The organism is Enterobacter genomosp. S (assembly GCF_001631805.1).
GTDB lineage: Bacteria > Pseudomonadota > Gammaproteobacteria > Enterobacterales > Enterobacteriaceae > Enterobacter > Enterobacter quasihormaechei.
Genome location: NZ_LVVA01000008.1, coordinates 1 through 57,671, shown reverse-complemented (window position 1 = coordinate 57,671; position 57,671 = coordinate 1). Strand labels below are relative to the sequence as shown.

Annotated in this window: 47 protein-coding genes (1 of these 47 running past the window's edge); 27 read left to right on the top strand and 20 right to left on the bottom strand. The window is 56.6% G+C overall.

Annotated features, from left to right (window positions below; genetic code table 11):
* The 5 genes in view from ilvG to ilvA are tightly spaced (at most 60 nt apart) and all read left to right on the top strand, a layout consistent with a single transcriptional unit that may run on beyond the window.
* Positions 1-713, top strand: partial view of an acetolactate synthase 2 catalytic subunit gene (gene ilvG, locus A3466_RS06985; protein ID WP_063449986.1) — the 3' portion only. It extends 934 nt beyond the left edge of the window; 713 of the gene's 1,647 nt are visible here — the last part of the coding sequence; the start codon falls outside the window, past its left edge; it ends in the stop codon at positions 711-713.
* Complete coding sequence (gene ilvM, locus A3466_RS06980; protein ID WP_003860184.1) at positions 710-973, top strand: acetolactate synthase 2 small subunit; 264 nt, start codon at positions 710-712, stop codon at positions 971-973. Before ilvG ends, ilvM begins: the two co-directional genes overlap by 4 nt.
* An 18-nt stretch (positions 974-991) precedes the next feature.
* Positions 992-1,921 carry a branched-chain-amino-acid transaminase gene (ilvE, locus tag A3466_RS06975; RefSeq protein WP_003860182.1) on the top strand — a complete coding sequence of 310 codons (930 nt, stop codon included), beginning with the start codon at positions 992-994 and terminating at the stop codon, positions 1,919-1,921.
* Between the two features lie 60 nt (positions 1,922-1,981).
* Positions 1,982-3,832 (top strand): dihydroxy-acid dehydratase, encoded by a 1,851-nt coding sequence (ilvD, locus tag A3466_RS06970; protein ID WP_028014820.1) that lies wholly within the window; start codon positions 1,982-1,984, stop codon positions 3,830-3,832.
* A gap of 2 nt (positions 3,833-3,834) precedes the next feature.
* A complete protein-coding gene (gene ilvA, locus A3466_RS06965; RefSeq protein ID WP_088204713.1) occupies positions 3,835-5,379 on the top strand; it encodes a threonine ammonia-lyase, biosynthetic in 1,545 nt (514 codons plus the stop codon).
* On the opposite strand, the gene ilvY is transcribed toward ilvA, so the two are convergent.
* Positions 5,376-6,266, bottom strand: coding sequence for an HTH-type transcriptional activator IlvY (gene ilvY / locus A3466_RS06960; RefSeq protein ID WP_063449990.1), 891 nt, complete (start codon positions 6,264-6,266; stop codon positions 5,376-5,378). The two genes, ilvA and ilvY, sit on opposite strands and share 4 nt — an antisense overlap.
* 152 nt (positions 6,267-6,418) lie before the next feature.
* Here ilvY and ilvC point away from each other — a divergent pair, with 152 nt between their 5' ends.
* Positions 6,419-7,894 carry a ketol-acid reductoisomerase gene (gene ilvC / locus A3466_RS06955; protein WP_063449985.1) on the top strand — a complete coding sequence of 492 codons (1,476 nt, stop codon included), beginning with the start codon at positions 6,419-6,421 and terminating at the stop codon, positions 7,892-7,894.
* Between the two features lie 38 nt (positions 7,895-7,932).
* Here the strand turns inward: ilvC and trmL are convergent, their stop codons facing one another.
* From trmL to lldP, 5 genes are all read right to left on the bottom strand, one after another.
* Positions 7,933-8,406 (bottom strand): tRNA (uridine(34)/cytosine(34)/5-carboxymethylaminomethyluridine(34)-2'-O)-methyltransferase TrmL, encoded by a 474-nt coding sequence (trmL, locus tag A3466_RS06950; RefSeq protein ID WP_022649772.1) that lies wholly within the window; start codon positions 8,404-8,406, stop codon positions 7,933-7,935.
* A gap of 46 nt (positions 8,407-8,452) precedes the next feature.
* Positions 8,453-9,793 (bottom strand): MFS transporter, encoded by a 1,341-nt coding sequence (locus A3466_RS06945; RefSeq protein ID WP_063449984.1) that lies wholly within the window; start codon positions 9,791-9,793, stop codon positions 8,453-8,455.
* A 181-nt stretch (positions 9,794-9,974) separates the two neighbouring features.
* Positions 9,975-11,162 (bottom strand): FMN-dependent L-lactate dehydrogenase LldD, encoded by a 1,188-nt coding sequence (gene lldD, locus A3466_RS06940; RefSeq protein ID WP_063449983.1) that lies wholly within the window; start codon positions 11,160-11,162, stop codon positions 9,975-9,977.
* Complete coding sequence (gene lldR / locus A3466_RS06935; protein ID WP_063449982.1) at positions 11,159-11,932, bottom strand: transcriptional regulator LldR; 774 nt, start codon at positions 11,930-11,932, stop codon at positions 11,159-11,161. The genes lldD and lldR overlap by 4 nt, the downstream gene beginning before the upstream one ends.
* A complete protein-coding gene (gene lldP / locus A3466_RS06930; protein WP_063449981.1) occupies positions 11,929-13,584 on the bottom strand; it encodes an L-lactate permease in 1,656 nt (551 codons plus the stop codon). The genes lldR and lldP overlap by 4 nt, the downstream gene beginning before the upstream one ends.
* A 1,097-nt stretch (positions 13,585-14,681) precedes the next feature.
* Between lldP and A3466_RS06925 the strand changes: the two genes are divergently transcribed.
* Genes A3466_RS06925 through A3466_RS06910 form a run of 4 tightly spaced genes read left to right on the top strand, consistent with a single transcriptional unit; the run spans position 14,682 to position 19,557 of the window.
* Positions 14,682-15,263, top strand: a complete 582-nt coding sequence (locus A3466_RS06925) for a fimbrial protein (protein ID WP_063449980.1) — start codon at positions 14,682-14,684, stop codon at positions 15,261-15,263.
* Positions 15,264-15,293: 30 nt separating this feature from the next.
* Positions 15,294-15,968 (top strand): fimbrial biogenesis chaperone, encoded by a 675-nt coding sequence (locus tag A3466_RS06920; RefSeq protein ID WP_063449979.1) that lies wholly within the window; start codon positions 15,294-15,296, stop codon positions 15,966-15,968.
* A complete protein-coding gene (locus tag A3466_RS06915) occupies positions 15,925-18,453 on the top strand; it encodes a fimbria/pilus outer membrane usher protein (RefSeq protein WP_245167739.1) in 2,529 nt (842 codons plus the stop codon). The genes A3466_RS06920 and A3466_RS06915 overlap by 44 nt, the downstream gene beginning before the upstream one ends.
* Positions 18,454-18,462: 9 nt before the next feature.
* A complete protein-coding gene (locus tag A3466_RS06910) occupies positions 18,463-19,557 on the top strand; it encodes a fimbrial protein (RefSeq protein ID WP_063449977.1) in 1,095 nt (364 codons plus the stop codon).
* Between the two features lie 31 nt (positions 19,558-19,588).
* Here A3466_RS06910 and A3466_RS06905 read toward each other — a convergent pair whose 3' ends face one another.
* The 4 genes from A3466_RS06905 to A3466_RS06890 all read right to left on the bottom strand — a co-directional run bounded on the left by A3466_RS06905 (position 19,589) and on the right by A3466_RS06890 (position 23,755).
* The gene (locus A3466_RS06905) at positions 19,589-19,951 is read right to left on the bottom strand and encodes a YibL family ribosome-associated protein (RefSeq protein ID WP_063449976.1); all 363 of its coding nucleotides are present in this window, start codon (positions 19,949-19,951) and stop codon (positions 19,589-19,591) included.
* Positions 19,952-20,009: 58 nt separating this feature from the next.
* Complete coding sequence (gene mtlR / locus A3466_RS06900) at positions 20,010-20,600, bottom strand: mannitol operon repressor MtlR (protein WP_063449975.1); 591 nt, start codon at positions 20,598-20,600, stop codon at positions 20,010-20,012.
* Complete coding sequence (gene mtlD / locus A3466_RS06895; protein ID WP_062935822.1) at positions 20,597-21,745, bottom strand: mannitol-1-phosphate 5-dehydrogenase; 1,149 nt, start codon at positions 21,743-21,745, stop codon at positions 20,597-20,599. Before mtlD ends, mtlR begins: the two co-directional genes overlap by 4 nt.
* A gap of 102 nt (positions 21,746-21,847) precedes the next feature.
* Complete coding sequence (locus A3466_RS06890; protein WP_063449974.1) at positions 21,848-23,755, bottom strand: PTS mannitol transporter subunit IICBA; 1,908 nt, start codon at positions 23,753-23,755, stop codon at positions 21,848-21,850.
* Between the two features lie 436 nt (positions 23,756-24,191).
* Between A3466_RS06890 and A3466_RS06885 the strand changes: the two genes are divergently transcribed.
* The 3 genes from A3466_RS06885 (at position 24,192) to selB (ending at position 28,124) form a co-directional block, all read left to right on the top strand.
* A complete protein-coding gene (locus A3466_RS06885; RefSeq protein WP_063449973.1) occupies positions 24,192-24,800 on the top strand; it encodes a glutathione S-transferase in 609 nt (202 codons plus the stop codon).
* Between the two features lie 103 nt (positions 24,801-24,903).
* Positions 24,904-26,289, top strand: a complete 1,386-nt coding sequence (gene selA / locus A3466_RS06880) for an L-seryl-tRNA(Sec) selenium transferase (protein WP_063449972.1) — start codon at positions 24,904-24,906, stop codon at positions 26,287-26,289.
* Positions 26,286-28,124, top strand: a complete 1,839-nt coding sequence (gene selB, locus A3466_RS06875; RefSeq protein ID WP_063449971.1) for a selenocysteine-specific translation elongation factor — start codon at positions 26,286-26,288, stop codon at positions 28,122-28,124. The genes selA and selB overlap by 4 nt, the downstream gene beginning before the upstream one ends.
* 3 nt (positions 28,125-28,127) lie before the next feature.
* Here the strand turns inward: selB and A3466_RS06870 are convergent, their stop codons facing one another.
* A complete protein-coding gene (locus A3466_RS06870; protein ID WP_063449970.1) occupies positions 28,128-29,012 on the bottom strand; it encodes an ROK family protein in 885 nt (294 codons plus the stop codon).
* Between the two features lie 166 nt (positions 29,013-29,178).
* Between A3466_RS06870 and aldB the strand changes: the two genes are divergently transcribed.
* The 4 genes from aldB (at position 29,179) to A3466_RS06855 (ending at position 32,232) form a co-directional block, all read left to right on the top strand.
* Positions 29,179-30,717, top strand: a complete 1,539-nt coding sequence (gene aldB, locus A3466_RS06865; RefSeq protein WP_063449969.1) for an aldehyde dehydrogenase AldB — start codon at positions 29,179-29,181, stop codon at positions 30,715-30,717.
* Positions 30,718-30,961: 244 nt separating this feature from the next.
* Positions 30,962-31,147: a type II toxin-antitoxin system HicA family toxin gene (locus tag A3466_RS22210; RefSeq protein WP_074160963.1), complete on the top strand. Its 186-nt coding sequence runs from the start codon at positions 30,962-30,964 to the stop codon at positions 31,145-31,147.
* Between the two features lie 14 nt (positions 31,148-31,161).
* A complete protein-coding gene (locus A3466_RS06860; protein WP_063449968.1) occupies positions 31,162-31,566 on the top strand; it encodes a type II toxin-antitoxin system HicB family antitoxin in 405 nt (134 codons plus the stop codon).
* A gap of 210 nt (positions 31,567-31,776) precedes the next feature.
* Positions 31,777-32,232, top strand: a complete 456-nt coding sequence (locus tag A3466_RS06855; RefSeq protein ID WP_063449967.1) for a 4Fe-4S dicluster domain-containing protein — start codon at positions 31,777-31,779, stop codon at positions 32,230-32,232.
* A 7-nt stretch (positions 32,233-32,239) separates the two neighbouring features.
* Here A3466_RS06855 and avtA read toward each other — a convergent pair whose 3' ends face one another.
* Both avtA and A3466_RS06845 read right to left on the bottom strand, forming a co-directional pair.
* A complete protein-coding gene (gene avtA / locus A3466_RS06850; RefSeq protein ID WP_063449966.1) occupies positions 32,240-33,493 on the bottom strand; it encodes a valine--pyruvate transaminase in 1,254 nt (417 codons plus the stop codon).
* Between the two features lie 130 nt (positions 33,494-33,623).
* A complete protein-coding gene (locus A3466_RS06845; RefSeq protein WP_063449965.1) occupies positions 33,624-35,654 on the bottom strand; it encodes an alpha-amylase in 2,031 nt (676 codons plus the stop codon).
* Positions 35,655-35,967: 313 nt separating this feature from the next.
* Here A3466_RS06845 and A3466_RS06840 point away from each other — a divergent pair, with 313 nt between their 5' ends.
* Complete coding sequence (locus A3466_RS06840) at positions 35,968-36,792, top strand: protein bax (RefSeq protein WP_071888809.1); 825 nt, start codon at positions 35,968-35,970, stop codon at positions 36,790-36,792.
* Positions 36,793-36,827: 35 nt separating this feature from the next.
* Here A3466_RS06840 and xylR read toward each other — a convergent pair whose 3' ends face one another.
* The 4 genes from xylR to xylF form a co-directional block, all read right to left on the bottom strand.
* Entirely contained in the window at positions 36,828-38,006 is a 1,179-nt protein-coding gene (gene xylR / locus A3466_RS06835) for a D-xylose utilization transcriptional activator XylR (RefSeq protein WP_063449964.1), read from the bottom strand.
* A 34-nt stretch (positions 38,007-38,040) separates the two neighbouring features.
* Positions 38,041-39,222, bottom strand: coding sequence for a xylose ABC transporter permease XylH (xylH, locus tag A3466_RS06830; protein ID WP_063449963.1), 1,182 nt, complete (start codon positions 39,220-39,222; stop codon positions 38,041-38,043).
* The gene (locus A3466_RS06825; RefSeq protein WP_063449962.1) at positions 39,200-40,741 is read right to left on the bottom strand and encodes a xylose ABC transporter ATP-binding protein; all 1,542 of its coding nucleotides are present in this window, start codon (positions 40,739-40,741) and stop codon (positions 39,200-39,202) included. The genes xylH and A3466_RS06825 overlap by 23 nt, the downstream gene beginning before the upstream one ends.
* A 72-nt stretch (positions 40,742-40,813) precedes the next feature.
* Positions 40,814-41,806, bottom strand: coding sequence for a D-xylose ABC transporter substrate-binding protein (gene xylF, locus A3466_RS06820; protein ID WP_063449961.1), 993 nt, complete (start codon positions 41,804-41,806; stop codon positions 40,814-40,816).
* A gap of 371 nt (positions 41,807-42,177) precedes the next feature.
* Between xylF and xylA the strand changes: the two genes are divergently transcribed.
* Together xylA and xylB are read left to right on the top strand one after the other, a co-directional pair.
* Complete coding sequence (gene xylA, locus A3466_RS06815; RefSeq protein ID WP_063449989.1) at positions 42,178-43,500, top strand: xylose isomerase; 1,323 nt, start codon at positions 42,178-42,180, stop codon at positions 43,498-43,500.
* A 66-nt stretch (positions 43,501-43,566) separates the two neighbouring features.
* A complete protein-coding gene (gene xylB, locus A3466_RS06810) occupies positions 43,567-45,021 on the top strand; it encodes a xylulokinase (protein WP_063449960.1) in 1,455 nt (484 codons plus the stop codon).
* A 54-nt stretch (positions 45,022-45,075) separates the two neighbouring features.
* Here the strand turns inward: xylB and A3466_RS06805 are convergent, their stop codons facing one another.
* Complete coding sequence (locus tag A3466_RS06805) at positions 45,076-46,071, bottom strand: acyltransferase (protein ID WP_063449959.1); 996 nt, start codon at positions 46,069-46,071, stop codon at positions 45,076-45,078.
* 184 nt (positions 46,072-46,255) lie between these two features.
* Here A3466_RS06805 and A3466_RS06800 point away from each other — a divergent pair, with 184 nt between their 5' ends.
* From A3466_RS06800 to glyS, 3 genes are all read left to right on the top strand, one after another.
* Entirely contained in the window at positions 46,256-46,561 is a 306-nt protein-coding gene (locus tag A3466_RS06800; protein ID WP_063449958.1) for a YsaB family lipoprotein, read from the top strand.
* A 160-nt stretch (positions 46,562-46,721) separates the two neighbouring features.
* Entirely contained in the window at positions 46,722-47,633 is a 912-nt protein-coding gene (glyQ, locus tag A3466_RS06795) for a glycine--tRNA ligase subunit alpha (protein ID WP_003860141.1), read from the top strand.
* 9 nt (positions 47,634-47,642) lie between these two features.
* Positions 47,643-49,712, top strand: a complete 2,070-nt coding sequence (glyS, locus tag A3466_RS06790; RefSeq protein ID WP_063449957.1) for a glycine--tRNA ligase subunit beta — start codon at positions 47,643-47,645, stop codon at positions 49,710-49,712.
* Positions 49,713-49,840: 128 nt separating this feature from the next.
* Here the strand turns inward: glyS and fadA are convergent, their stop codons facing one another.
* Both fadA and fadB read right to left on the bottom strand, forming a co-directional pair.
* Positions 49,841-51,004, bottom strand: a complete 1,164-nt coding sequence (gene fadA / locus A3466_RS06785) for an acetyl-CoA C-acyltransferase FadA (protein WP_063449956.1) — start codon at positions 51,002-51,004, stop codon at positions 49,841-49,843.
* A 9-nt stretch (positions 51,005-51,013) separates the two neighbouring features.
* Positions 51,014-53,203, bottom strand: coding sequence for a fatty acid oxidation complex subunit alpha FadB (gene fadB, locus A3466_RS06780; RefSeq protein ID WP_063449955.1), 2,190 nt, complete (start codon positions 53,201-53,203; stop codon positions 51,014-51,016).
* A 190-nt stretch (positions 53,204-53,393) separates the two neighbouring features.
* Between fadB and pepQ the strand changes: the two genes are divergently transcribed.
* The 4 genes from pepQ to hemG are packed head-to-tail and all read left to right on the top strand — an operon-like array spanning position 53,394 to position 57,388.
* Positions 53,394-54,725, top strand: coding sequence for a Xaa-Pro dipeptidase (gene pepQ, locus A3466_RS06775; protein ID WP_022649738.1), 1,332 nt, complete (start codon positions 53,394-53,396; stop codon positions 54,723-54,725).
* Positions 54,725-55,339: an IMPACT family protein gene (locus A3466_RS06770; protein WP_063449954.1), complete on the top strand. Its 615-nt coding sequence runs from the start codon at positions 54,725-54,727 to the stop codon at positions 55,337-55,339. Before pepQ ends, A3466_RS06770 begins: the two co-directional genes overlap by 1 nt.
* Before the next feature lie 41 nt (positions 55,340-55,380).
* The gene (gene trkH, locus A3466_RS06765; protein ID WP_063449953.1) at positions 55,381-56,832 is read left to right on the top strand and encodes a Trk system potassium transporter TrkH; all 1,452 of its coding nucleotides are present in this window, start codon (positions 55,381-55,383) and stop codon (positions 56,830-56,832) included.
* Positions 56,833-56,842: 10 nt separating this feature from the next.
* Positions 56,843-57,388 carry a menaquinone-dependent protoporphyrinogen IX dehydrogenase gene (gene hemG / locus A3466_RS06760; protein ID WP_063449952.1) on the top strand — a complete coding sequence of 182 codons (546 nt, stop codon included), beginning with the start codon at positions 56,843-56,845 and terminating at the stop codon, positions 57,386-57,388.
* Positions 57,389-57,671 lie beyond the last annotated feature (283 nt).

The following is a 57,671-nucleotide window of genomic DNA, read 5'->3' as shown; positions in this document are numbered from 1 at the left end:
GCGATCTTAACGCGCTGTTACCGGCGCTGGAGCAGCCGCTGGATATCAACGCATGGCGTCAGCACACCGCAGACATGCGCGCTGAGCATGCCTGGCGTTACGATCACCCCGGCGATGCCATCTACGCACCGCTGCTGTTGAAGCAGTTGTCCGACCGTAAACCCGCTGACAGCGTGGTGACGACCGATGTGGGCCAGCATCAGATGTGGTCAGCCCAGCACATGACCTATACCCGCCCGGAGAACTTCATCACCTCCAGCGGCTTAGGCACAATGGGCTTTGGCCTGCCGGCAGCCGTAGGCGCACAGGTGGCCCGCCCGAACGATACCGTGATCTGTATCTCCGGTGACGGCTCCTTCATGATGAACGTTCAGGAGCTCGGCACCGTGAAGCGCAAGCAGTTACCGCTGAAGATCGTGTTGCTCGATAACCAGCGTTTAGGGATGGTCCGCCAGTGGCAGCAGCTGTTCTTCCAGGAGCGTTACAGCGAAACAACCCTGACCGATAACCCTGATTTCCTCACCCTGGCCAGCGCCTTCGGCATTCCTGGCCAGCACATCACCCGTAAAGACCAGGTTGAAGCGGCACTCGACACCATGCTGTCAAGCGAAGGGCCATACCTGCTTCATGTCTCAATCGACGAGCTTGAGAACGTCTGGCCGTTGGTACCGCCCGGTGCCAGTAACTCACAAATGCTGGAGAAATTATCATGATGCAACATCAGGTCGCCGTGCAGGCTCGCTTCAACCCGGAAACGTTAGAACGCGTATTGCGTGTGGTCCGCCACCGTGGCTTTCAGATTTGCTCTATGAATATGGAAACGGCCACCGACGCGCAGAACATCAGTATCGAATTAACCGTTGCCAGCCCGCGGCCGGTCGACTTACTGTTTAGTCAGTTATCAAAGCTGGTAGACGTTGCCCATGTTGCCATCTGCCAGAGCACAACCACATCACAACAAATCCGCGCTTAAGCGTGACAGGACGAAAAAATGACGACAAAAAAAGCTGATTACATTTGGTTCAATGGGGAGATGGTTCGCTGGGAAGACGCGAAAGTTCACGTGATGTCCCATGCGCTGCACTACGGTACCTCCGTGTTTGAAGGCATCCGTTGCTACGATTCTCACAAAGGACCAGTGGTGTTCCGCCATCGCGAACACATGCAGCGTCTGCATGACTCAGCCAAAATTTATCGTTTCCCGGTCTCTCAAAGCGTTGATGAGCTGATGGAAGCCTGCCGCGAAGTGATTCGCCAGAACAAACTGACCAGCGCCTATATTCGTCCGCTGGTCTTCGTGGGTGATGTGGGCATGGGCGTGAACCCGCCGGCCGGTTACAACACTGATGTGATCATTGCTGCGTTCCCGTGGGGCGCCTACCTGGGCGCAGAAGCACTGGATCAGGGGATCGACGCAATGGTTTCTTCCTGGAACCGCGTGGCGCCAAACACCATCCCGACCGCCGCTAAAGCGGGCGGTAACTACCTCTCCTCACTGCTGGTCGGCAGCGAAGCGCGCCGCCACGGCTATCAGGAAGGCATCGCACTCGACGTGAACGGCTACATCTCTGAAGGCGCGGGCGAAAACCTGTTTGAAGTAAAAGACGGCATTCTGTTTACCCCGCCGTTCACCTCTTCCGCGCTGCCGGGTATCACCCGTGATGCGATCATCAAGCTGGCGAAAGACCTTGGTATCGAAGTGCGCGAGCAGGTGCTGTCCCGCGAATCCCTCTACCTGGCAGACGAAGTGTTCATGTCCGGTACTGCGGCTGAAATCACGCCGGTTCGCAGCGTCGACGGTATTCAGGTGGGTGAAGGCCGCTGTGGTCCGGTGACCAAACGCATCCAGCAAGCCTTCTTCGGCCTCTTCACCGGCGAAACAGAAGACAAATACGGCTGGTTGGATCAGGTTAATCACTAAATATAAATGTGGGACGGCACGCACCGTCCCATTAAATAGTCAGACGGGAGTCAATAAAGCATGCCTAAGTATCGTTCAGCCACCACCACCCACGGCCGTAACATGGCGGGTGCCCGCGCATTGTGGCGCGCCACCGGAATGACCGACGCCGATTTCGGCAAGCCAATTATCGCCGTGGTGAACTCCTTCACCCAGTTTGTTCCGGGCCACGTGCATCTGCGCGATCTCGGTAAGCTGGTTGCCGAGCAAATCGAAGCCTCCGGCGGCGTGGCGAAAGAGTTCAACACCATTGCGGTGGATGACGGTATCGCAATGGGCCACGGGGGAATGCTCTATTCACTGCCGTCGCGCGAGCTGATCGCCGACTCGGTGGAGTATATGGTCAATGCCCACTGCGCCGATGCGATGGTCTGTATCTCCAACTGCGACAAAATCACCCCGGGGATGCTGATGGCCTCCCTGCGCCTGAACATTCCGGTGATCTTCGTCTCCGGTGGTCCGATGGAGGCGGGTAAAACCAAGCTCTCCGACAAAATCATCAAGCTCGACCTGGTCGATGCGATGATCCAGGGCGCAGACCCGAAAGTCTCTGACGAGCAGAGCGATCAGGTGGAACGCTCCGCGTGCCCGACCTGCGGCTCCTGTTCCGGCATGTTCACGGCCAACTCCATGAACTGCCTGACCGAAGCGCTGGGCCTTTCTCAGCCGGGCAACGGCTCGCTGCTGGCGACCCACGCCGACCGTAAGCAGCTGTTCCTCAACGCCGGTAAACGTATCGTTGAGCTGACCAAACGCTACTACGAGCAGGACGATGCCAGCGCGCTGCCGCGCAATATCGCCAGTAAAGCAGCATTCGAAAACGCCATGACGCTGGATATCGCCATGGGCGGCTCCACCAACACCGTTCTGCACCTGCTGGCCGCTGCGCAGGAAGCCGAAATCGACTTCACCATGAGCGACATCGACAAGCTCTCCCGCAAAGTGCCGCAGCTGTGTAAAGTCGCGCCGAGTACCCAGAAGTACCACATGGAAGACGTGCACCGTGCGGGTGGCGTCATCGGTATCCTGGGCGAGCTGGATCGCGCCGGGCTGCTGAACCGCGACGTGAAAAACGTCCTCGGCCTGACGCTGCCGGAGTCGCTGGATCAATACGACGTAATGCTGACCAAAGACGACGCGGTGAAAAAGATGTTCCGCGCCGGTCCGGCCGGTATTCGCACCACCCAGGCGTTCTCGCAGGATTGCCGCTGGGACACGCTGGATGACGACCGCGCTGAAGGCTGCATCCGCTCGCTGGAGCACGCCTACAGTAAAGACGGTGGTCTGGCCGTGCTGTACGGTAACTTTGCGGAAAACGGCTGCATCGTGAAAACCGCAGGCGTGGACGACAGTATCCTGAAATTCACCGGTCCGGCGAAAGTGTACGAAAGCCAGGACGAGGCGGTAGAGGCCATCCTCGGCGGCAAAGTGGTGGAAGGCGACGTGGTTGTCATTCGCTACGAAGGGCCGAAAGGCGGTCCGGGCATGCAGGAGATGCTCTACCCGACCACCTTCCTGAAATCGATGGGCCTCGGTAAAGCCTGCGCGCTGATCACCGACGGCCGTTTCTCCGGCGGCACGTCTGGACTCTCCATCGGCCACGTCTCCCCGGAAGCGGCAAGCGGCGGCAACATCGCAATCATCGAAGATGGCGACCTGATCGAAATCGACATTCCGAATCGCGGCATTCAGCTGAAGCTGAGCGACCAGGAGATTGCGGCCCGTCGTGAAGCGCAGGAAGCGCGCGGCGACAAAGCCTGGACGCCGAAAGATCGCCAGCGTGAAGTCTCCTTCGCCCTGCGCGCCTACGCGAGCCTTGCAACCAGTGCAGATAAAGGCGCGGTGCGCGATAAATCTAAACTTGGGGGCTAATGATGGCCGAGTCACAACCCTTATCCGCCGCCCCTGAGGGGGCGGAATACCTGAGAGCGGTGCTACGCGCGCCGGTCTATGAAGCTGTGCAGGTCACGCCCCTGCAAAAAATGGAAAAACTCTCCTCGCGCCTCGACAACGTCATTCTGGTGAAGCGCGAAGACCGCCAGCCGGTACACAGCTTTAAGCTGCGTGGCGCCTACGCGATGATGGCGGGGCTGACGGATGAGCAGAAAGCGCGCGGCGTCATTACCGCGTCGGCGGGCAACCACGCCCAGGGCGTGGCGTTCTCCTCGGCCCGTTTAGGGCTGAAGGCGCTGATCGTGATGCCGGTTGCCACCGCGGATATCAAAGTCGACGCGGTGCGCGGTTTTGGCGGGGAAGTACTGCTCCACGGCGCGAACTTTGACGAAGCCAAAGCCAAAGCGATTGAGCTAGCACAGCAGCAGGGCTTCACCTGGGTGCCGCCGTTCGATCACCCGATGGTGATTGCCGGGCAGGGCACGCTGGCGCTTGAGCTGTTGCAGCAGGATGCCCATCTCGACCGCGTCTTCGTCCCGGTGGGCGGCGGCGGTCTGGCGGCAGGCGTGGCGGTGCTGATCAAACAGCTGATGCCGCAGATCAAAGTCATCGCCGTTGAGGCGGAAGACTCTGCTTGCCTTAAAGCGGCGCTGGACGCCGGACATCCGGTGGATCTGCCGCGCGTTGGGCTGTTTGCCGAGGGCGTGGCGGTGAAGCGCATTGGCGATGAAACGTTCCGTCTGTGCCAGGAGTATCTGGACGATATCGTCACCGTCGACAGCGACGCTATCTGCGCGGCAATGAAAGATCTGTTCGAAGATGTACGTGCGGTGGCGGAGCCGTCCGGCGCGCTGGCGCTGGCGGGGATGAAAAAATACATCGCCCAGCACAACATTCGCGGCGAACGTCTGGCGCACGTGCTCTCTGGTGCGAACGTGAACTTCCACGGTCTGCGCTACGTTTCCGAGCGCTGCGAGCTGGGCGAACAGCGTGAAGCGCTGCTGGCGGTGACCATTCCGGAAGAGAAGGGCAGCTTCCTGAAGTTCTGCCAGCTGCTGGGGGGACGCTCGGTAACGGAGTTCAACTACCGCTTTGCCGATGCGAAAGATGCCTGCATTTTTGTCGGCGTGCGTCTGAGCCGTGGCGTGGAGGAGCGTAAAGAGATCCTCAGTTTGCTGCATGAAGGCGGCTACAGCGTGGTCGATCTCTCCGACGATGAAATGGCGAAGCTGCATGTGCGTTACATGGTCGGCGGGCGCCCCTCGAAACCGCTCCAGGAACGCCTGTTCAGCTTCGAGTTCCCGGAATCACCGGGCGCGTTGCTCAAGTTCCTGCACACGCTGGGCACCCACTGGAACATCTCTCTGTTCCACTACCGTAGCCACGGCACCGACTACGGCCGCGTGCTGGCGGCGTTCGAGCTGGGCGAGCACGAGCCGGATTTCGAAACGCGCCTGAACGAACTGGGCTATGAATGCCATGACGAAACCCATAACCCGGCGTTCAGGTTCTTTCTGGCAGGCTAGTGGTTCGGCAATATCTTCCAGAACGCATCAATAAGCGGCTCATGCAGCCGCTTTTTTTGCGCACATACGCCAAGCTCAAACGGCGTTTTCTCGTCGCTGCGCTCCAGAATCATCACGCGGTTGCGCACCGGCTCCGGGCTGTTTTCCAGCACCACTTCCGGCAGCAGCGCCACGCCGCAGCCGAGCGCTACCATTGAGACCATCGCCTCATGTCCGCCCACCGTGGCGTAAATCGACGGGTTGCTGATCTTCTGGCGGCGGAACCACAGCTCAATGCGGCGGCGCACCGGGCCCTGATCGGCCATGATAAACGGCACCGTGGACCAGTCCGGTTTCTCAACCGATATCTGATTACGCACCGGGCAGGGCAGCGCCGGGGCGATCAGCACCACCGCCAGATTCTCCAGCATCGAGAACGCCACCGCGCCCGGCAGCGTTTCGGGCTTCCCGGCAATGGCCAAATCCGCTTCGCCGGTCACGACTTTTTCCATGGCGTCGGCGGCATCGCCGGTAGTGAGTTTAATTTCAACCGACGGATGCTCCGCGCGGAAGCGGTCAAGAATGGGAGGAAGATGGCTATAGGCTGCCGTTACGGAGCAGAAAATATGCAGCTCACCAGAGAGCGACGGCCCCTTCTGGTCGATGGTGTGTCGCAGTTGCTGGTACTGCAACAAGGTTTGTTGGGCAAAAACCCGCAGTTCGTCGCCCGCTTCCGTAAGGGTAACGGTACGGTTATCGCGCACGAAAAGCGGCTGGCCAAGGTCTTCCTCAAGGCGCTGGATCTGGCGCGAAAGCGTGGAGGGGCTGACGTGCATCGCCCGGGCGCTGCGGCCAAAGTGACGGCTTTCCGCCAGGTGCAGGAACATTTTTAGATCGCGTAAATCCACCGATTCCACTCCCTCTTTTTTCATTGCAAAAACTGCAATGTGACGTTGTGAATATATCAATTTCCGCAATAAATTTCCTGTTGTAATGTGGGTACATTCTCGCTGAAACGCGAACCGAACAATAAGACACACAACATCACGAGGTATCACCCATGGCTAACTACTTTAATACACTGAACTTGCGCCAGCAGCTGGCGCAGCTGGGCAAATGCCGCTTCATGGCGCGCGATGAATTTGCCGATGGCGCGAGCTACCTTCAGGGTAAAAAAGTGGTCATCGTCGGCTGTGGCGCACAGGGCCTGAACCAGGGCCTGAACATGCGTGACTCCGGGCTGGATATCTCCTACGCCCTGCGCAAAGAAGCGATTGCCGAGAAGCGCGCTTCATGGCGTAAAGCGACTGAAAACGGCTTCAAAGTGGGTACCTATGAAGAGCTGATCCCGCAGGCGGATCTGGTGGTGAACCTGACGCCGGACAAGCAGCATTCTGACGTTGTGCGTTCCGTTCAGCCGCTGATGAAAGACGGCGCCGCGCTGGGTTACTCCCACGGCTTTAACATCGTTGAAGTGGGCGAGCAGATCCGTAAAGACATCACCGTAGTGATGGTGGCGCCGAAGTGCCCGGGTACGGAAGTGCGTGAAGAGTACAAGCGTGGCTTCGGCGTACCGACGCTTATCGCGGTTCACCCGGAAAACGATCCGAAAGGCGAAGGCATGGCGATTGCCAAAGCCTGGGCTGCGGCCACCGGCGGCCACCGTGCGGGCGTGCTGGAATCTTCCTTCGTTGCGGAAGTGAAATCTGACCTGATGGGCGAGCAGACCATTCTGTGCGGCATGCTCCAGGCCGGCTCTCTGCTGTGCTTCGACAAGCTGGTGGAAGAAGGTACCGATCCGGCCTATGCAGAAAAACTGATTCAGTTCGGCTGGGAAACCATCACCGAAGCGCTGAAGCAGGGCGGCATTACGCTGATGATGGACCGCCTGTCCAACCCGGCAAAACTGCGCGCGTTCGCACTCTCTGAACAGCTGAAAACCATCATGGCGCCGCTGTTCCAGAAACACATGGACGACATCATCTCCGGCGAATTCTCTTCCGGCATGATGGCGGACTGGGCGAATGACGACAAAAAACTGCTGACCTGGCGCGAAGAGACCGGTAAAACCGCGTTCGAAACCGCGCCGCAGTATGAAGGTAAAATCACCGAGCAGGAGTACTTCGACAAAGGCGTACTGATGATCGCGATGGTGAAAGCAGGCGTTGAGCTGGCGTTCGAAACCATGGTGGATTCCGGCATCATCGAAGAGTCGGCGTACTATGAATCACTGCACGAACTGCCGCTGATTGCGAACACTATCGCCCGTAAGCGTCTGTACGAAATGAACGTGGTGATCTCCGATACCGCCGAGTACGGTAACTACCTGTTCTCTTACGCATGCGTGCCGCTGCTGAAAGAGTTCATGACTACCCTGCAAGCAGGCGATCTGGGCAAAGCGATTGCGGAAGGTGCGGTTGATAACGCGCAACTGCGTGACGTAAACGAAGCGATTCGCAGCCATGAAATCGAGAAAGTGGGCCAGAAACTGCGCGGCTACATGACCGATATGAAACGCATCGCGGTAGCAGGCTAAATACGACGAATCGGGTGGCGCAAGCCACCCGAAATGGTTCAGCTACGCAGTATCGCGCCGGGATATCCCAGCTGGCGCCACGCCTCATACACCACCACCGACACCGCATTCGACAGGTTCATGCTGCGGCTGTCCGGCATCATCGGAATACGAATTTTTTGCTCGGCTGGCAGGGCATCCAGAATGGTGGCCGGCAGGCCGCGGGTTTCCGGACCAAACATCAGATAATCCCCGTCCTGATAGCTTACGGCGCTGTGCGCTGGCGTACCTTTGGTGGTCAGGGCGAACATGCGCTGCGGCTTCTCGGCGTCCAGAAACGCGGCGTAATCGTGATGACGAACGACGGCAGTAAACTCATGGTAATCCAGCCCGGCGCGGCGCAGGCGTTTGTCGTCCCACGTGAAGCCCATCGGCTCAATGATGTGCAGACGAAAACCGGTGTTGGCGCACAGGCGGATGATATTGCCGGTATTGGGTGGGATTTCTGGTTCGAATAAGACGATGTTAAGCATGCTGCCCCCTTAATTGCGGGGGGCAGAATAGCAGAAAAGAGAGGGACTACGCGACGCCCGGTTCCTGTATACGACAACGCAGCATTTTGTAGCAGGTCGCCGCCGCAGCCACCAGGGCGGGCACGCTGAGGATCATTAAAATACTGTCTGCCTGCCACTGCATGGAAAGAAGCTGGGCGCTGGTCATGGTGCCCGCCACGCCGCCGAAGCGGCCGATCCCCTGCATCCAGGCGATACCCGTCGCGCGGCACTCGGTAGGGTAAAAGGTAGCGGCCAGAGTTTGCATGCCTGACTGCGCGCCGTTCATCGCGATCCCCATCAGGAATATCAGCCCGCCAAACATGACGATATGGTTATGCTCAATGCCCAGTAAAAGAATAAGGCCCATCGTCAGCACGAAACCACCCGCGACCACCTTATGCGCTTCCCAGCGGTCCATCATCCAGCCCGCGAGCAGAATGCCTGCGGTGCCGCCGAAGGTAAACAGCGAGGTGAGCCAGGCGGACTCGGCCAGCGCATAGCCCATCCCCTGCATCAGCGTCGGCATCCAGCTAAGCAGGACGTAGTAAATGACCAGCCCCATAAAGTAGGTGACCCACAGCATCAGGGTGCCGGGTAGCCAGGGCATGGAAAAAAGCTGTGCCACGCTCCCTTTTTTAGACGCCACCTTTTCTTCCGCCAGGAAAAAGCCCGTGACGCTATCGAGCGCGCTGCGGCTGAACCGGCTGGCGATGCGGCGAATTTGCGCGACGTCTTTCCCGCGCTGCACCAGAAACTTCACCGATTCCGGCAGCAGCAGCGCCAGCAGCACGGTTAAAATCAGCGGCGCAATCGCGCCGGTCAGCAGTACGCTTCGCCAGCCGTGGTGAGGGATAAGCCAGGAAGAGATCGCCCCGCCGCCCGCCGCACCTAGAGGAAAGCCGCAGTACATGGTATTGATCGCCATAGCGCGGCAGCGCTGGGGAGCAAACTCCGAGATCAGCGTGATGGCGTTAGGCATTGCGGCACCCAGCCCGAGACCCGTCAGAAATCGCCACAGCGTCAGCGTATTCAGGCTTTGCGCCCAGGCCGTACCCAGGCTCGCCAGGCCGAAGAACAGACACGAAAAGACCAGCACGCGCTTGCGTCCCATGCGGTCCGATACCGGACCTGCAATCAGGGCCCCCAACGACAGCCCCAGCAGCGCCGCACTCAGCACCGGCCCCAGATCCTGTTTATTTATTCCCCACTCCGCCGACAGCGTAGGCGCAATGTAACCCATCGCTGCGGTATCGAACCCATCGATCGCCAGCACCAGAAAGCCCAGCACAATAAGAAGCCAGTGAAACCCTGAAAAAGGACTTTCATCGATCACCTGCTGAATATCCACCCGACCTGAATACGTCATATGCGCCTCTCCGATGTAATGTTGTTTTTGTGTTCTTGTATTTGCTTGTCTATACAATTGCGGAGGGGCAGGGTGTGTCAAATTTTCTTATCCATAATGTTACGTAGGTGTTATTTCCGACAAAAAAAAGCGCCCGAGGGGGAAACCGGGCGCAGAGAAAAGGTGGGGTAACGGGAGAAGATCAGGCCGCGTCGCCATGTGACAGCGGAGCCAGCGCCGCCGGCAGTTTACTCAGCTCCTGCACCAGCGAATCCTTGCTGATTTCGCTAATCGACTTCGCGCCGGTCAGGGTCATCGCCACCTTCATCTCTTTCTCGATCAGGTTCAGCAGGTTCGCCACGCCGGCCTGACCGCTGGTGGCCAGGGCATAGAGGTACGCGCGGCCCAGCAGCACGCTGTCTGCGCCCAGCGCAATCATGCGCACCACGTCCAGCCCGTTACGAATACCGCTGTCGGCCAGGATCGCAATATCGCCCTTCACCGCATCGGCAATGGCGGGCAGCGCGCGGGCGGAAGAGAGCACCCCGTCGAGCTGACGTCCGCCGTGGTTAGAAACGACGATCCCGTCGGCGCCGAAACGCACCGCGTCGCGGGCATCTTCCGGATCAAGGATCCCTTTGATCACCATCGGGCCATCCCAGAATTCGCGGATCCACTCCAGGTCCTTCCACGAGATCGACGGATCGAAGTTATTCGCCAGCCAGCCGATGTAATCTTCCAGCCCGGTCGGTTTACCCAGGTAGGCCGAAATATTGCCCAGATCGTGCGGACGGCCGTTCAGCCCCACATCCCACGCCCACTGCGGATGCGTCACCGCCTGCCAGTAGCGGCGCATCGCGGCGTTCGGGCCGCTCATGCCGGAGTGGGCGTCGCGGTAGCGGGCGCCGGGCGTGGGCATATCGACGGTAAAGACCAGCGTTGAGCAGCCCGCCACTTTGGCGCGCTCCAGCGCGTTACGCATAAAGCCGCGATCGCGCAGGACGTACAGCTGGAACCACATCGGGCGCTTGAGGGTCGGCGCGACCTCTTCAATCGGGCAGACTGAGACGGTAGAAAGCGTAAATGGAATGCCTTTGGCATCCGCTGCGGCGGCGGCCTGCACTTCGCCCCGGCGGGCGTACATGCCGCATAAGCCAACGGGCGCAAGCGCCACCGGCATGGCGAGCGTTTCGTTAAACAGCTTTGTCTCAAGGCTCAGGTCAGACATATTCTTCAGCACACGCTGGCGCAGGGCCACCTCAGAGAGATCCTCCACGTTGCGGCGCAGGGTATATTCGGCGTAAGCCCCGCCATCAATGTAGTGGAACAGGAACGGCGGCAAAATGCGCTGCGCCGCGGCGCGATAGTCACTGGCTGCTGAAATAATCATGCTTTGTTCTCCCTGGAAATATCACTCTCGCCAGGCAGACGGGTAATACGCGCCTGTCGGGCCTGATCTTCATCGAATCGTTTAATGGTGGTGTGCACGAACCCGAGATGCGCCATCATCGCTTTACGCGCGGCCTCGGCATCACCGGCAAGAATGGCGTTGAGCACGGCTTCATGCTGTTCGGTCAGCTGAGCGAAGACCGGCGGGACCAGATACATGCGCTGGCGGCTCTGCTTCACGGAGGATTGCAGCAGGTCGAAGAACCCGCGCATGGTTTGCAGCAGCACGACGTTATGGGACGCCTCGGCAATCGCCAGATGAAAACGCACGTCGGCCTGCGAGGCGATATCCGGGTCGCTGCTTTGCGTGGCGTCAAAACAGGCTTTGAGCTTCTCTTTGTCGGCGTCGGTCGCCCGCATCGCCGCGTGCCACGCGGTGCTGGTCTCGATGGCGTGACGCGCTTCGAGGATGTCAAAGCTGTAGTCCGGGTCGTTTTCCATCAGCGTTTTCAGCGGCTGAACGATGTTTTGCTCGGACCAGTTGTCATGCTGCCAGCGCACAAAAGTGCCGCCGCCGCGACGGCTCAGCAGCACACCTTCGCTGACCAGGGTTGCCAGCGCCTCGCGCAGTGAATTGCGCGACACGCCAAGCTGGGCGGCAAGCTGGCGTTCGGCGGGCAATCTCATGCCCGCCTCCAGCTGTTGTTCTTCAATCAGCGCCCGCACGCGAGTGGCAATCTCGTCGGACAGGCGTCTGGGCATCACTATCATGGAATCATCCAGGTTAAGACATAGGCCTGCAATGTGGTGATCACGCCCACCATGCAGGTAAATATCAGGCTGTGTTTGACGGTAAAGCGGAACAGATCCGACTCTTTGCCTACCAGTCCCACCGCGGCACAGGCAATGGCGATGGACTGCGGCGAGATCATCTTCCCGGTTACGCCGCCCGTCGTGTTTGCTGCCACAAGCAAGACATCAGAAACGCCAATCTGCTGTGCGGCCGTGGCCTGTAAGGCGGCAAACAGGGCGTTAGACGACGTATCGGAACCGGTCAGGAACACTCCCAGCCAGCCGAGGAACGGCGAGAAGAAGGTGAATGCATGCCCGGTGTGCGCCAGCGCTAACGCCAGCGTCGACGACAGGCCGGAGTAGTTCGAGATAAACGCGAACGCCAGCACCATGCCGATGGAGTAGATCGGCAGCATCAGCTCTTTAATCGTTGCCGCAAAAGTCTGCACCGCGGCGGCAGGCTTCATGCGCAGCCACACCACGGAAAGGATAGCTGCAAACAGGATGGCCGTGCCGGTGGCAGAGAACCAGTCAAACTTAAACACTGCCGCATACGGCGTGGCGTCGTGCACCACCGGCGGCATACGGGCGACCATCTTGTCGAGGAACGGTACGGAGATGTTAATCACCATGTCGTACAGCGCGCCGCCCGGGGCGAACAGCGCCTTAAACGGCGGAATGCTCCACAGCGTCACGGTAGCGGTCAGGAACAGGAACGGCGACCACGCGCGAAGGATCTGTCCGGCGGTATAGCCGGTGCGGGCGAGGGTCTGGTCCACGTGCGATGCGCCCATGTCCGCAAAGCGGAAGATACGTACCGGCTGCCAGCGCTTCAGGAACAGCGTCAGACAGACCAGCGACACCAGGGAAGAGATGATGTCCGGCAGTTCCGGGCCAAGGAAGTTTGAACTGAGGTACTGGGCAATGGCGAACGAGCCGCCTGCCACCATCACCGCAGGCCAGGTCTCCTTCACGCCGCGCCAGCCGTCCATAATCGCCATGATCCAGAACAGTACGATAATGGTCAGGAACGGCAGCTGACGGCCCACCATCTGGCCGATCTCGAAGCTGTCCAGCCCGGTCACCTGACCTGCCACCAGAATCGGAATGCCCATCGCGCCAAACGCCACCGGCGCAGTGTTCACAATCAGGCACAGGCCAGCGGCATACAGTGGGTTAAAGCCCAACCCGACCAGCAGCGCGGCGGTAATCGCTACCGGCGCGCCGAATCCTGCCGCGCCTTCAAGGAACGCCCCGAAGGAGAAGCCGACTATCAGCATCTGTAAACGCTGGTCCGGGGTAATAGAGAGGATCGACGAACGAATAATGTCGAACTGCCCGGTTTTAACCGAGATTTTGTAGACAAAGACCGCGGCGATGATGATCCACGCAATCGGCCACAGGCCGTAGAAGAAACCATACACCACGGAGGCCAGCGCGCGATCGACCGGCATTTTGTAGAAGAACAGCGCCACCAGCAGGGCGATGGCAACGGTATACGTCGCCGCAAGGTAGCCCTTCAGCTTGAGCTTAATCAGCGCAAAGAAGAAGAACAGGATCGGTAGCGATGCGATCAGGCTCGACAGCCAGATATTCCCGGCCGGGTCATAGTTTTGTTGCCAGAGGCTCATGCAGGTCTCCTGAGGACCACACAGCCTGGGTTGCGGGTGAGTCTCCGCTCAACTCTGCGTCACAGTCTGCGTAAAAGTGGTCCATCCAATTTTGTGTTGTAGGGGTTATGGCAATAAATGGTTAATCAATTGTTGCTTTTCAGCAATGGTTTTGTGAAGTGAAGCAGTAAAACTGTGAAGGATGGTTCGCTTTAAAGCGCATTGGTAGGACCAAAAGGCTCGTGCAGTCCGTCCGTTCGCGGCGCGGGCCGTAGCAGCGGGCTGAACATCTTTTCATCAATCGGAGCGGATGCGGCGTGTTAAAGACGATAATAAAAAAGTATCAATACGTAACTTAGGTTAACGGCGAGATGTATTTTTGTTTATATTAAGTATGTGATTAATGTTTAACGTGTAGATAAAATGGCGTATTTCAGAGAAATAAAAATTTTTTTTAGGTAAAAATGCGAAATCCAATATGTAGCAAAAAATTTTAATTAAGATAAATTTCACATAGAGATTTTAACAGCGTATTACAAACGATCAATTGCTGATCAATAAGTAAATATCCTGCGTTTGACTGATTTCGCAGAATAATGTCTAAGCATGGCATCCTGGTTCAACGTTTCCTTCTAATAATAATCCGAAATAAATTGATCAAACATTGATCAGTCAACTCTTTTTTTAATTTAGAAAGGGGATTAGAAGGACACTAATAGTGTGTAGCGTGATGAAAACAGGTTAAATTTGTTGTTTTAATGTTAACTTTAAATGGTTTATAAGCGATGCTGCACGCCTTTCGGTGCATAGACGTTATAAAGCATTTGATTTACTATTTATGAAGATGCTGCGTTACAAAAGAAATGACGTTCTTTTTTAACCTTAATGTATTCATTGTTATTTTCTGCCTGAAGTTATTCCTTTGTTGGGGAATAAATGCGTATGGCTCAAAGAAAATAAATGGATTACCACACCGGGATGGACCCCACGTTATTCTATGAGGTCGCGTCACCACCTCTATTTATACCCTTTAGTGACGTTTTAATTCCTTATAGCAATGACCGTATTTGGCACGACAATTCTAAATCTGTTTAATGTACAGAGGGGTTTGCTTTCAAATGAAAATCAAAAATGTGGCGCTGGCGATTGCTGCGGCGGGGCTGCTGTTATCTTCTCAATCGGTACTGGCAAGCAATGATTCAGGTGTTATTACTAACCTGGATACAGGCGCAGGTACGCAGAGCACAGGCGGGGTAATCAACTTCACTGGCAAAATTACCCTTATTTCCTGTGATATTACTCCAGCGTCAAAAAGCAAAACGGTAGATCTCGGCGCGTGGGCGAAAAGCTACTTCGACGATCACACAGAAACGACGCCGCGTGAGTTCAAAATTAACGTGGAGAACTGCCCGGAGACGGTTGAATCGGTTGCGGTTCTGTTTGACGGAACCAAAGATACGGTGAATGACACGCTGCTACAAGTTACCCCAGGCCAGGGGATGGCGACGGGCGTCGGCGTGAAGCTGTATAACAGCGATCGCAGCACCGCCATTAAGCCGGGTACGGTATCAGAAACAACCGCACCAGATAAGGAAGGTAATGCTGAATTAACCTTCTATGCTGCTCTCGATAAAGATGGAACCGAAATCAACGCGGGCGATGTGAACGCCGTGTCTAACTTCCTGATGGTTTATAACTGATTTCACTTTCAGCCACCTCCAGAGATAATAATGATGAAACGTTTATCGTATATTATGCTCACTGCATTAATGGTTAGCTCTGCGTCAGTTTCCGCAGGCGTTGTAATGGGTGGAACGCGGATCGTATACCCGCAAAACAGCAAGGAGGTGGCATTTTCTGTTTCTAATATGGAAAGTGCGGTTCCCTACCTTATTCAGTCGTGGGTTGAAGGCGATGTGCAGGATAAAAATAACGCCGCGCCCTTTATCGTCACGCCACCGCTGTTCAGGCTTGATCCGGAGCAGACCAACACGCTGCGTATTCAATATACCGGCGCACCGCTGCCAACAGATCGAGAGTCCGTATTTTGGCTGGATATTAAAGCGATTGCGCCAAAGCCAAAAGAGAGCAATAACGAATTACAGGTTAACGTCAAATCGAAATTTAAAATTTTCTACCGCCCGGACAACCTGAAAGGGGACGCCGCCACGGCCTGGCAGAAAATAACATTTTCGCGGACGGAAAAAGGGCTTAAGGCCTCCAACCCGACGCCATATTACGTCTCTTTTTATCGGCTGACCGTCGGCGGGCATAAAATTGAGCAGCCCGGCATGATCGGTCCAGGTGAAACTCGCGAATGGCCTGTGGCTGCCTCCGGTGGCGTAAGCTGGTCGGCTATTAATGATTTCGGTGCCATTACCGCCACCCGCTCTCAGCCGCTTTAACACCATGCCTTTTCGCCTGTTTCGTTACGCGCCGCTTTCGGTGCTTCTGCTCAGCTTCAGCCGCGCCGGGATGGCCGAGGATTATTTTGATCCCGCCGCGCTGGAGCTTTCCTCTTCCGAACAGAAAACGGCGGATCTGCACTATTTCTCTGAAAAGGGCGGGCAAATGCCCGGCATCTGGCTCGTGACGCTGGAGATTAATGGACGCGAGGAGCGGCACCAGGAGATCACCTTCGTCAATGAGAAAGGCCGCCTGCAACCCGTTTTTAGCGTATCGCTGCTGGAAGCGCTTGGGGTGAACGTGAGTGCGATTCCGGCATTCTCGCGGTTGCACGAGGGAGAGACCTTCACGCACCTTGACGATTTTATTCCGACAGCGCGAACCTCTTATGATTTCAACCAGCAGCGCCTGTTTCTCAGCCTGCCGCAGGCGGCGATGAAACACCGCAGCCGCGGCTACGTGCCGCAGTCGCAGTGGGATGATGGTATCCCGGCGGCATTTGTTGATTACAGCCTGTCGGGCGGCCAGGCCCGCCATCAGAGCGGCGTCACGACGTCCAGCTATGTGAGCCTGCGTAACGGCGTCAATCTGGGGGCGTGGCGATTGCGCAACACCTCGGCCTGGAGCCACAGCGACTCGGGTGGCGATCGTTTTCAGTCACAGAGCAGCTGGCTGACCCGGGATATTCGCAGCCTCAATAGCCAGCTGCGGATAGGCGATGCGTGGACCGCAGGCGATGTGTTCGATAGCGTGGCGTTTCGCGGGGTGCAGCTCTCATCAAGCGAGAGCATGTTGCCTGACAGCCAGCGCGGATTTGCACCCACCATCCGCGGCGTCGCACACAGCTTCGCTAAAGTCTCCGTTTCGCAAAATGGCTATGTGATCTATGAAACCTGGGTGGCCGCCGGGCCATTCATCATTAACGATCTGTTCCCCGGTGCGCAAAGTGGCGATCTACAGGTTACCGTCACGGAAAGTGACGGCTCGACGCGCGTTTTTACCCAACCCTATTCTGCGGTGCCGTTTATGCGACGACAGGGCAGCCTGAAATACAGCCTCAACGCCGGACGGTTTCATTCCGGCTCCAGCGATGCGCGTTCCCCCGAATTTGTTGAAGGCGCTTTCTTCTACGGTCTGCTCTCCAGGATGACGGTGTATGGCGGCTTTCGTACGGCAAACAACTATCAGGCCGGTGCGATCGGCATAGGCAGAGGGTTTGGCGCATTCGGCTCGCTGGGCATTGACGATACGCTGGCAAAAAGCCGTTTACCCAACGGCAAAAGCGCGATGGGGCAGGCGTGGCGCATTCAGTACCAGAAAGATTTCAGCGCTACCGGCACCGCCTTCAACCTGGCGAGTTATCGCTATGCCTCGCGCAATTACTACGAATTTAACGAACTGAATCAGTCCGACAGCCAGCAGCTGCAACTCAATAATCGCCGTAGCCGCTCGCAGGTCACTTTTTCACAGACGCTGGGTCAGTTCGGCAGCCTCAACGTCTCGGCGTGGATGCAGGATTACTGGCATACGTCCGGCCAGGATAAAACCATCCACATCGGCTGGTACACCAGCTGGCGGGGTATTTCCTGGGGCGCGGGATATGACTACACCGACTCAGCGCTTGAGCAGCATCCCGATCGCACCGTGTCGTTTAACGTCAATGTTCCGCTTGGCAACTGGCTACCGGGCAGTTCGGTCAGTTACTACGCCAACCACAACAATCGTGGGATGACCACGCAGCAGGTGTCACTCAACGGCAGCGCGCTGGCGAACCGCAACCTGAATTACAGCGTTCAGCAGAGTAAGACCAGTGAGGGAGAGGCCGACAGCACCAGCCTGGCGCTGCAATACAACGGAGGCTACGGCAACGTCAGCCTCGGTTATGACCACAGCCGAAACGGTAGCAACGCCAGTCTTGGACTCGCCGGAGGCGTCATCGCCACGCAGTATGGTGTCACGCTCAGCCAGCCGCTGGGCGATACCGTCGCCCTGCTGCGCGTGCCCGGCGCGGCGAACGTTGAGCCGGAGGGCTACAACGGGATCCATACCGACAGCCGCGGCTACGCGGTCATGCCAACGCTCTCGGCCTACCGCAAGAATACCGTCAATCTGGATACGGCGACGCTTGGCGAGAACGTCGACGTCGAGCAGAGCGGTCTGACGCTCATTCCCACCAGCGGCGCGGTGGTGCTGGCCAATTACACAACCCACATTGGGTATCGCGTCCTGTTTTCCCTGCGCTATCACGGCGAACCGCTGCCGTTTGGCGCGCAGGCTGAAGTGGTGGAGCAGAACCGCCGTTCTGCAAACCGAAGCATGGTCGCTGACGGCGGTCAGGCCTACCTGAGCGGGGTACCGGAGCGCGGCACCTTGCGCGTCACTTGGTATGAGGGCGGGGAACAGCATCAGTGCCAGACACCTTTCAGGCTGGGCGAGGCTCACATGGCCCCCGGCATCGCCACCCTGTCTCTTGCGTGTCATTAGAGGATTATCATGCGTCGTTTTATTCACTGGTTTTTCTATCTGAGCCTGCTTTCGCTTTTTGGCATGCTGAGTTTTCATGCCCATGCTCAGGCCTCACCTTGTCGCACCACCCGCGATCAGTGGGTCGTTCAGGTGCCCTACGCCATAGGGTATGCGCCCGGCACGGCAGACTGGACGCCAGTTTCCGCGCCGATACAGTCTACCGGGGCGGATTTCTACAGCTGTGATGGCGGGAATGACGCCTGGCGTAGCATCGGCTTTGTCGACATGGATAACCCCGTCGGTACCGTGGTGGGTGAAGACGGCGCGGCGCGCCACGTTTACAAAACCCAGATCGACGGTATCGGCTACGCGCTGGGGTTCCGGGAGCAGCAGTACTGCGGCGCTGATGCGGTACGCTACATTGACGGCACCAGCCCGGTGGATGGCAATGAGTCCCGGCGCATTTGCGACGCATCGCAAAACCCCGCCTTTGCCAGCGCCTCAACGTATAAGATGCAGTTCTGGGTGGTGTTTTACAAAATCCCGACGACCAGCGCCATGCCTGATGATAACGTCAACTCCCAGGAGAAAAATGTTGGATCGCTGATCTTGCAGGCGGGAGAAAATAAAGCCAGCGCCACCAACGTGGCGACACCGGTACAGATCCATCTCGCCAGCTTCACCGTCAGGCGTACCAGCTGTTCAGTGGGCTCTCGCAGCATTCTTGTTCCCATGGGGAGCGTAAGCCAGCGTGAATTTCACGGCCCAGGCTCACGGGCCGGAGGCGGACGCTTCAGCATTCCGGTGACCTGCGAAAATAATACGGCGGTGAAGATGGGTTTCTTTGGTGATACCACACCGGCCAACGATCGGGCACTGGCACTGACGAAGCAGGAGGATAGCGCCAGCGGTGTCGGAATCGAATTGCTTTACGGTGACAATACCGGTTCGGTTCAGGGGCAGGTGGTACAGTGGAACACCCCGCAGGTATCAGCGCTTGGCCAGGTAGGGGATAACCAGACGCAGACCTTCTGGTTTGACGCGCATTACATTCAGACAGAAGAGAACGTGTCGGCGGGAAAAGCGGATGCGATGGCGACGTTTAACCTGATCTACAACTGAGTTTCCCCTGCCGCAGGGCAGGGGAGAGCGATCAGAATTCGGTCTTACAAAAGCCCGTCATCTCTTTCAGGCCCATTTCGCGGCCAAGCTCGGTCATCGGGTGCACCACCACCAGGCCACGGACGCTTTTCTTCAGCTTGCCCATGTCGGCCTGCTCTTTTTTGGTGATCGCACGGCGATGCGGCATGTTCATCAGCTTCTGTGCTTCTTTACTCAGCTTCTGGCCTTTCACTTCGCGCAGGCGCTCGATTTCCGCTTCCAGCTTCACGGACTCTTTTTCCAGCTCGGCGTATTTCTCGGCGGAATCGACCAGGGAGAGACCGGCCATTTGATGGCGGACCAGATCCAGACGGTCGCTCAGGCGTTTAATTTCGTTCTTTTCGACTTCTTTCATGACAAATAACTCTGAAAACGGGGAATTTACAGGGAAGGATACACCAATGTGTGCGGGCTTACTTCTGAAACGCTTTTTTTAAGCTGATTTTAGAAATCAGCTCAGTCAGGGAAAGCACCATGGTGGAGCGGACAACCTGTTGATAACGCAGCTTTTGCATCGCGTACAGTTCAGGGTCGCTGTTATCAAAATGGGGAGCAGGAGGCAGGGCGGATACGCAGTGCAGCTCGCCGAACGGCCCCAGGATCTCATCATCGGTAAAGGTGTACTCGTTACCGTCATGATTGAGCTCTTCGCGCAGTGCCATTAACAGCTCGGCGTCTTCATACTCCTGCCGGTTGAGCACGCCAAGACCGTAGATCAGCTTCAGGCGCACCGACAGATCGCCCAGCGGTCCGTCTCCGTCCAGCAACGGTTCAACAGCATACTTTACCGCGTAGTCATCTTTGCGAAACACCTGAAGCACCAGAATGTTCACCGCCTCGGTTAACAGCTCGACGGCGGCAATCAGAAAGCTTCGTACGGTTTTGCCAGCATTCAGACGCTCAAGCACACGATTTTCAAAGGCCTGGGTTTGTTCCATTGTTGCCTGCATATCTGACAATCTGTTATTCGGGCGCAGGCTCACCTGCGCCGGATTCTGCATCATTTGGTTGCGTTGTATGCGTTAACCGCCTCCGCAACCACGTCGCTGCTGGCGTCCAGACCGGAAATCTGCGCCAGCGCAGCCTGCGCGCCTTTGTCATCAATCAGCTGAGCCAGCTCAATCGCCTGCGGGTCCTGCTCGCTGCGGTAGTGCATCGCGGCAGCAATCCCTTTCACCAGGTTGGCGTGCGGCAGGCCGTATTCCAGCGTGCCCAGCAGCGGTTTAATCAGGCGGTCGCCCGCGCTCAGCTTACGCAGCGGCTGACGGCCCACGCGCTCAACGTCATCTTTCAGATACGGGTTTTCAAAACGACCGAGGATTTTCTGGATGTATGCTGCGTGTTTATCAGCATCAAAACCGTAGCGTTTGATCAGCACCGCGCCGCTCTCTTCCATTGCCCCTTTGACCACCGCACGGATGTTCTCATCGAGGATCGCGTCGCGAATGGTCTGATGACCGGCCAATTTTCCGAGGTACGCGGTTATAGCATGCCCGGTGTTCAGCGTGAAGAGTTTACGTTCGACAAATGCCATCAGGTTATCAGTGAGTTCCATTCCCGGAATGGTCGGCAGCGCGCCCTTGAACTGGGTTTTATCGACGATCCACTCGCTGAAGGTTTCTACGGTCACTTCCAGCGGATCGTTGGTGGCGGATTCGGATGGAGGAACGATGCGGTCTACGGCGGAATCCACAAACCCGACGTGCGCTTCAACCCAGGCTTTATCTTCCTCAGCCACGGCCGCCATAACGTGGCCTTTCAGCTGCGTGGTGCCGCGCACCATGTTTTCACAGGCGATGATGTTCAGCGGTGTTTCAATGCCCTGTGCTTTACGCTTCGTCAGGCCTTTCGCGACCGCAGGAGCAATACGTTCAAGCACTACCGGACCCACGGCGGTGGTCACCAGATCAACGCTGGCGATCAGGTCAATCACGTCGTCGCCAATGCTGCTCACCGCGTTCACGCCAGAGACCGTTTCAACCTGCTCGTTTTCACCGACTACATGTACCTGATAGCTATGACGGGCGTTCAGGGCATCCAGAACCACCTGATTCACATCGGCGAATGTCAGGGTAATGCCCGCGTCTGCCAGCAGTTTACCGATAAAGCCACGACCAATATTACCTGCGCCAAAATGTAATGCTTTCATAGTATTAACCTTCATCAATGTTTTTACCCGAGAGGGCTGGGGTGAGAAACGTTTTCCCCTCACCCTAGCCCTCTCCCCGGTGGGGAGAGGGAAGAGACGCTGTTATTTGTTGAGCAACGCCAGCACTTCTTCAACGCTGGTGGTGTTAGCCAGACGCTCAATGACCGTTTCATCATCCAGGGCGTTGGTCAGGCTGGTAATCACCTGAATGTGCTCGTTGTTGCGAGCAGCGATACCAATCACCAGACGGGCGATGTCGTCGTCTTCTTCACCGAAGCGCACGCCGTCAGGATACTGACAGAACACCACGCCAGTTTTCAGTACGCGGTCTTTCGCTTCAACCGTACCGTGAGGAACCGCGATGGATTCACCCAGGTAGGTTGGCGTCAGCCTTTCACGCTCCAGCATCGCGTCAACGTATTCAGGCTGAACGTAGCCGCCTTTCACCAGCTGCTCACCGGCGAAGCGAATCGCCTCTTCTTTATTGGTCGCGGTGCGGCCAAGGAAGATGTTTTCCGCGCCCAGCCTGAACAGATGCGCGTTGCTCTCGTCAAAGCTGTCTTGCAGGCTGGAGCGCACCTTCACTTCGTTATCTTCATGGCGCTGGGCCGCAACCAGACGTTCGGTCAGGCTGGTGTACAGGCCGCTGTCCAGGAAGTTGGTCAGTGAAATGTGCTGCGCCTGCGGCACCTGACGCATGGCGCGCTCGGTCAGATCGCGGTGCGTGATCACCAGGTCAACGTCCGGCGGCAGGTTGTTAATCGCGCTGTTGGTCACGGAGATGTTGGTCAGACCCGCATCCTGTACTTTCTTACGCAGCACGCCGGCACCCATTGCGCTGGAACCCATACCGGCGTCGCAGGCAACGATGATTTTACGCACGTGACTCAGGTCGTTAGAGACATCGCCAGCCGCCAGCGGCGTAGCGCCTTTGGATTCGGCTTTCATGTCGTGCATACGGCGGGTTGCCGCTTCGATATCGTCGTCTTCCTTCACCTTGCTGGTTTTCAGCAGGATAGCGGATGCCACGAAGGAGACCGCCATGGCCGCACAGATTGCCGCGATGTTTGCAAAGTAAGCGCCTTTCGGGGTCATCGCAAGCACCGCCAGGATAGAGCCCGGAGAAGCAGGGGACACCAGACCGCCGCCCAGCACGTTCAGAGTGAACACGCCGGTCATACCGCCGAGGATAACGGCCAGGATCAGACGCGGGTTCATCAGCACGTACGGGAAGTAAATTTCGTGGATACCGCCCAGGAAGTGGATGATAGCCGCGCCGCCAGCAGACTGTTTCGCGCTGCCGCGACCAAAGAACATGTACGCCAGCAGAACGCCCATGCCCGGACCCGGGTTGGCTTCAATCAGGAAGAAGATGGACTTGCCGAGATCGTGAGACTGCTGAATACCCAGCGGGGAGAAGATACCGTGGTTAATGGCGTTGTTAAGGAACAGGATTTTCGCCGGTTCAACGAAGATAGACGCCAGCGGCAGCATGTCGTGCGCCACCATGAAGTTAACGCCCGCCGCCAGCAGTTTGGACAGCACTTCAACCGCCGGACCAATGCCGAGGAACGCCAGAATCGCGAGGATCATCCCGATGATGCCCGCGGAGAAGTTGTTCACCAGCATTTCGAAGCCGGACTTGATCTTGCCATCAACCCAGACGTCGAATTTCTTAATCGCCCAGCCGCCCAGAGGACCGGCAATCATCGCACCGAGGAACATCGGCATATCCGCACCGACGATCACGCCCATGGTTGTGATGGCACCCACGACGCCACCGCGGTCACCGCCCACCAGACGACCACCGGTATAACCGATGAGCAGCGGCAGCAGGTATGTGATCATTGGGCCAACAAGTTTCGCCAGCGTTTCGTTAGGCAACCACCCTGTCGGAATAAACAATGCGGTGATAATACCCCACGCGATAAACGCGCCGATATTTGGCATCACCATGTTGCTGAGGAAACGACCAAAGCTTTGCACTTTGATCTTGAAATCGGATGACATAAAACACCCCTTCTTATGTTTACGCTTAGGCTTATGGCCCGAGGTTTATCGTTAATGTGCGGCGGCAGAGGTAGCCGGGCCCTGTTCTGATGCTGTGAAATCTGGCACTGAATCGTTCAACTGTCCAGACAGCGAAATTTTGTGTGATCGCAGTCACGTAAATGTAGGGGGTGTGGTGATTAATGAAGTGACGACGATCACATAATAAGTGTGTAAAAAAAATACATCGCGCAAAATTGCGCCAGGTTAGCGCCATTTTTGTGATAATAATCACATTGCTAAGTTGGCGGTTTGTTTCTGGATTGTGACTTGATTCACAAAATATTTTTATGCGGATTCCTCCCGTATCGCCTGAGGTCAGGAATGCGATACGCATACCTGCCTTTTTTCACGGCGTGATCCATACTGACCTCTTTGTGGGCATTAAGGATAAGCAATGAAACTCATCGGCAGTTATACCAGTCCTTTCGTGCGTAAGATTTCGATTCTCCTGCTGGAGAAAGGGATTGAATTTGAATTCGTGAATGAACAGCCCTACAACGCTGAGAACGGCGTTGCGCAGTACAACCCGCTGGGTAAAGTTCCGGCGCTGGTCACGGACGAGGGTGACTACTGGTTTGATTCCCCGATCATTGCGGAATACATTGAGCTGCTTGGCGTTGCGCCAGCCATGCTGCCGGCGGATCCAAAAGCGGCGCTGGCGGTGAAGCAAATTGAAGCGCTGGCCGATGGCATTATGGACGCAGCATTAACGTCCGTGCGCGAGCAGGCGAGGCCCGCCGCACAGCAGTCAGAGGATGAACTGCTGCGTCAGAGAGAAAAAATCAGCCGCAGCCTGGATAGGTGTGAACAGCTGATCCGCGACGGTAAAATCCAAAGCGATAGCCTGAATCTGGCGACGATCGCCATCGCCTGCGCCATTGGCTACCTCAATTTCCGCCGGGTCTCGCCGGGGTGGTGCGTGGATCGCCCGCTGCTGGTTAAGCTGGCGGAGACGCTCTTCCAGCGCGAAAGTTTTGCCCGTACCGAACCACCAAAGGCTTGATGCGGGTTATAACACTTCCCGGCAGGAGGCGGTACAATCCCCCCACATGTTAACTCCCTCTCCCGTCGGGAGGGGGGAAGATATTTACTCGCCAGGCGCATTCATGACTACTCATCATTCCCTCTACAGCCAGATCCCCGCAATCGATCGTCTGCTTCGTGAACCGCGCATAGCCGCGGTGCTGGCGCAGTTTGGCCATACTGCAACGGTCGACATGCTACGCCAGCTTCAGGATGACGCGCGCCGCCATATTCAGGCTGAGAACGCGCTTCCTGGCTGGTGCATGGCGTGGGAGCAGGAAGTTGAACGGAGGCTGAATGAGCGCGCGCAAAGCGCATTGCGCCCGGTCATTAACCTGACGGGCACGGTTCTGCACACCAATCTGGGCCGTGCACAACAGGCAGAAGAGGCGATACAGGCCGTCACCCGGTCCATGCGCTCGCCGGTGACGCTGGAGTACGATCTGGACGGCGCCGGGCGCGGGCATCGCGATCGTGCGCTGGCCGATCTGCTCTGCCAGATCACCGGCGCGGAAGATGCCTGCATTGTGAATAATAACGCGGCGGCGGTGCTGTTGATGCTGGCGGCTACCGCGAGCGGGAAAGAGGTTGTCGTCTCTCGCGGCGAGCTGGTGGAGATCGGCGGGGCATTTCGTATTCCGGATGTCATGCGCCAGGCGGGCTGCACGCTGCATGAAGTGGGCACAACCAACCGTACCCATGCTAAAGATTATCGCGCGGCGGTGAATGAAAACACCGCGCTGCTGATGAAAGTGCATACCAGCAATTACCATATCGAGGGGTTCACCAAAACGGTGGATGAAGCCGAGCTGGCTGCCATTGGGCGCGAGCTTAACGTGCCGGTGATCGCCGATCTCGGCAGCGGGTCGCTGGTGGATATGCGCCAGTACGGTCTGCCAAAAGAGCCGATGGTGCAGGAAATGGTTGCCGCGGGCGTAAGCCTGGTCAGTTTCTCTGGCGATAAACTGCTGGGTGGACCACAAGCGGGGATTATCGTCGGCAGGCGCGAGCTGATTGCGCAGCTACAGCAACATCCGCTCAAGCGCGCCCTGCGGGCCGATAAAATGACGCTGGCCGCGCTGGAAGCCACGCTGCGGCTCTATCTTCACCCGGAGAAACTGGCTGACCGCCTGCCCACGTTGCGTTTGCTAAGCCGTTGTGCAGCCTCCATTCGCGCGCAGGCGGAAGCGCTACTGCCGCAGATTGCTCCTCACTACCCTGAATTTGATGTTCGTATCGAGCCTTGCCTGTCGCAAATTGGCAGCGGCTCGCTGCCGGTGGACAGATTACCGAGCGAAGCGCTGACGTTCACCCCGCGCGACGGACGCGGAAGCCAGCTTGAGGCGCTGTCGGCGCGCTGGCGTGCATTACCGACGCCGGTGATTGGCCGGATCGGTGACGGTCGCATGTGGCTGGATTTACGCTGTCTGGAAGATGAAGTGCGGTTTCTGGAGATGATGTTGAAATGATTATTGCCACCGCCGGTCACGTTGACCACGGCAAAACCACGTTATTGCAGGCCATTACGGGCGTGAATGCCGATCGCCTGCCGGAAGAGAAAAAGCGCGGCATGACCATTGACCTGGGATACGCCTACTGGCCGCTGCCCGATGGCCGCGTGCTGGGCTTTATCGACGTGCCCGGCCACGAGAAGTTTCTTTCCAATATGCTCGCGGGCGTGGGCGGGATCGATCACGCTCTGCTGGTGGTCGCGTGCGATGACGGGGTGATGGCGCAAACGCGCGAGCATCTGGCGATCCTGCAACTGACGGGCAGCCCGCAGCTGACCGTCGCCCTCACCAAAGCGGACCGTGTGGATGAGGCGCGAATCGACGAGGTGCGTAAAGAGGTGCTGGCAACGCTCGATGAATACGGTTTTAAGGATGCGTCACTGTTTGTCACCGTGGCGACAGAAGGCCGCGGTATCGACGCCCTTCGCGACCATTTGCAGCAGATTCCGCCTCGTGAACATGCCAGCCATCACCGCTTCCGTCTGGCGATCGACAGGGCGTTCACCGTAAAAGGTGCTGGGCTGGTGGTGACCGGCACCGCGCTGAGCGGCGAAGTGAACGTGGGCGATTCCCTGTGGCTGACGGGCGTGAATAAACCGATGCGCGTGCGCGGGCTTCACGCGCAAAACCAGCCGGTGGAACAGGCCCACGCCGGGCAGCGTATCGCGCTGAATATTGCCGGTGATGCCGAAAAAGATCAGCTTAACCGCGGCGACTGGCTGCTGGCTGACGCGCCGCCGGAGCCTTCTGAACGGATTATCGTTTCACTCCAGACCCACACGCCGCTGACCCAGTGGCAGCCGCTGCATATCCACCACGCGGCCAGCCACATCACCGGACGCGTGTCGCTGCTGGAAAACGATCTCGCCGAACTGGTGTTCGACTCCCCGCTCTGGCTGGCGGATAACGACCGCCTGGTCCTGCGCGATATTTCGGCGCGGGAAACGCTGGCGGGCGCGCGCGTGGTCATGCTTAATCCGCCCCGTCGCGGCAAGCGTAAGCCCGAGTATTTACAGTGGCTGGGCGCGCTGGCGAAGGCCCGCGATGATAAGTCTGCGTTAGATATCCACCTTGAGCGTGGTGCGGTGGATCTGGCTGCGTTCGCCTGGGCGCGCCAGCTCAGCGGCGAAGGATTGCGGCTTCTGACGCAGGAGCCAGGTTTTATTCAGGCCGGTAATAGCCTGCTGAACGCGCCGGTGGCGGCGCGCTGGCAGCGTAAGGTGCTGAGCACGCTGGCGACCTACCATGAACAGCATCAGGATGAGCCAGGCCCGGGCCGTGAACGTCTGCGGCGCATGGCGTTGCCAATGGAAGACGACGCGCTGGTGCTGCTGCTGATTGAAAATATGCGCGCCAGCGGCGCGATCGCAAGCCATCACGGCTGGCTGCACCTGCCGGAACACAAGGCGGGTTTTACCGCCGAGCAGGACGCGGTGTGGCAAAAGGTGGCGGCGCTGTTTGGCGATGAACCGTGGTGGGTACGCGATCTGGCGCGTGAAACCCATACCGATGAGCAGCTAATGCGTCAGGTACTGCGCCATGCGGCCCAGCAGGGCATGATTGTGGCGATCGTGAAAGATCGTTATTACCGTAACGATCGGATCGTGGCGTTTGCGAACCTGATCCGCGAGCTGGATCATGCGCGCGGATCGACCTGCGCCGCCGACTTCCGCGATCGGCTGAACGTGGGACGCAAGCTGGCGATTCAGATCCTGGAGTACTTCAACCGCATCGGGTTTACGCGTCGTCGCGGCAATGACCATGTGCTCCGCGACGCGCAGTTATTTCCGTAAGCGTTAAGCGCTGCGCGCCTGCTTCTGCTTAGCCAGCCAGACCGCACCTAGCCTTCCCGCCTGGTTGCCCAGCTCGCAGGGGAGGATGGGCACCCGGAGCGCCTCCCACTCCTCGAATCGTTGTAAGTATTTATCCAGCAGGAGATAGATTTTCTCCTGCTCGCTAATGCCGCCGCCAATCAGCACCGCCTGCGGATCGAACATAGAGATCACGCTGTAGATGCCGCGCGACAAAAAGTGCGCCCACTCTTCAATGGCCTCGCGCAGATGCACGTCGCTTTCCATGCGTTTAAACAGCTCCTCGCCGTCAGGCATTTCGTCTTCCGACACGGCCAGCGCGCGGCGGCAGGCTTTCATCAGGCCGCTGGCGGACGCCACTTCATGCATCGGTTCGCCCTCATTGCCCACGGGCAGCACGCCAAATTCACCCGCCCGATAGTGCGATCCGCGGTAGAGATCGCCCTCCATGACGATACCGCCGCCGATGCCGGTACCGATGGTGATGCAGACGAAATGCTCATAGTCCTTGCCCGCGCCCTGCCAGCGCTCGCCCAGCGCCGCGCAGTTGGCATCATTTTCGATTGTCACGGGGAGATCGGTCAGCTGTGCGAACAGTTCGCACAGGTTTTCGCCGTCAAGATAGTCCAGCGCCCCGGCTTTGGCCGCTTCGCCGGTGTGGTGATTGATGTGTCCCGGAAAACTCACGCCAATGCCGGCGATCTCGTGCTCCTGGCAGTACTTATCCACCACCGCTTTCCACTTCTCTTTGAAGGTGCTTTCATCGTCCGGCGTATCATATTCATCGGATGTCAGTTCTTCGCCGTTTTCGTTAATTACGCCGTGTTTGATGTGGGTTCCACCCACGTCAAAGCCGATAAATAGCTGCATTGCATCGTTCCTCATGAGCCCCTGAACTATTAATTATGGCTCCGGCGGCAGAAACGAAACGTAAAGTACGGTAATCCGTGATGCGGCTCGTAAACCCGCTACCCGCTGGCGAGAAAATCACCAGCCGGAACTACCCTTGTTGTACACCTACTGCAAGGAGACGGTCATGACAAACAATCCTCCCTCATCGCGTATCCAGCCTGGCGAGTATGGTTTTCCCCTTAAGCTCAAGCCCCGCTATGACAACTTTATCGGTGGCGACTGGGTGGCACCCGTCGACGGTGAATACTATTCCAACCTGACGCCCGTCACCGGCCAGCCGTTATGTGAAATTGCCAGTTCGGGTAAGCGGGATATTGATTTAGCGCTGGATGCGGCACATAAGGTGAAGGATAAATGGGGACAGACCTCCGTACAGGACAGGGCGGCCATTTTGTTCAAAATCGCCGACCGGATGGAGCAGAATCTGGAGCTGCTGGCAACGGCAGAAACGTGGGACAACGGCAAGCCGATCCGCGAAACCATGGCGGCGGACGTCCCGCTGGCGATTGACCATTTCCGCTATTTTGCCTCCTGCATTCGTGCCCAGGAGGGCGGGATCAGCGAGGTGGACGGCGACACCGTGGCGTATCACTTCCACGAGCCGCTGGGCGTGGTGGGGCAAATCATTCCCTGGAACTTTCCGCTGCTGATGGCGAGCTGGAAAATGGCCCCCGCGCTGGCGGCGGGCAACTGCGTTGTGCTGAAACCTGCGCGCTTAACCCCGCTTTCGGTGCTGCTGCTGATGGAGGTGATTGGCGATCTGTTGCCGCCGGGCGTCATTAACGTGGTCAACGGGGCCGGGGGCGAAATTGGGGAATATCTTGCCACCTCAAAACGTATCGCCAAAGTGGCGTTCACCGGCTCAACGGAAGTGGGTCAGCAGATCATGCAGTACGCGACCCAGAACATTATTCCGGTCACGCTCGAGCTGGGCGGCAAATCGCCGAACATTTTCTTTGCCGACGTAATGGATGAAGAGGACGCCTTCTTCGACAAAGCGCTGGAAGGGTTTGCGCTGTTCGCGTTCAACCAGGGTGAAGTCTGTACCTGTCCGAGCCGCGCGCTGGTTCAGGAATCCATTTATGAGCGCTTTATGGAGCGGGCGATCCGGCGCGTGGAGTCGATCCGCAGCGGTAACCCGCTGGATAACGTCACCCAGATGGGGGCACAGGTATCGCATGGCCAGCTGGAAACCATCCTCAATTATATCGACATCGGTAAAAAAGAGGGGGCCGATGTGTTGACCGGCGGACGTCGTAAGGTACTGGGCGGCGATTTACAGGAGGGCTACTACCTTGAGCCGACCATCCTGTTCGGTCAGAACAACATGCGTGTATTCCAGGAGGAAATTTTTGGGCCAGTGCTGGCGGTCACGACGTTCAAAACCATGGACGATGCGCTGGAGCTCGCCAACGACACGCAGTATGGTCTGGGGGCGGGCGTCTGGAGCCGTAACGGTAATCTGGCCTACAAAATGGGCCGCGGCATTCAGGCCGGTCGCGTGTGGACCAACTGCTATCACGCCTATCCAGCTCATGCGGCGTTTGGCGGCTACAAGCAGTCGGGCATCGGGCGTGAAACCCATAAGATGATGCTGGAGCACTACCAGCAAACGAAATGTCTGTTGGTCAGCTACGCCGAAAAACCGCTGGGGCTGTTTTAAACTTCCGGCTCAGACCGTCGCGGATGGCCTGAGCCGGGTTAAAGCCGGGTGGCGGCTTCGCCTTACCCGGCCTACGAAAGTGCCCGCATTTTTATCTGCAACATGACAAGCTTCCCTCTTCTTTTCTCGATGCCTCTTCCTGTTTCGCTAAAGTCTGGCTGCACTGCCGTTTTTAATGCGGTAGTCTCATTCAACCCAGTAGCGATGGTGTGTATCATGTGTATAATCAGGGAAGGATTGGGATGTGAAAAGTGCGGATATCATTACTGTTCTGGTTAGCCATGGCTGGAAATGTGTAAGAACGAAGGGAAGCCGTCATCAGTTTCGCCATCCAGTGCAAAAAGGGTTGGTTACCGTCCCACATCCTAAAAAGGACATTAAACCAGGCACTCTCGCACAAATCTGGCGACAGGCGGGAATTAAACACTGATATCAGGAGTAGTTATGTTTTATCCGGCTTACATTCATTCTGATTCCGACGGTAGCGCCAGTGGTTTCTTTCCTGACGTTCCGGGGTGTTTTTTTGCGGGGGATTCACTGGATGATGCTTTTCAGGATGCACGCGATGCATTAACTGCCCATTTTGAAGCGTTGTTTGAAATGGATGAAATGTTGCCACTTCCGGGTATGGTTGAAGCGCATCTGGCAAGTCATCCGGAGGATTTCATTGGCGGACAATGGTTGCTGGTGGATATCAATATGAAACAGTTTGAAGGCAGAGTAGAGCGCATCAATATTACGATACCTCGCCGTTTGCTGGTGAAGATTGATTCCTTTGTCAGCGAGCATCCACAATTTACTAACCGAAGTGCTTTTCTTGCAGAGGCAGCACGGCGTGTGCTGCCTTAACGTTCTCCCTCTCCCGTGGGAGAGGGTTGGGATGAGGGCAACAGGCCGCAGTTAATTAGCCTTCATCCACACATATCCGCATTTACCCTAAGCTAAAAGTATCCGCGCCCGCTCTTTGACCCACAGCATCCTTAACGATTCGCACGCAAGGTATGATGCGCTAACGATAATTCAACGGAACTGACTTTTAACCTGCGCGAGGCGTTATCCATGAACCGATTTATCATGGCGGATCCTGAAAAATGCATCGGATGCCGCACCTGCGAGGTGGCGTGCATGATGTCGCATCAAAGCAGCGCCGCGCCAGACGCGTTTACGTCACGAATCAGGGTGGTTAAAGGAAACGCTTTCACCACGGCCGTGGGCTGCCATCAGTGTGAAGATGTGCCCTGCGCCAATGTCTGCCCGACGCAGGCCATTCGCCGTGCTGCGGGAGCGTGGCTCGTTGAGCAATCGCGCTGTATCGGCTGCAAAAGCTGTATGGTGGCGTGCCCGTTCGGGGCAATGCAGGTTCGGGTCGTGGAAGGTCGCGTTCAGGCGCTGAAATGTGATTTATGCGCGCATCGCGAGGGTGGTCCAGCCTGCGTCGAAGTCTGTCCTACCCACGCGCTGCGCTGCATCGATCCCGCCAGATTACGCGCGGAACGGGTGCGTAATCTGGCCTGAGGTCTTATTAACCCGCCTCGCGCCAGGCATTCTCGATCTCTTCGGCGAGAATTTTCACACCCGCTTCGATTTTTTCCGGGTCCGGGACGTAGTTCATACGCATGCACTGGTGCGTGTGCGGCCACGGCTTATCCAGCCCCGGGAAGAAGTAATCCCCCGGTACCATCAGCACGCCACGCTTTTTCAGGCGCTGATAAAGCAGCTCTGTCGTAATGGGCAGATCCTTAAACCATAGCCACAGGAAAATTGCCCCTTCCGGTTTATGGATCAGACAGCGTTCTTCCGGCAAGTAGCGGCGAAGAATGGCGATGGTTTCCTGAACGCGCTGAGCGTAAAAGGGTTTGATCACTTCATTCGACAGGCGCAGCAGGTCGTTGCGTCTGATCATCTCGCACATCATGGCCGGGCCGATCCCGCCAGGCGAAAGGCTGATAATGCCGTTCATGTTGGTAATGGCGGTAATGATCTTTTCGTTGGCGATAATGATACCGCAGCGGCTGCCCGGCAGGCCCAGCTTGGAAAGGCTCATGCAGAGGATGATGTTCGGGTTCCACAGCGGACGCGCTTCGCTGAAGATAATCCCCGGGAACGGGACGCCATAGGCGTTATCGATCACCAGCGGGATGCCATGCTGATTCGCCAGCGCATCCAGCTTCATCAGCTCGTCGTCGGTGATCACGTTGCCCGTCGGGTTAGTAGGGCGTGACACGCAGATCATGCCCGTCTCTTCACCGATATGCAGATGTTCAAAATCAACGTGATATTTGAACTGGCCTTCCGGCAGCAACTCGATATTCGGACGTGCGGAAACAAAAAGGTCTTCTTCGAGGCCGGCATCGGCGTAGCCGATATACTCCGGTGCCAGCGGGAACAACACTTTTTTCGTGGTGCCATCGGCGCGGCGTCCGGCGAACAGATTGAACAAGTAGAAAAACGCGCTCTGACTGCCGTTTGTCAGTGCAATATTCTGTGGTTCGATATCCCAGCCCAGCGCTTCCCGCAGCATCGATGCCAGAAGCGTCAGCAGTTCTGTTTTACCCTGAGGGCCGTCGTAATTACACAGCGCATCGGTTGCTTTACCGTTTTCCAGCATGTCTGCCAGTAGCGCCTGGAAGTAGGTGTTCATCTCCGGAATCTGAGCCGGGTTTCCGCCACCGAGCATGATAGCACCGGGGGTGCGCAGCCCGTCGTTGAGGTCCTCCATCAGGCGGGTAATGCCTGAATGGCGGGTAAATTTATCGCCGAATTGTGAAAACGTCATAGCAGGTGATCTGTCGGGCTTAATATGAAAGGCAGTAACCATAACGCCAGCACCGAGTTGGTGCAAATCGGCGGATGTGGTCGGATTTGTTGTTTTGTATGGCGGAGCGGGATTCATGTAGTGAATTGTTCTACTGATTACCCGCCCACACCACCATCACCTTATCGCCCTTATGCTCGCGTACAAATCCGTACCCCTCTTTCAGCGACAGCGTGGTTTGCTTGCCTTCACCCAGTGCCGGATGACGGGCGCGGAACTGCCCCAGAAGCTGCCAGTGGGCGACAGTTAACGCCTGTTTACCCGTTACGTCCTGCCAGTTCATATCCGAACGGGTTCCCTGTAGCGGATCGGAGCCCGTCGGACCAAATGGACGCTCTGATTCATCGCCGTAATAGATTTGCACGCTTCCCGGCGCCAGCAGCAGTAGTTCAGCGGCGCGCTGGCCTCCTTCACGGAACAGTCGCGTATCGTGGGAGGAGAGATAGCTCAGCACGTTAAAGCTTTGCAGTTTTTCGGCCATTTGCTGCCAGGTCAGATCCATATCCGCCAGACAGTCCACCGCTTTCGCCGCCTGCTCCTGATAGTCAAAGTTGATCATCGCATCAAAACCGTGGCGATAATAATCGCTCTGCATCACGCCGTGACCCCAGGATTCACCGGTCATCCAGAATGGCGCATCGTCGAGTTTTTTGTCCGGGTTGGCGGCTTTCCACGCGACCAGCGCCTGGCTGGCCTGCTCCTTCAGCTGCTGCCAGGCTTCTGGCTCAACGTGTTTAGCGGTATCGACCCGGAAACCGTCGATGCCGTAGTCACGCACCCACTGGCTGAGCCAGTGGGTCAGGTAATCTCGCGGCGTGAAGTTCGTCATCACTTTCGCGTTGGTGTCGGGCTTGTGTTGATAAAAGTTCGGCAAACCTGACGGGATCTTAGATTCCGTTTTCAGATCCGGCAGAAACGCCAGGGACATCGTTAAATCGTCAAAGCCGGGGTTGTCATAATCGCCGATATCGGTGCGGATCCATTTTTTCCCCCACCATTTTTCCCATGCGGCTTTATCACTGAAGTTGATGTAATCGTTGAAGCTGTGCCAGCTTTGACCCGCGCCTGGCTTCCAGTCAGTCCAGCGTTCGCCGAGCGTTTTCTTCAGCTCATCCCCCTGCAAATACAACGCGCCAAACTGATACTCCTGCATATCGGCAAGCGTCGCATAGCCTGCGTGATTCATGACAACGTCAAACAGGACGCGGATACCGCGCCGGTGCGCTTCGTCGACAAGCTGGCGCAAATCCTCTTCGCTGCCCATGTTGGCGTCGAGCGTCGTCCAGTCCTGAGTGTAATAGCCGTGATAGGCGTAGTGGGGGAAATCCCCCTTGGTGCCGCCACCCACCCAGCCGTGGATCTGCTCCAGCGGAGAACTTATCCAGAGCGCATTCACGCCCAGCTGCTGGAGGTAATCCAGTTTGCTGGTAAGCCCTTTAAGATCGCCGCCGTGGAACGTCCCTATCTCCTGCATACCGTCTTTATGGCGGCCATAGCTGTTATCGTTGGCAGGGTTGCCATTCACGAAGCGATCGGTCAGCACGAAATAGACGGTGGCGTTTTGCCAGCTGAACGGCGCGGGTTTGTCCGTCTCGGCGCGCTCAATCAGTAGCAGGCCATTGCTGTTGGCGGCTGGCTGAAGCGTGACGTTGCCATTTTCAACGGTCGCGATCTGTTTGCTGTAAAAATCACGCACCACCGTTCCTTCCGGGAAGGTGTTTGCTACGTCGAGCGTAAGCGGTTTACCGTCCCACTTCGGGCACTGGCGGGTGACGTCAGCGACAGGCTGCGGCGCCGCACTTTGTACCGTCAGCATCAGGGTTGGCGTTCCCGAGCGCGTATCAATACGCATCTGATAAACGCCGTCACGGAATAACCGCCACTGCGGCGGAGTGCCTTCGCACGGTTTGAGCGACAGCATCTCGTTGAGTTTAATGGCCTCTGTCGGCTGCCAGCACGCGTTGTCAAGACTCAACGTCAGGGGGCGGGTACCCTTCGCAAGCTTTGCCTGGCTGGTAAAGACGCCGGTACCTTCAGCGTTAAACGCGTCAAATCCCGGCGATGACCAGTCGGCATGCGCGAGTGCGGGTAACATCAGAACAGCTAATGCAGTGCGTTTCATTCCATTTTCCTGTCGCGGCATTTTTGACCAGTGTGCCATTCGGCTCAGGGGAAAAACTCCTCCTATGAGGCTTTCTGCCAGGAGGACGCGAAGGGATGAGTGATCCCGCGCAAAATTAGGCTGTTATCTGCGATATCGCACACATTTTTCCAGTGTTGATGCTTTAATGAGCACGTTTCGAATGACATAGTTTCGGAATTGGACTATTTATATACGTGCTCTTGAAGACTATTTTTGGTACGATTTGAGATTCCGCTCTCAAATTTTGAAGAAAATAAGGTGTTGGAATGCTTATATCCGACCAGGAGACCTAATGATATCGACTCCCATTCGACGATATGGGGCCGCGATACTCATGTTACTCACCATGGCATTTTCAGGTGAGGTGCTTGCAAAGACGCACGCGGATACAACGAGTAAGAAAGCCCACGTAATAAAGACGACAAGCAGTAAGGTTAGCAGTAAACAAGAGTATTCTCGCAATAGTGCAAAGAGTAGTTCACTTCCTGATTTGCGAAAATACCCTTCCGGGACACCACGAAAAAAAGCGTTTCTCCGGACGGTCATGCCTTACATTAAAAGTCAAAATGCCGCGATTACTGCGGATCGTAACTGGCTGATCTCCAAACAGTACGATAGCCGCTGGTCGCCGTCTGAGCGCACGCGCCTGAAAGACATCGCCAAACGCTATAAAGTGAAGTGGAGCGGAAACACGCGTCGCGTGCCGTGGAACTCACTGTTAGAACGTGTGGACATCATTCCAGGCAGCATGGTGGCGACAATGGCCGCCGCCGAAAGCGGTTGGGGAACCTCGAAGCTGGCCCGCAACAACAACAATCTATTTGGCATGAAGTGCGCCAAAGGTCGTTGTACTAATGCACCCGGCAAGGTGAAGGGGTATTCACAGTTTGAATCAGTGAAAGATTCCGTGAATGCCTACGTGGTGAACCTGAACACCCACCCGGCCTACTCCTCGTTCCGTAAGTCACGCGCTCAGCTGCGTAAAGCGGATCAGGAAGTGACGGCTACGGCGATGATCCACAAGCTGAAAGGGTATTCCACTCAGGGACAGCGTTATAACAACTATCTGTTCTCGATGTACCAGGATAACCAGCGTCTGATTGCCGCGCACATGTAATGAAAAACGCCTTCCACTGGAAGGCGTTCTCTTTTCTAGAGCAGGACTTCACTGTACCGTTCCCGGTACTCCTTCGGCGTGGTGTCATATTCTTTCCTGAATACCGAATAGAAATACTGTAGCGACGGGTAGCCGCACATCTGTGAAATCTCGTTGATCGACAGCGAGGTGGAGATCAGCAGACTGCGTGCTTTCTCCAGCTTTTCCGCATGGATCACGGCATGTATCGTCTCACCCACTTCCTCTTTGAAGCGCTTCTCCAGATTTGAACGTGAAATTCCGACCGAATCCAGCACCTGATCGACCTTAATACCTTTGCAGGCATGATTGCGAATGTAGTGCATCGCCTGAATCACGGCCGGATCGTTTAAGGAACGGTAGTCGGTAGAGCGGCGCTCGACCACGCGAACGGGCGGAACCAGCAGACGCTGGAGCGGCAGGGATTCGTTGTCTAACAGTCTGTGTAGCAGCTTCGCAGCCTGATAGCCCATTTGCCGCGTACCCTGCGCCACGGATGACAGCGCCACGCGCGACAAATAGCGCGTAAGCTCTTCATTATCGATACCAATCACGCACAGCTTTTCAGGCACCGGAATATGCAAATGCTCGCACACCTGCAATACGTGGCGGGCGCGGGCGTCCGTCACGGCGATAATCCCTGTCTGGGGCGGCAGCGTTTGCAGCCAGTCAGCCAGCCGGTTTTGCGCGTGCTGCCAGTTTTCTGGCGCGGTTTCCAGCCCCTGATAAACGACACCGCGATACTTCTCCTGGGCAACCAGCTGGCAGAACGCATACTCACGCTCCATTGCCCAGCGCTTGCCGCTGGTGGCGGGCAAACCGTAAAACGCAAAACGGTGTACGCCTTTCTCCTTTAAATGGAGGAAGGCGGTCTCGACCAGGGCATGGTTATCGGTGGCGATGTAGTGAACAGGGGGATAATGTTCCGGTGAATGGTATGAGCCGCCAACGCCCACGATAGGAACGTCGACGCCACTCAGCAGCTGTTCAATCACGGGGTCGTCAAAGTCAGCGATGACCCCGTCTCCCAGCCAGTCCTTAATGTTCTCCAGACGGGTACGGAAATCTTCTTCGATGAAAATATCCCATTCGGATTGCGACGCCTGCAAATATTCACCAACCCCTTCAACCACCTGACGGTCATAGGCTTTGTTGGCATTGAATAACAACGTAATGCGGTGACGCTTTTCAAACATGGCTCACTTTCCCAAATTAGTCACGATACGGTTCTCAGGCGCGCCGCTTGGTGGCAGAGTCCATCCAGACTGCCAGCAAAAGAATGGCTCCCTTGACGATATACTGCCAAAACGTCGGCACGTCCATCATACTCATCCCGTTATCCAGCGAAGCCATAATAAATGCGCCCATCACCGCACCCGCCACGCTGCCAATGCCCCCGGCGAGGCTGGTTCCGCCAATTACGCAGGCGGCGATGGCGTCCAGCTCGGCAATATTACCGGCAGACGGAGAACCCGCACCCAGTCGCGAGCTGAGGATCAGCCCCGCGATGGCTACCATCAGACCGTTAATGGCAAAGACGGCGAGTTTGGTGCGCTCCACGTTAATGCCGGACAAACGCGCGGCTTCCAGGTTGCCGCCGATGGCATAAATGCGGCGGCCGAAAGCGGTACGTGTGGCCATAAACATCCCACCTAACAGCAGCAGCGCCAGCAGCAGAACGGGCGTCGGGACGCCGCGATAATCGTTGAGCAGCCAGATGGCACCCAGCACAATCACGGCGGTAAGCGCCTGACGACCCACCACCGAGGTAGAAGCAGGCGAGGCCAGACCCAGCGCCTGGCGACGCATGCGCCCCCGCCATTGCCACGCGACAAACGCCATCAGCCCAACCACGCCGATCGTAAAACCGACACCATCAGAGAGGTAGCTTTGGCCAATCTGGGACATAGAGGCGCTGGTGGGGGAGACGGTGGTGCCGTTGGTGATACCAATTAAAATGCCGCGGAAGGCCAGCATTCCCGCCAGGGTGACGATAAACGACGGGACTTTCCGGTAGGCCACCCACCAGCCGTTCCACGCCCCCAGCAGCAGACCCAGTACCAGCGTGACCGCAATCGTCAGCGGCAGCGGCCAGCCGAGCCAGACGTCAAAAATCGCCGCCACGCCGCCGAGCAGGCCCATCATCGACCCTACCGACAGGTCAATTTCCGCTGAGATGATAACGAAGACCATCCCCACCGCCAGGATCCCGGTGATGGCAGTCTGACGTAGCAGGTTAGAGACGTTACGTGCGCTCAGATAGGAGCCGTCGGTCATCCAGGTAAAGAACAACATGATGACGATGATGGCCGCAATCATCACGAATACTTGTAGATTCAGCGACTTAAGTCCTGCGAACGCACCGGGCGTCGGATCAGCGACTTTGATATCAGACGGGTTGCTTTTCGACATGGCGTTCGCTCCTTAGGGCAGCTTCCATCACCTGCTCTTGCGTCAGGTTCTGGTTGTTCAGGTTGGCTTTGAGTTTCCCTTCATGCATGACCAGCACGCGGTCGCTCAGGCCCAGCACTTCAGGCAGTTCGGACGAGATAACAATGACGGCAATCCCTTGCTGCACGAGCTGGTTGATCAGCTTGTAGATTTCGTACTTCGCGCCGATATCGATTCCCCGCGTGGGTTCGTCCAGAATTAAAATGCGCGGATTAAGCAACAGGCAGCGCGCCAGAATCGCCTTTTGCTGGTTGCCGCCGCTCAGGCGTCCTATCGCCAGCTCCGGCGAGGACGTTTTCACCTTAAGCCTTGCGAGCGACTGAAGAATGCACTGCTGTTCTGCGGCATCGTCCAGGCTGCTCAGCGCGCCGGAAAACTGGCTGAGCGCCGCCAGCGTGATATTTTTTCCCACCGCCATGACCGGCACGATGCCGTCTTTTTTGCGGTCTTCGGGCACCATGGCAATGCCTTTGGCAATGGCCTGCTGGCAGTTGTCGATTTTTACCGGCTGACCGTCGACATAAATTTTGCCTTCCCAGCGCCCCGGCCAGACGCCAAACAGACACTGTACGGCCTCGGTTCTTCCGGCACCCACCAGGCCCGCAATGCCGAGAATTTCGCCTCGGTGCAGCGAGAAGGAGAGGTTATTCACGCGCTTGATATGGCGGTTAACGGGGTGCCACGCCGTCAGGTTTTCCACGCGCAGGATCTCTTCGCCAATCGCGTGCAGCTCGTTGGGATACAGCGCGGTGAGTTCGCGGCCCACCATCATGGTGATGATGTCATCCTCACTCATACCTTCTGCCTCACGCGTGCCGATGTGCTGCCCGTCGCGGATGACGCAGATGGTGTCGGAAATGGCTTTCACTTCATTAAGCTTGTGCGAAATATAGATGCATGCGATACCGTGGTTTTGCAGGTCGCGGATGATATTGAGCAGAACGGACGTTTCCTGTTCGGTGAGCGAGGCGGTTGGCTCGTCGAGGATCAGCAGGCGTACCTGTTTATTCAGCGCCTTGGCGATCTCCACCAGCTGCTGCTGGCCCAAACCTAAGTCGCCCACGCGCGTATCCGGTGAGATAGCCAGGCTCACCTGAGCCAGCAATTTTTCGCAGCGCAGCGTCATGGTGTCGTAATCCAGCACGCCGTGGCGCGAAAGTTCGGCCCCAAGAAAGATATTTTCCAGCACGCTTAGGTGCTTCACCAGCGCCAGCTCCTGGTGAATGATAGCGATGCCTTTACGCTCGGTATCGCGAATGTGCGTGGCCTGGAGCACCTCTCCGGCGAAGACGATTTCGCCCTCGTAGCTGCCGTGCGGATAGATCCCACACAGCACCTTCATCAGCGTGGATTTCCCCGAGCCGTTTTCGCCGCACAGCGACATGACTTCGCCGGGATTCAGCCGCAGGCTGACGTTGTCGACCGCTTTCACCGTCCCGAAGGCTTTGGTGATGCTTTTCATTTCAAGTAAATAAGACATAACTGCTCCGCATAGCCCGACAGATGAACAGGGCAGGTCGATGCGCCCCCGCCGGGCAGGGGCTGCGCTGGATTACAGTTCACTCTTCTTATGGAAGCCGTCTTTCACCACCGTGGCGTCAATGTTCTCTTTGTTGACTTCGATAGGGGTAAGCAGGCGAGCCGGTACGTCTTTCAGACCGTTATTTAACGTTGCGTCTGCTTTAGGCTGTTGGTCATTGCCCAACTCAACGGCAATTTCAGCAGCCGTATTGGCAAGCTCGGTAATGGGTTTATACACCGTCATGGTTTGGGTGCCCACGATAATGCGTTTAACACCCGCAAGATCGGCATCCTGTCCGGATATTGCGACTTTTCCGGCCAGACCCTGCGCGCTCAGCGCCTGAATAGCGCCACCCGCGGTGGCATCGTTAGAGGCCACTACCGCATCGATTTTGTTGTTATTTGCGGTCAATGCGTTTTCCATAATTTTCAGCGCGTTTTCCGGTAACCAACCGTCAACCCACTGGTCGCCGACGACTTTGATTTTGCCCTCGTCGATATATGGCTTAAGCACTTTCATTTGTCCCTGACGGAACAGCTTGGCGTTGTTATCCACTGGCGAACCGCCCATCAGGAAATAATTCCCTTGCGGCACCTTAGCGACCAGACTTTTAGCCTGTAACTCACCTACTTTTTCATTGTCGAACGAAATATAATAATCAATATCTGCATTATTAATCATGCGGTCATAGGCCAGGACTTTTATGCCTTCCTGTTTAGCCTCTTTCACCACGTTGCTTAATACCTGGCCGTTATACGGGATAATGACCAGCACATCGACGCCACGGTTGATCATATTCTCGATTTGCGACATTTGCGTCTCTTCGTTGCCGTTAGCGGACTGAACGAACACCTCCGCGCCGAGGGATTCCGCTTTTTTAACAAAGATATCGCGATCTTTTTGCCAGCGCTCCAGGCGTAAGTCATCAATCGCCATGCCGATTTTGACCTCTTTGGCGTGGCCGGCAAAGCTTGCAAGCAGGAGAGTAGTGCAGAGCGTTAGGGTCAGGTTCTTTATCTTCATAATTATTAGGCCTTTTTGTAGGGGTATGTGTCGCTGAGATAAAAGAAACGTTCACTGCTGAGATGCAGCAAATTTTTAACGTGGAAAGGCCTGCTGGCAATTACAGATTTTTATCTTCTCATTACGAAATTTGGTTTATTTCTGAATTTATGACCGCGATCGGATTTTAAAAAGCGTAACCTATTAATTACATTTGATTCTGGAATATGCGCCGAAAAATAGTTTGCCTGCACATTATTTTGCGAGCCAGCGCACAATTGTGCATTCTCTCAATAGCAGTGTGAAATAACGTAATTGAGCAACCCCCAATGTCTATTCACTATTACTCCAGAAGCAAGACCACGCCGCATACCCTGATTATGGAGCTCAATATGCAAGCTTATTTCGACCAACTCGATCGCGTTCGTTTCGAAGGCACGAAAACGACCAATCCTTTAGCATTTCGTCACTACAACCCGGATGAGCTGGTGCTGGGTAAGCGCATGGAAGATCACTTGCGCTTTGCCGCCTGCTACTGGCACACCTTCTGCTGGAACGGTGCCGATATGTTCGGCGTGGGCGCTTTTGACCGTCCATGGCAGCAGCCGGGCGAGGCCATTGAGCTGGCGAAGCGTAAAGCCGACGTCGCGTTCGAGTTCTTCCATAAGCTGAACGTGCCGTACTACTGTTTCCACGATGTGGACGTGTCGCCTGAAGGGGCATCGCTGAAAGAGTATCTGAACAATTTTGCGCAGATGGTCGATGTACTGGCTGAAAAACAGCAGCAGAGCGGTGTAAAGCTGCTCTGGGGGACGGCTAACTGCTTTACCAACCCTCGCTATGGCGCGGGTGCGGCAACCAACCCCGATCCGGAAGTCTTCAGCTGGGCGGCAACCCAGGTCGTGACTGCGATGAACGCCACGCATCAGCTGGGCGGCGAGAACTATGTTCTCTGGGGCGGCCGTGAAGGTTATGAAACGCTGCTGAATACCGACCTGCGTCAGGAGCGCGAGCAGATTGGTCGCTTTATGCAGATGGTTGTGGACCACAAACATAAAATCGGCTTCCGCGGCACATTGCTGATTGAGCCTAAACCGCAGGAGCCAACCAAGCATCAGTACGACTATGATGTCGCCACCGTGTATGGCTTCCTGAAGCAGTTTGGTCTGGAAAAAGAGATCAAAGTGAATATCGAGGCTAACCACGCTACCCTGGCGGGCCACTCCTTCCATCACGAAATTGCCTCTGCGATTGCGCTGGGCATCTTCGGATCGGTGGATGCGAACCGCGGCGATCCGCAGCTGGGCTGGGATACCGACCAGTTCCCGAACAGCGTCGAAGAAAATGCGCTGGTGATGTACGAAATCATCAAAGCGGGCGGTTTCACCACCGGCGGCCTGAACTTCGACGCCAAAGTTCGTCGCCAGAGCACCGACAAATACGATCTGTTTTACGGGCATATTGGCGCGATGGACACCATGGCGCTGGCGCTGAAGGTGGCGGCCCGTATGATTGAAGACGGTGAGCTGGATAAACGCGTGGCGAAGCGTTACGGCGGCTGGAACAGTGAGCTGGGCCAGCAAATTCTGAAAGGTCAGTTATCGCTTGCGGAAATCGCGAAGTACGCTGAACAGCATCAGCTGGCCCCGCAGCATCAGAGCGGGCATCAGGAACTGCTGGAAAACCTGGTCAATCACTACCTCTTCGATAAATAACAGTTGCAGCATGCAGGCCCGGTAAGCGCATCGCCACCGGGCATTTCTGTCAAAGGAGTCACCACAATGTATATCGGGATTGATCTTGGCACGTCGGGTGTGAAAGCCATTCTGTTAAGCGAGCAGGGCGATGTGTTAGCAACCCAGACTGAAAAGTTGCAGGTTTCACGCCCGCATCCGCTGTGGTCTGAGCAAGATCCGGAGCAGTGGTGGCAGGCGACGGACCGCGCGATGAAAGCCTTAGGCGAGCAGCACAGCCTGCGCGACGTAAAGGCGCTGGGCATTGCCGGGCAAATGCATGGGGCAACGTTGCTGGATAGCCAGCATCGCGTTCTGCGCCCGGCTATTCTCTGGAACGATGGCCGCTGTGCGGAAGAGTGTGCGCTTCTTGAAGCGCGTGTGCCCACGTCCCGCGACATTACGGGCAACCTGATGATGCCCGGTTTTACCGCGCCAAAACTCCTGTGGGTGCAGCGTCATGAACCCGATATTTTCCGTCAGGTGGCGAAGGTTCTGCTGCCTAAAGACTACCTGCGTTTTCGCATGACGGGGGATTTTGCCAGCGACATGTCTGACGCCGCAGGCACGATGTGGCTCGACGTGGCGAAACGGGACTGGAGCGAGGCGATGCTGGATGCCTGCCAGCTGACGCGCGACCATATGCCCGCACTGTTTGAAGGCAGCGAGATCGCGGGCACGCTGCAACCCTCCATTGCTGAACGCTGGAATATGCCGGCCGTACCGGTTGTCGCTGGCGGCGGCGATAACGCGGCGGGCGCAGTTGGCGTGGGGATGGTGGAAGCAGGGCAGGCGATGCTCTCGCTCGGCACTTCCGGCGTCTATTTTGCCGTCAGTGACGGCTATCGCAGTAACCCTGAAAACGCCGTACACAGCTTCTGCCACGCGTTGCCGGGCAAATGGCATCTCATGTCGGTGATGCTGAGTGCCGCTTCCTGCCTCGACTGGGCGGCAAAGCTAACCGGAATGGCGGACGTACCGGCGCTTATCGCAGCGGCGCAGCAGGCGGATGATAATGCCGGTGCGGTCTGGTTTTTACCGTACCTTTCCGGCGAGCGCACGCCGCATAACAACCCGGAAGCGAAGGGGGTGTTTTTCGGGCTTACCCATCAGCATGGCCCGGCAGAGCTGGCGCGCGCGGTGCTTGAAGGGGTCGGCTATGCGCTGGCAGACGGCATGGATGTCGTGCATGACTGTGGTCTGACGCCATCCAGCATTACCTTAATTGGCGGGGGGGCGCGAAGCAGCTACTGGCGGCAAATGCTTTCTGATATCAGCGGGTTGCCGCTGGACTATCGTACGGGGGGTGAGGTTGGTCCGGCGCTCGGTGCGGCACGGCTGGCGCAAATCGCGGTGAACCCGGATAAACCACTGAACTCGCTTTTGCCCCAGCTTCCGCTTGAACAGCAGCATCGTCCTGATGCGAAAAACCATGCTCGCTATGCTGAACGACGAGTCGTGTTCCGCAAAATCTATCAGCAGCTTTTACCGCTGATGTCCTGAACATCCGCCGGGTGGCGCTGCGCCGACCCGGCCTGCAACTCCCCGTCCATCTGGCTAGCTTACAAACCTGCGCGTATCGATTCTTTGCAGCAACATTGACAGCAGCAGGCTGACAGCCAGCGTAGCGGTAAATATCCAGATAATATCCAGCACCGGCCAGCTTTTTAGCTCAACGCCGCGGGTACGCAGGGCGTGGATCACCAGCGCGTGAAAACCGTAAATACCCAGCGAGTGGCGAGAGATAAAGCCCAGCACCGGAAGCGGACGTTCGTTGAGGGTGTTTTTCATCAGGGTCAGCAGAGAAATCGCGCAGATAAAGACCATCGGGCCGCAATACAGATACCAGGTATCGGCAAAGTTGCCGCGCCATTGCAGCTCGTGCAGTGTCCCGCGAGAGATAATAAACACACCGGCGATAAACGCAGCCGCGCAAAGCCAGTTCATTCCTCGCTTTTGCGTCTCCATCATGCCGATGGCGCGCCCCAGCATGCCGTACAGCACGTAATAAAACGTGTCGCCGTTGATATAGAGATTAACGGGAAGCCATTCAAAGCCATCAACTTTTTGTGAGAGAGTATTCGGGTTTGCCACAATCCCGATGATCGCCATCAAGGCCAGCAGCATTTTACCGCTGACGTTTTTTACCTGAATTAACGGTGAAACCAGATAAATAACGATTATCGCGAAGAAAAACCACAGATGATAGAACACTGGTTTTTGCAGCACATTGAGCAGGGAACGTTCGGCGTTAATGGAAGTGAACAGGATGATATAGAGCAGCGAAATGGCGCTGTAAAACAGCAGACAGTAGAGAATACGAATGAAATGTTTCGGCTGCGCGCTACGCTCACCAAAAAAGAGAAAACCGGAAATCATAAAGAACAGCGGGACGCTCACGCGGGAGGCCGAGTTCAGAATATTGGCGACATCCCAGTTAACGGGGCTGATACTGTGCGCGTTCGTGACATACCAGGTCGTTGTGTGGATCATTACCACCATCAGACAGGCTATTCCCCGCAGGTTATCAATCCAGTTAATTTTTGACTGCATCAGTTCCTCTGTATTCCTGATAAAGAAAGTGTGACTGCGGTAGCGTAAAACTTTTCCCTTGGAAAATTCTGAGTTTAGCCAGGCTGTCTTGTCGCGAGCTGGCGAGATTCGCAGAATGTTGAACATTAATCTATAAACGTGTTGCTACTAAAAATAACAGCCACTGACCGGGGCGGTAATAAAAATGATGATGAAGCGTGGGGCGTCACTCTTTCTGCTGCTTTTATTAGCAGGGTGCAGTGCTTCTCAGGAGGCCCCTGTCCAGAAAGCGCAGCAGGGGAAAATGAGCCCGGAGCGTTCTCTGAATATGGAACAGCTGTGCATAGATGAGGCGGCTCATCGGTATAATTCCGAGGTACAGAAAATTCATATAAATGGCTTCGAGCGCTTTCAGGGCAGCTATGAACTGAAAGGCTATACTGCGCGTAAAGAGGGCTTTGTCTGCTCTTTTGATGCAGACGGCCAGTTTTTACATCTCTCGATGCGCTAAATTGCTCGGATAATCAGCAACCAGAGCCCTCGCCGGTTCTGGCAGTAGACCTTATTCCCCAATTTTCCCTAAACAACCCCGTTTCGTACTGTATATCTTGCAGCCAGCGGGTATACTGATCCCTTCCATTTAAAACCACACGTATCCAGCACGAAATACTATGCAAAAGTTTGATACCAAGACCTTCCAGGGCCTGATCCTGACCTTACAGGATTACTGGGCTCGTCAGGGCTGCACCATTGTTCAACCTTTGGACATGGAAGTTGGCGCAGGCACCTCACACCCGATGACCAGCCTGCGCGCGTTAGGGCCAGAGCCAATGGCGACCGCCTACGTGCAGCCATCCCGTCGTCCGACCGATGGCCGTTACGGCGAGAACCCGAACCGCTTGCAGCACTATTATCAGTTCCAGGTGGTGATTAAGCCATCACCCGACAATATTCAGGAACTGTACCTCGGGTCACTGAAAGAGCTGGGTATGGATCCAACCATTCACGACATTCGCTTCGTGGAAGATAACTGGGAAAACCCAACGCTGGGTGCCTGGGGTCTGGGTTGGGAAGTGTGGCTGAACGGCATGGAAGTGACCCAGTTCACTTACTTCCAGCAGGTCGGCGGTCTCGAATGTAAGCCGATCACCGGTGAGATCACCTACGGTCTGGAACGTCTGGCAATGTACATTCAGGGCGTAGACAGCGTTTACGACCTGGTCTGGAGCGACGGCCCGCTGGGTAAAACCACCTACGGTGACGTGTTCCATCAGAACGAAGTGGAGCAATCCACCTATAACTTCGAATACGCGGACGTGGACTTCCTTTTCACCTGTTTCGAGCAGTACGAGAAAGAAGCCCAGCAGCTGCTGGCGCTGGAGACTCCACTGCCGCTGCCTGCCTACGAGCGTATTCTGAAGGCTGCCCACAGCTTCAACCTGCTGGACGCCCGCAAAGCGATCTCCGTGACTGAACGTCAGCGCTACATTCTGCGAATTCGTACCCTGACCAAAGCCGTTGCAGAAGCTTACTACGCGTCCCGTGAAGCCCTTGGCTTCCCGATGTGCAATCGAAACAAATAAGAGGCGGCCATGTCTGAGAAAACTTTCCTGGTGGAAATCGGCACTGAAGAGCTGCCACCAAAAGCCCTGCGCAGCCTGGCTGAATCTTTCGCTGCGAACGTTACTGCCGAGCTGGATAACGCTGGCCTGGCGCACGGTAAAATTGAGTGGTTTGCTGCGCCGCGTCGTCTGGCGCTGAAGGTGGCAAACCTGGCGGCGTCTCAGCCGGATCGTGAAGTTGAGAAACGTGGCCCGGCCATTGCTCAGGCGTTCGATGCGGAAGGCAAGCCGAGCAAAGCGGCAGAAGGCTGGGCGCGCGGTTGCGGTATCACCGTTGACCAGGCCGAGCGTCTGACCACCGATAAAGGTGAATGGCTGCTGTATCGTGCCCACGTGAAAGGCGAAAGTGCGGAAGCGCTGCTGCCAGATATGATCGCGACTTCGCTGGCTAAGCTGCCGATTCCTAAGCTGATGCGCTGGGGCGCGTCCGACGTACACTTCGTGCGTCCGGTGCACACCGTGACCCTGCTGCTGGGCGATACCGTTATTCCGGCGACCATTCTGGGCGTAGCGTCCGATCGCGTGATCCGCGGCCATCGCTTTATGGGCGAGCCAGAGTTCACCATCGACAATGCTGACCAGTACCCGCAGATCCTGCTGGAGCGCGGTAAAGTTATTGCTGACTACGAACAGCGTAAAGCCAAAATTAAAGCGGACGCAGAAGAAGCGGCGCGTAAGATTGGCGGTAATGCCGATCTGAGCGACAGTCTGCTGGAAGAGGTAACTTCTCTGGTGGAATGGCCGGTTGTGCTGACCGCGAAATTCGAAGAGAAATTCCTGGCCGTTCCGGCAGAAGCGCTGGTTTACACCATGAAGGGAGACCAGAAGTACTTCCCGGTTTACGCCAACGACGGCAAGCTGCTGCCAAACTTCATCTTCGTGGCGAACATCGAATCGAAAGATCCGATCCAGATTATCTCCGGTAACGAGAAAGTGGTGCGCCCACGTCTGGCGGATGCAGAGTTCTTCTTCAACACCGACCGTAAAAAACGTCTGGAAGATAACCTGCCGCGTCTGCAAACCGTGCTGTTCCAGCAGCAACTGGGTACGCTGCGCGACAAGACCGACCGTATCGCGGAGCTGTCCGGCTGGATTGCCCGTGAGATTGGCGCAGATGTGAACCACGCTACCCGTGCGGGCCTGCTCTCCAAGTGTGACCTGATGACCAACATGGTGTTCGAATTCACCGACACCCAGGGCGTCATGGGCATGCATTACGCGCGTCACGACGGCGAAGCGGAAGACGTGGCGGTGGCCCTGAACGAGCAGTATCAGCCGCGCTTTGCCGGTGACGATCTGCCGTCCAACCCGGTTGCCTGCGCCGTGGCGATTGCCGATAAGATGGACACCCTGGCGGGTATCTTCGGTATCGGTCAGCATCCGAAAGGCGATAAAGACCCGTTTGCGCTGCGCCGCGCCGCGCTGGGCGTGCTGCGTATCATCGTTGAGAAGAACCTGAACCTCGATCTGCAAACGCTGACCGAAGAAGCGGTGCGTCTGTACGGCGATAAGCTGACTAACGCGAAGGTTGTGGATGATGTTATCGACTTTATGCTCGGTCGTTTCCGCGCGTGGTATCAGGACGAAGGTTACTCCGTTGACACCATTCAGGCGGTGCTGGCGCGTCGTCCGACCCGTCCGGCAGATTTCGATGCGCGTATGAAAGCGGTATCCCACTTCCGTACGCTGGAAGCGGCGTCTGCTCTGGCTGCGGCCAACAAGCGTGTATCTAACATCCTCGCGAAATCCGACGAGACGCTGAACGAGCGTGTAAACGCCGCGACGCTGAAAGAGCCGGAAGAGATTGCTCTGGCGATGCAGGTTGTGGTGCTGCGCGACAAGCTTGAGCCGTACTTCGCGGAAGGCCGCTACCAGGAAGCGCTGGTGGAGCTGGCGGAGCTGCGTGACATCATCGACGCCTTCTTCGAGAAAGTGATGGTAAACGTGGAAGATAAAGAGCTGCGTATTAACCGTCTCTCTATGCTCGAGAAACTGCGTGAGCTGTTCCTGCGCGTGGCGGATATTTCGCTGCTGCAATGATGTAAAAAACCCGCCCCTGACAGGCGGGAAGAACGGCAACTAAACTTTATTCTTCGTAGGCCGGGAAAGCGCAGCGCCTCCCGGCAAAAGCCCGATGGCGCGAAGCTTATCGGGCCTACGTTATAGCCTTACACCCTCTCAAATACCGTCGCGATCCCCTGACCCAACCCAATACACATCGTTGCCAGCCCGAACTGGGCATCTTTGCGTTCCATCAGGTTGATCAGCGTGGTGCTGATACGCGCCCCGGAGCAGCCCAGCGGGTGTCCGAGGGCGATCGCGCCGCCGTTGAGGTTAATTTTCTCGTCGATCTGATCCATCAGGCCCAGATCTTTAATGCACGGCAGGATCTGTGCGGCGAAGGCTTCGTTCATCTCGAACAGATCGATATCACTTGCGCTCAGCCCCGCTTTTTTCAGCGCCAGTTTTGACGCCGGAACCGGACCGTAGCCCATGATCGACGGGTCGCAACCCACGACCGCCATCGCACGCACGCGAGCGCGTGGCGTCAGGCCTAATTCGCGGGCGCGGCTTTCGCTCATCACCAGCATCGCGGCGGCGCCGTCGGACAGGGCAGAAGAGGTGCCCGCCGTTACCGTGCCGGTGACCGGATCAAAAGCCGGACGCAGGGTAGAAAGCGCGTCGACCGTGGTTTCAGGACGGATAACTTCGTCGTAGCTGAACTGCTTCAGTACGCCGTCCGCGTCGTGTCCGCCGGTTGGGATAATCTCATTCTTAAAAGCGCCAGACTGCGTGGCGGCCCAGGCGCGGGCGTGAGAGCGCGCGGCAAAAGCATCCTGCATTTCGCGGCTGATGCCGTGCAGGCGGGAGAGCATCTCGGCGGTCAGGCCCATCATGCCTGCGGCTTTCGCCACGTTGCGGCTCATGCCCGGATGGAAATCGACCCCGTGGCTCATCGGCACATGGCCCATGTGTTCAACGCCGCCGACCAGACAGGCCTGCGCATCGCCGGTCATGATCATGCGCGCCGCATCATGCAGCGCCTGCATTGACGAACCGCACAGACGGTTGACGGTGACCGCCGGAACTGAATGCGGGATCTCCGCCAGCAGGGAGGCGTTACGGGCGATGTTGAAGCCCTGCTCCAGGGTCTGCTGCACGCAGCCCCAGTAGATATCGTCGAGCGCTGCCGGGTCCAGCGCCGGGTTACGCGCCAGCAGGCTACGCATCAGGTGCGCGGAGAGATCTTCCGCGCGCACGTTACGGAACGCACCGCCTTTTGAACGGCCCATCGGGGTGCGAATCGCATCAACAATGACAACCTTTTCCATTGTGACTCCTTAAGCCGTTTTCAGCGCGCCAACCGGACGGGCTGGCTCAACTGCTGGGTAGTAGGGTTCGTTATGGCGCGCTTTGTTACGCAGGCCTTCCGGCACGTCGTACAGCGGGCCGAGGTGCTGATACTGCTGCGCCATATCGAGATAGCGGGCGCTGCCCAGCGTATCCAGCCAGCGGAACGCGCCGCCGTGGAACGGAGGGAAGCCCAGGCCGTACACCAGCGCCATATCCGCTTCTGCCGGGCTGGCGATAATGCCTTCTTCGAGGCAGCGCACCACTTCGTTGATCATCGGAATCATCATGCGGGCAATAATTTCGTCGTCGGTGAAGTCGCGTTTCGGCTGGCATACGTCGGCCAGCAGGCCATCCACCGCCGGATCTTCCTCTTTCTTCGGCTTGCCTTTGCTGTCTTCTTTATAACGCCAGAAGCCCATGCCGTTTTTTTGCCCGAAGCGGTTGGCGTCGAACAGGGCGTCAATCGCGTCGCGATAATCTTTCTGCATGCGCTGCGGGAAGCCCGCTGCCATCACCGCCTGAGCGTGATGCGCGGTGTCGATCCCGACCACGTCCAGCAGATAGGCCGGGCCCATCGGCCAGCCGAACTGTTTTTCCATCACTTTGTCGATCTTGCGGAAGTCCGCGCCGTCGCGCAGCAGCTGGCTGAAGCCGGCAAAGTAGGGGAACAGCACGCGGTTGACGAAGAAGCCCGGGCAGTCGTTAACGACGATTGGCGTTTTACCCATCTTGCTGGCCCACGCCACGACTTTAGCGATGGTTCCGTCAGAGGTTTTTTCCCCACGGATCACTTCGACCAGTGGCATACGGTGTACCGGGTTGAAGAAGTGCATTCCGCAGAAGTTTTCCGGACGCTTCAGCACGCTTGCCAGCTCGCTGATAGGAATGGTGGAGGTGTTGGAGGCCAGCACGGTCTCAGGACGCACCTTATCTTCCGTTTCGGCCAGCACCGCTTTTTTGACTTTCGGGTTCTCAACGACCGCTTCAACCACCACGTCCACGCGGTCAAAGCCGCTGTATTCCAGCGTTGGCTGGATGGTGGAGATCACGCCGGAGAGTTTCATGCCGTCAATTTTGCCGCGCTCAAGTTGTTTATTCAGCAGCTTGGCGGCTTCGGTCATGCCCAGCGTCAGGGATTTTTCGTTGATGTCTTTCATCACCACCGGCACGCCTTTCCAGGCCGACTGGTAAGCAATACCGCCACCCATAATGCCGGCGCCGAGCACCGCCGCGTGTTTTGGCGTTTCAACGTTTTTGGTTAGCTGCTTAGCCTTGCCCTTCACGAACTGATCGTTAAGGAAGATGCCAACCAGCGCGCGGGCTTCATTGGTATGCGCCAGCGGGACAAAGCTCTGATTTTCAAGCTTCAGGGCTTCATCACGGCCCAGACGGGCTGCCGCTTCAATGGTTTTCACTGCCGTGATTGGCGCCGGGTAGTGTTTACCCGCCGTCTGCATCACCATGCCTTTGGCGATGGTGAAGCTCATGGTGGCTTCGATTTTGCTGAGCTTTAACGGCTCCAGCTTCGGCTGGCGTTTGGCTTTCCAGTCGAGGTCGCCGTTGATCGCCTGACGCAGAATGGCTAGTGCACCTTCAACCAGCTTCTCTGGTTTCACGACGCCGTCGACCAGACCGATTTTCTGCGCCTGTTCCGCGCCGACATCTTTACCGGCAGCGATGATTTCCAGGGCGCTGTCCGCACCCAGCATGCGCGGCATACGCACCGAGCCGCCAAAGCCCGGCATGATGCCCAGCTTGGTTTCCGGCAGGCCGATGCGCAGGTCCGGCGTTGCCAGACGATAATCTGTCGCCAGCACGCACTCGCAGCCGCCGCCCAGCGCGTAGCCGTTAACGGCGGAAATCGTTGGCACAGGTAAATCTTCCAGACGATTAAAGACGCTGTTGGCAAAGTGCAGCCACTGGCTCAGCTGCTCTTCAGGAACCTGGAACAACGACAGGAATTCGGTGATATCCGCACCAACGATAAAGGCCGCTTTGTTGGAGCGCAGCAGCAGCCCTTTTAAATCTGATTGCTTTTCAAGTACATCCAGCGCCTGGCCAAGACTGGCCACCGTCGCGGTATCAAGCTTGTTCACTGAGCCGGGGGCATCGAACACCAGTTCGGCAATGCCATCTTCCAGCCAGTCTACGTACAGGGTGTCGCCTTTGTAGAGCATGTCGGTCTCCTGAATCCAGCAATTGGATCTGGTCATACCAGATGAGACGGAGTGTGGAATTTATGTTAATAAAATGCAAATCACTCATTAAGAAATTGCTGCACTGATCACGGTCGGTGGAAATCACGCAGCCGGAGTGAGGTGTGCTAAGATGCGATGACTTGAGGTCAAAAAAACGAAAGGAAGAATGATGGACTCACTGGCTTCGCTTTATAAAAATCATATCGTTACCCTACAGGAACGTACCCGTGATGTACTGGCCCGCTTCAAGCTGGATGCTCTGCTGATCCACTCCGGCGAGCTGATGAATACGTTTCTTGATGACCATGCTTATCCCTTCAAGGTTAACCCGCAGTTTAAAGCCTGGGTGCCGGTGACACAGGTTCCAAATTGCTGGCTGCTGGTGGATGGCGTGAACAAGCCGAAACTGTGGTTCTACCTGCCGGTGGATTACTGGCACAACGTGGAACCGCTGCCGACCTCATTCTGGACCGAAGAGATTGACGTGATTGCGCTGCCAAAAGCGGACGGCATTGGCAGCCAGCTGCCAGCGGCGCGCGGCAACATCGGCTACATTGGTCCGGTTCCCGAGCGTGCTCTGGGTCTGGATATTCCGGCAGATAAACTTAACCCGAAAGGCGTGCTGGATTATCTGCACTACTATCGCGCTTACAAGACTGACTATGAACTTTACTGCATGCGTGAAGCGCAAAAAACGGCGGTGAATGGCCACCGTGCGGCGCATGAAGCGTTCCAGTCCGGCATGAGCGAGTTCGATATCAATCAGGCCTACCTGACCGCGACCGGCCACCGCGATACCGATGTGCCTTACAGCAACATCGTGGCGCTGAATGAGCATGCCTCTGTTCTGCACTACACCAAACTGGATCATCAGGTTCCGGCTGAGATGCGCAGCTTCCTGCTGGATGCGGGGGCAGAATACAATGGCTATGCGGCAGACCTGACCCGTACCTGGGCGGCGAATGCGGATACCGATTTCGCGCAGCTGATTAAAGACGTGAACGATGAACAGCTGGCGCTGATTGGCACCATGAAAGCGGGAACCAGCTATGTGGATTACCACATCCAGTTCCATCAGCGCATCGCGAAACTGCTGCGTAAGCATCAGATTGTCAAAGACATGAGCGAAGAGGCGATGGTTGAGAACGATCTGACCGGGCCATTTATGCCGCACGGTATCGGCCACCCGCTGGGTTTGCAGGTTCATGACGTCGCAGGCTTTATGCAGGATGATACCGGTACGCACCTGGCGGCACCGTCTAAATATCCTTATCTGCGCTGCACCCGCGTTCTGGCGCCGCGTATGGTATTGACCATCGAGCCGGGCATCTACTTTATTGAATCCCTGCTGGCACCGTGGCGTGAAGGACAATTCAGCAAGCACTTCAACTGGGAGAAAATTGAAGCGCTGAAGCCGTTTGGCGGCATTCGTATCGAGGATAACGTAGTTATTCACGAGAACAGCATTGAGAACATGACGCGAGATCTGAAGCTGGCCTGATGGAAAGCTGGCTGATACCGGCTGAGCCGGTCACCTTTGTTGAGGAAATCAAAAAAAGCCGCTTTATCACGCTGTTGGCGCATACCGACGGCGTGGAGGCGGCGAAGGCGTTCGTCGAGTCCGTTCGCGCGCAGCACCCCGATGCCCGCCACCACTGTGTGGCGTGGGTCGCAGGGCCGCCGAATGACTCACAGCAGCTCGGGTTTTCTGATGACGGTGAACCGGCGGGCACGGCCGGAAAACCGATGCTCTCCCAGCTAATGGGCAGCGGTGTGGGTGAAATCACCGCCGTCGTTGTGCGCTACTACGGTGGCATTTTGTTAGGCACAGGCGGCCTGGTTAAAGCCTACGGCGGTGGTGTTCAGCAGGCGCTTAATCTTCTGATAACGACCCGCAAAACGCCGCTAACAGAATATACTTTGTTATGCGATTACGCCCAGTTATCGGGTATCGAAGTACTGCTTAAACAGTTTAACGGTGTCATCGCACACAGTGATTATCAGGCAATGGTGCAACTACGCGTGGCGCTTCCTCAGGCGGAACTGGCTGCTTTTTCAGCAAAACTCGCTGATTTTAGTCGCGGTTCATTGCAATTACTGCCGATTGAAGAATAATCCCCACCTCATCATTTTGAATACCTAAGGAAGCGGCAGAGATGCATTTTCGTGCCATTACCCGAATCGTTGGATTGCTGGTCATACTTTTCTCCGGGACGATGATCATCCCCGGACTGGTGGCGCTCATCTACCGGGACGGTGCGGGGCGTGCATTCACGCAAACCTTTTTTGTCGCGCTGACGATTGGCTCGCTGCTGTGGTGGCCAAACCGTCGTGAGAAGGGTGAACTGAAATCCCGTGAGGGTTTTTTGATTGTGGTCCTGTTCTGGACGGTACTGGGAAGCGTGGGTGCGCTGCCGTTTATCTTCTCTGAACAACCGAATCTCACCATCACGGATGCGTTTTTTGAATCGTTCTCCGGTTTAACGACCACCGGCGCCACCACGCTTGTGGGGCTGGATTCGCTCCCACATGCGATTCTCTTTTACCGGCAGATGCTCCAGTGGTTTGGCGGTATGGGGATCATTGTCCTGGCGGTGGCTATCCTGCCGATTCTGGGCGTCGGGGGGATGCAGCTTTATCGGGCAGAAATGCCCGGCCCGCTGAAAGATAACAAGATGCGCCCACGTATTGCAGAGACGGCGAAAACCCTGTGGCTTATATATGTCCTGCTGACGGTGGCCTGCGCGCTGGCGCTGTGGTTTGCCGGGATGCCCGCGTTCGACGCCATTGGGCACAGCTTCGCAACTATCGCCATCGGCGGGTTTTCTACCCATGATGCCAGCGTCGGTTACTTCGACAGCCCGACAATTAATACCATCATTGCCATTTTCCTGCTGATCTCAGGCTGTAACTACGGTCTACACTTCTCGTTGCTCAGCGGACGTAGCCTGAAGGTGTACTCGCGCGACCCGGAATTCCGGATGTTTATTGGCGTCCAGCTGACACTGGTGATCATCTGTACCCTGGTACTGTGGTTCCATGATGTCTATAACTCGGCGGTCACGACCCTCAACCAGGCCTTCTTCCAGGTGGTATCGATGGCGACAACCGCCGGTTTCACCACGGACAGTATTGCGCGTTGGCCGCTGTTCCTGCCGGTGCTGCTGCTGTGCTCTGCGTTTATCGGCGGTTGCGCCGGTTCGACGGGCGGTGGTCTGAAGGTGATCCGTATACTGCTGCTGTTCAAGCAGGGGAACCGTGAGCTGAAACGTCTGGTCCACCCGAATGCGGTTTACAGCATTAAGCTGGGTAACCGCGCGCTGCCGGAGCGTATCCTCGAGGCGGTGTGGGGATTCTTCTCCGCTTATGCGCTGGTCTTTATTGTCAGTATGCTGGCGATTATCGCCACGGGTGTGGATGATTTCTCTGCCTTCGCCTCTGTGGTGGCAACGTTAAACAACCTGGGGCCGGGGCTGGGCGTCGTGGCGGATAACTTCGCCAGTATGAACCCGGTGGCGAAGTGGATCTTAATTGCCAATATGTTATTTGGGCGTCTTGAGGTCTTTACGTTGCTGGTGCTGTTTACCCCAACATTCTGGCGTGAGTAAGGAGACATAAGTGAAAACGTTAATTCTTTTCTCAACGCGTGACGGTCAAACGCGTGAGATTGCTTCTTATCTGGCTTCTGAACTCACAGAGCTGGGCATTTATTCTGATGTGGTGAACCTGAATCGCACAGAACAGATTGCCTGGCAGGATTACGACCGTGTGGTCATTGGCGCTTCAATTCGTTACGGTCATTTCCACCCTGCGCTGGATCGTTTTGTGAAAAAGAATACGGCGGAACTCGCGAAGCGGCCTGGCGCGTTTTACTCGGTTAACCTGGTTGCCCGTAAAGCGGAGAAGCGTACGCCGCAGACCAACAGCTATACGCGCAAGTTTTTGCTGAATTCGCCATGGCAGCCCGATATCTGTTCTGTCTTTGCGGGCGCGCTGCGTTACCCGCGCTATAGCTGGTATGACCGCTTTATGATCCGCCTGATCATGAAAATGACGGGTGGTGAAACGGATACACGTAAAGAAGTGGTCTACACCGACTGGGCTCAGGTCGCCAGTTTTGCTCGTGAAATTGCGCGTTTAACGGACAATTCGCGGGTTAAATAAGCGTTGAGTTTGAAAAGTGAGCGAACGAAAAGTTTTTTGTATTTAATGCTTGTCACTTCGGAAGAACTCCCTATAATGCGCCTCCACTGACACGGAACAACGGCACGCAAGCCGCCGGGTCAGCAGAGAAAGGCAAAATAAACGCTTGACTCTGAAGCGGGAAAGCGTAATATGCACACCCCGCGCCGCAGCGAAAACGTAGCGGCACTGCTCTTTAACAATTTATCAGACAATCTGTGTGGGCACTCAAAGTGACATGGATTCTTAACGTCGCAAGACGATA

What these genes read in the sequence shown, in the direction of transcription:
- avtA (WP_063449966.1), bottom strand. Translation starts at nt 33,493, where the DNA reads ATGACGTTTTCACAATTCGGCGATAAATTTACCCGCCATTCAGGCATT.
- trmL (WP_022649772.1), bottom strand. Translation starts at nt 8,406, where the DNA reads ATGCTTAACATCGTCTTATTCGAACCAGAAATCCCACCCAATACCGGC.
- xylR (WP_063449964.1), bottom strand. Translation starts at nt 38,006, where the DNA reads ATGTTTGAAAAGCGTCACCGCATTACGTTGTTATTCAATGCCAACAAA.
- lldD (WP_063449983.1), bottom strand. Translation starts at nt 11,162, where the DNA reads ATGATTATTTCAGCAGCCAGTGACTATCGCGCCGCGGCGCAGCGCATT.
- aldB (WP_063449969.1), top strand. Translation starts at nt 29,179, where the DNA reads ATGACAAACAATCCTCCCTCATCGCGTATCCAGCCTGGCGAGTATGGT.
- pepQ (WP_022649738.1), top strand. Translation starts at nt 53,394, where the DNA reads ATGGACTCACTGGCTTCGCTTTATAAAAATCATATCGTTACCCTACAG.
- lldR (WP_063449982.1), bottom strand. Translation starts at nt 11,932, where the DNA reads ATGATAGTGATGCCCAGACGCCTGTCCGACGAGATTGCCACTCGCGTG.
- ilvA (WP_088204713.1), top strand. Translation starts at nt 3,835, where the DNA reads ATGGCCGAGTCACAACCCTTATCCGCCGCCCCTGAGGGGGCGGAATAC.
- xylH (WP_063449963.1), bottom strand. Translation starts at nt 39,222, where the DNA reads ATGTCGAAAAGCAACCCGTCTGATATCAAAGTCGCTGATCCGACGCCC.
- mtlR (WP_063449975.1), bottom strand. Translation starts at nt 20,600, where the DNA reads ATGATGCAGAATCCGGCGCAGGTGAGCCTGCGCCCGAATAACAGATTG.
- glyS (WP_063449957.1), top strand. Translation starts at nt 47,643, where the DNA reads ATGTCTGAGAAAACTTTCCTGGTGGAAATCGGCACTGAAGAGCTGCCA.
- A3466_RS06945 (WP_063449984.1), bottom strand. Translation starts at nt 9,793, where the DNA reads ATGACGTATTCAGGTCGGGTGGATATTCAGCAGGTGATCGATGAAAGT.
- A3466_RS06905 (WP_063449976.1), bottom strand. Translation starts at nt 19,951, where the DNA reads ATGAAAGAAGTCGAAAAGAACGAAATTAAACGCCTGAGCGACCGTCTG.
- ilvE (WP_003860182.1), top strand. Translation starts at nt 992, where the DNA reads ATGACGACAAAAAAAGCTGATTACATTTGGTTCAATGGGGAGATGGTT.
- A3466_RS06840 (WP_071888809.1), top strand. Translation starts at nt 35,968, where the DNA reads ATGATATCGACTCCCATTCGACGATATGGGGCCGCGATACTCATGTTA.
- selA (WP_063449972.1), top strand. Translation starts at nt 24,904, where the DNA reads ATGACTACTCATCATTCCCTCTACAGCCAGATCCCCGCAATCGATCGT.
- A3466_RS06845 (WP_063449965.1), bottom strand. Translation starts at nt 35,654, where the DNA reads ATGAAACGCACTGCATTAGCTGTTCTGATGTTACCCGCACTCGCGCAT.
- ilvM (WP_003860184.1), top strand. Translation starts at nt 710, where the DNA reads ATGATGCAACATCAGGTCGCCGTGCAGGCTCGCTTCAACCCGGAAACG.
- xylB (WP_063449960.1), top strand. Translation starts at nt 43,567, where the DNA reads ATGTATATCGGGATTGATCTTGGCACGTCGGGTGTGAAAGCCATTCTG.
- A3466_RS06890 (WP_063449974.1), bottom strand. Translation starts at nt 23,755, where the DNA reads ATGTCATCCGATTTCAAGATCAAAGTGCAAAGCTTTGGTCGTTTCCTC.
- A3466_RS06825 (WP_063449962.1), bottom strand. Translation starts at nt 40,741, where the DNA reads ATGTCTTATTTACTTGAAATGAAAAGCATCACCAAAGCCTTCGGGACG.
- A3466_RS06855 (WP_063449967.1), top strand. Translation starts at nt 31,777, where the DNA reads ATGAACCGATTTATCATGGCGGATCCTGAAAAATGCATCGGATGCCGC.
- lldP (WP_063449981.1), bottom strand. Translation starts at nt 13,584, where the DNA reads ATGAGCCTCTGGCAACAAAACTATGACCCGGCCGGGAATATCTGGCTG.
- fadB (WP_063449955.1), bottom strand. Translation starts at nt 53,203, where the DNA reads ATGCTCTACAAAGGCGACACCCTGTACGTAGACTGGCTGGAAGATGGC.
- A3466_RS06925 (WP_063449980.1), top strand. Translation starts at nt 14,682, where the DNA reads ATGAAAATCAAAAATGTGGCGCTGGCGATTGCTGCGGCGGGGCTGCTG.
- fadA (WP_063449956.1), bottom strand. Translation starts at nt 51,004, where the DNA reads ATGGAAAAGGTTGTCATTGTTGATGCGATTCGCACCCCGATGGGCCGT.
- A3466_RS06910 (WP_063449977.1), top strand. Translation starts at nt 18,463, where the DNA reads ATGCGTCGTTTTATTCACTGGTTTTTCTATCTGAGCCTGCTTTCGCTT.
- A3466_RS06860 (WP_063449968.1), top strand. Translation starts at nt 31,162, where the DNA reads ATGTTTTATCCGGCTTACATTCATTCTGATTCCGACGGTAGCGCCAGT.
- mtlD (WP_062935822.1), bottom strand. Translation starts at nt 21,745, where the DNA reads ATGAAAGCATTACATTTTGGCGCAGGTAATATTGGTCGTGGCTTTATC.
- A3466_RS06885 (WP_063449973.1), top strand. Translation starts at nt 24,192, where the DNA reads ATGAAACTCATCGGCAGTTATACCAGTCCTTTCGTGCGTAAGATTTCG.
- ilvC (WP_063449985.1), top strand. Translation starts at nt 6,419, where the DNA reads ATGGCTAACTACTTTAATACACTGAACTTGCGCCAGCAGCTGGCGCAG.
- A3466_RS06770 (WP_063449954.1), top strand. Translation starts at nt 54,725, where the DNA reads ATGGAAAGCTGGCTGATACCGGCTGAGCCGGTCACCTTTGTTGAGGAA.
- xylF (WP_063449961.1), bottom strand. Translation starts at nt 41,806, where the DNA reads ATGAAGATAAAGAACCTGACCCTAACGCTCTGCACTACTCTCCTGCTT.
- glyQ (WP_003860141.1), top strand. Translation starts at nt 46,722, where the DNA reads ATGCAAAAGTTTGATACCAAGACCTTCCAGGGCCTGATCCTGACCTTA.
- xylA (WP_063449989.1), top strand. Translation starts at nt 42,178, where the DNA reads ATGCAAGCTTATTTCGACCAACTCGATCGCGTTCGTTTCGAAGGCACG.
- trkH (WP_063449953.1), top strand. Translation starts at nt 55,381, where the DNA reads ATGCATTTTCGTGCCATTACCCGAATCGTTGGATTGCTGGTCATACTT.
- A3466_RS06800 (WP_063449958.1), top strand. Translation starts at nt 46,256, where the DNA reads ATGATGATGAAGCGTGGGGCGTCACTCTTTCTGCTGCTTTTATTAGCA.
- A3466_RS06920 (WP_063449979.1), top strand. Translation starts at nt 15,294, where the DNA reads ATGATGAAACGTTTATCGTATATTATGCTCACTGCATTAATGGTTAGC.
- A3466_RS06805 (WP_063449959.1), bottom strand. Translation starts at nt 46,071, where the DNA reads ATGCAGTCAAAAATTAACTGGATTGATAACCTGCGGGGAATAGCCTGT.
- A3466_RS06915 (WP_245167739.1), top strand. Translation starts at nt 15,925, where the DNA reads ATGATTTCGGTGCCATTACCGCCACCCGCTCTCAGCCGCTTTAACACC.
- selB (WP_063449971.1), top strand. Translation starts at nt 26,286, where the DNA reads ATGATTATTGCCACCGCCGGTCACGTTGACCACGGCAAAACCACGTTA.
- A3466_RS06870 (WP_063449970.1), bottom strand. Translation starts at nt 29,012, where the DNA reads ATGCAGCTATTTATCGGCTTTGACGTGGGTGGAACCCACATCAAACAC.
- ilvD (WP_028014820.1), top strand. Translation starts at nt 1,982, where the DNA reads ATGCCTAAGTATCGTTCAGCCACCACCACCCACGGCCGTAACATGGCG.